49 protein-coding genes and 4 tRNA genes (1 of these 53 running past the window's edge) are annotated in these 57062 nt (G+C 61.0%); 26 read left to right on the top strand and 27 right to left on the bottom strand.

Going from position 1 to position 57062, the window contains the following annotated elements; all coding sequences use genetic code 11:
- Positions 1 to 121: 121 nt before the first annotated feature.
- From ACESSC_RS01520 to ACESSC_RS01540, 5 genes are all read right to left on the bottom strand, one after another.
- Entirely contained in the window at positions 122 to 805 is a 684-nt protein-coding gene (locus tag ACESSC_RS01520) for a DUF1015 family protein (protein WP_373160960.1), read from the bottom strand.
- 39 nt (positions 806 to 844) lie between these two features.
- On the bottom strand, positions 845 to 2065 hold the full coding sequence (locus ACESSC_RS01525) for a M20 family metallopeptidase (protein WP_373160961.1): 1221 nt from the start codon (positions 2063 to 2065) through the stop codon (positions 845 to 847).
- Between the two features lie 177 nt (positions 2066 to 2242).
- Entirely contained in the window at positions 2243 to 3406 is a 1164-nt protein-coding gene (locus tag ACESSC_RS01530) for a phosphoglycerate dehydrogenase (protein ID WP_373160962.1), read from the bottom strand.
- A gap of 69 nt (positions 3407 to 3475) precedes the next feature.
- Complete coding sequence (gene serC / locus ACESSC_RS01535) at positions 3476 to 4600, bottom strand: 3-phosphoserine/phosphohydroxythreonine transaminase (protein WP_373160963.1); 1125 nt, start codon at positions 4598 to 4600, stop codon at positions 3476 to 3478.
- A 227-nt stretch (positions 4601 to 4827) separates the two neighbouring features.
- On the bottom strand, positions 4828 to 6429 hold the full coding sequence (locus tag ACESSC_RS01540; RefSeq protein ID WP_117770200.1) for a potassium/proton antiporter: 1602 nt from the start codon (positions 6427 to 6429) through the stop codon (positions 4828 to 4830).
- Between the two features lie 253 nt (positions 6430 to 6682).
- Between ACESSC_RS01540 and ACESSC_RS01545 the strand changes: the two genes are divergently transcribed.
- The gene (locus tag ACESSC_RS01545; protein ID WP_346982389.1) at positions 6683 to 7522 is read left to right on the top strand and encodes a metallophosphoesterase family protein; all 840 of its coding nucleotides are present in this window, start codon (positions 6683 to 6685) and stop codon (positions 7520 to 7522) included.
- 317 nt (positions 7523 to 7839) lie between these two features.
- On the opposite strand, the gene ACESSC_RS01550 is transcribed toward ACESSC_RS01545, so the two are convergent.
- On the bottom strand, positions 7840 to 8931 hold the full coding sequence (locus ACESSC_RS01550; protein ID WP_373160964.1) for a lipopolysaccharide biosynthesis protein: 1092 nt from the start codon (positions 8929 to 8931) through the stop codon (positions 7840 to 7842).
- Positions 8932 to 8964: 33 nt separating this feature from the next.
- Complete coding sequence (locus tag ACESSC_RS01555) at positions 8965 to 9414, bottom strand: hypothetical protein (protein ID WP_373160965.1); 450 nt, start codon at positions 9412 to 9414, stop codon at positions 8965 to 8967.
- 378 nt (positions 9415 to 9792) lie between these two features.
- Here ACESSC_RS01555 and pckA point away from each other — a divergent pair, with 378 nt between their 5' ends.
- From pckA to ACESSC_RS01580, 5 genes are all read left to right on the top strand, one after another.
- Positions 9793 to 11451: a phosphoenolpyruvate carboxykinase (ATP) gene (gene pckA / locus ACESSC_RS01560; protein WP_373160966.1), complete on the top strand. Its 1659-nt coding sequence runs from the start codon at positions 9793 to 9795 to the stop codon at positions 11449 to 11451.
- A 227-nt stretch (positions 11452 to 11678) separates the two neighbouring features.
- The gene (locus ACESSC_RS01565; protein WP_373160967.1) at positions 11679 to 12398 is read left to right on the top strand and encodes a B3/B4 domain-containing protein; all 720 of its coding nucleotides are present in this window, start codon (positions 11679 to 11681) and stop codon (positions 12396 to 12398) included.
- Positions 12399 to 12571: 173 nt separating this feature from the next.
- Complete coding sequence (locus tag ACESSC_RS01570) at positions 12572 to 13021, top strand: MarR family winged helix-turn-helix transcriptional regulator (RefSeq protein ID WP_022093866.1); 450 nt, start codon at positions 12572 to 12574, stop codon at positions 13019 to 13021.
- A 119-nt stretch (positions 13022 to 13140) separates the two neighbouring features.
- Entirely contained in the window at positions 13141 to 13995 is an 855-nt protein-coding gene (locus ACESSC_RS01575) for a DegV family protein (RefSeq protein ID WP_373160968.1), read from the top strand.
- 79 nt (positions 13996 to 14074) lie between these two features.
- Positions 14075 to 14395: an MGMT family protein gene (locus ACESSC_RS01580; RefSeq protein ID WP_089572047.1), complete on the top strand. Its 321-nt coding sequence runs from the start codon at positions 14075 to 14077 to the stop codon at positions 14393 to 14395.
- Between the two features lie 331 nt (positions 14396 to 14726).
- On the opposite strand, the gene trpS is transcribed toward ACESSC_RS01580, so the two are convergent.
- Both trpS and ACESSC_RS01590 read right to left on the bottom strand, forming a co-directional pair.
- Positions 14727 to 15776: a tryptophan--tRNA ligase gene (trpS, locus tag ACESSC_RS01585; protein WP_089572045.1), complete on the bottom strand. Its 1050-nt coding sequence runs from the start codon at positions 15774 to 15776 to the stop codon at positions 14727 to 14729.
- A 161-nt stretch (positions 15777 to 15937) separates the two neighbouring features.
- Positions 15938 to 17137: an MraY family glycosyltransferase gene (locus tag ACESSC_RS01590; RefSeq protein WP_373160969.1), complete on the bottom strand. Its 1200-nt coding sequence runs from the start codon at positions 17135 to 17137 to the stop codon at positions 15938 to 15940.
- A 524-nt stretch (positions 17138 to 17661) separates the two neighbouring features.
- On the opposite strand from ACESSC_RS01590, the gene ACESSC_RS01595 reads away from it, so the two are divergent.
- From ACESSC_RS01595 to proB, 5 genes are all read left to right on the top strand, one after another.
- Entirely contained in the window at positions 17662 to 18600 is a 939-nt protein-coding gene (locus ACESSC_RS01595; RefSeq protein WP_217751038.1) for a radical SAM protein, read from the top strand.
- Between the two features lie 151 nt (positions 18601 to 18751).
- Positions 18752 to 18824 (top strand) — tRNA-Ala (locus tag ACESSC_RS01600).
- 65 nt (positions 18825 to 18889) lie between these two features.
- Positions 18890 to 19360 carry a hypothetical protein gene (locus ACESSC_RS01605; RefSeq protein WP_373160970.1) on the top strand — a complete coding sequence of 157 codons (471 nt, stop codon included), beginning with the start codon at positions 18890 to 18892 and terminating at the stop codon, positions 19358 to 19360.
- Positions 19361 to 19442: 82 nt separating this feature from the next.
- Positions 19443 to 20948, top strand: a complete 1506-nt coding sequence (locus tag ACESSC_RS01610) for a nicotinate phosphoribosyltransferase (RefSeq protein ID WP_373160971.1) — start codon at positions 19443 to 19445, stop codon at positions 20946 to 20948.
- 103 nt (positions 20949 to 21051) lie between these two features.
- Positions 21052 to 22179, top strand: coding sequence for a glutamate 5-kinase (proB, locus tag ACESSC_RS01615; protein ID WP_373160972.1), 1128 nt, complete (start codon positions 21052 to 21054; stop codon positions 22177 to 22179).
- 198 nt (positions 22180 to 22377) lie between these two features.
- Here the strand turns inward: proB and ACESSC_RS01620 are convergent, their stop codons facing one another.
- Positions 22378 to 23796 carry an alpha/beta fold hydrolase gene (locus tag ACESSC_RS01620; protein WP_373160973.1) on the bottom strand — a complete coding sequence of 473 codons (1419 nt, stop codon included), beginning with the start codon at positions 23794 to 23796 and terminating at the stop codon, positions 22378 to 22380.
- 112 nt (positions 23797 to 23908) lie between these two features.
- Here ACESSC_RS01620 and ACESSC_RS01625 point away from each other — a divergent pair, with 112 nt between their 5' ends.
- Together ACESSC_RS01625 and ACESSC_RS01630 are read left to right on the top strand one after the other, a co-directional pair.
- Complete coding sequence (locus ACESSC_RS01625) at positions 23909 to 25195, top strand: glutamate-5-semialdehyde dehydrogenase (RefSeq protein WP_373160974.1); 1287 nt, start codon at positions 23909 to 23911, stop codon at positions 25193 to 25195.
- Between the two features lie 171 nt (positions 25196 to 25366).
- Positions 25367 to 25966 (top strand): HD domain-containing protein, encoded by a 600-nt coding sequence (locus tag ACESSC_RS01630; RefSeq protein WP_373160975.1) that lies wholly within the window; start codon positions 25367 to 25369, stop codon positions 25964 to 25966.
- 132 nt (positions 25967 to 26098) lie between these two features.
- Here the strand turns inward: ACESSC_RS01630 and ACESSC_RS01635 are convergent, their stop codons facing one another.
- Complete coding sequence (locus ACESSC_RS01635) at positions 26099 to 26857, bottom strand: transposase (protein ID WP_373160976.1); 759 nt, start codon at positions 26855 to 26857, stop codon at positions 26099 to 26101.
- Between the two features lie 356 nt (positions 26858 to 27213).
- Positions 27214 to 27699 (bottom strand): CarD family transcriptional regulator, encoded by a 486-nt coding sequence (locus ACESSC_RS01640; protein ID WP_022094807.1) that lies wholly within the window; start codon positions 27697 to 27699, stop codon positions 27214 to 27216.
- A gap of 342 nt (positions 27700 to 28041) precedes the next feature.
- On the opposite strand from ACESSC_RS01640, the gene argS reads away from it, so the two are divergent.
- From argS to ACESSC_RS01660, 4 genes are all read left to right on the top strand, one after another.
- Positions 28042 to 29895 (top strand): arginine--tRNA ligase, encoded by a 1854-nt coding sequence (argS, locus tag ACESSC_RS01645; protein WP_373160977.1) that lies wholly within the window; start codon positions 28042 to 28044, stop codon positions 29893 to 29895.
- A gap of 529 nt (positions 29896 to 30424) precedes the next feature.
- On the top strand, positions 30425 to 32998 hold the full coding sequence (gene rho / locus ACESSC_RS01650; protein WP_373160978.1) for a transcription termination factor Rho: 2574 nt from the start codon (positions 30425 to 30427) through the stop codon (positions 32996 to 32998).
- 313 nt (positions 32999 to 33311) lie between these two features.
- A complete protein-coding gene (locus ACESSC_RS01655) occupies positions 33312 to 34712 on the top strand; it encodes a hypothetical protein (RefSeq protein WP_118256618.1) in 1401 nt (466 codons plus the stop codon).
- A 7-nt stretch (positions 34713 to 34719) separates the two neighbouring features.
- Positions 34720 to 35169, top strand: a complete 450-nt coding sequence (locus tag ACESSC_RS01660; protein WP_373160979.1) for a VanZ family protein — start codon at positions 34720 to 34722, stop codon at positions 35167 to 35169.
- A gap of 114 nt (positions 35170 to 35283) precedes the next feature.
- Here ACESSC_RS01660 and ACESSC_RS01665 read toward each other — a convergent pair whose 3' ends face one another.
- Together ACESSC_RS01665 and ACESSC_RS01670 are read right to left on the bottom strand one after the other, a co-directional pair.
- Entirely contained in the window at positions 35284 to 36171 is an 888-nt protein-coding gene (locus tag ACESSC_RS01665; RefSeq protein ID WP_373160980.1) for an ROK family protein, read from the bottom strand.
- A gap of 137 nt (positions 36172 to 36308) precedes the next feature.
- Positions 36309 to 37490, bottom strand: a complete 1182-nt coding sequence (locus tag ACESSC_RS01670) for a pyridoxal phosphate-dependent aminotransferase (RefSeq protein ID WP_373160981.1) — start codon at positions 37488 to 37490, stop codon at positions 36309 to 36311.
- A gap of 164 nt (positions 37491 to 37654) precedes the next feature.
- On the opposite strand from ACESSC_RS01670, the gene ACESSC_RS01675 reads away from it, so the two are divergent.
- The 3 genes from ACESSC_RS01675 to ACESSC_RS01685 all read left to right on the top strand — a co-directional run bounded on the left by ACESSC_RS01675 (position 37655) and on the right by ACESSC_RS01685 (position 37945).
- Positions 37655 to 37731: transfer RNA gene (locus tag ACESSC_RS01675), tRNA-His, on the top strand.
- Positions 37732 to 37753: 22 nt separating this feature from the next.
- Positions 37754 to 37829, top strand: a tRNA-Lys gene (locus tag ACESSC_RS01680).
- A gap of 43 nt (positions 37830 to 37872) precedes the next feature.
- Positions 37873 to 37945, top strand: a tRNA-Lys gene (locus tag ACESSC_RS01685).
- Positions 37946 to 38235: 290 nt separating this feature from the next.
- On the opposite strand, the gene ACESSC_RS01690 is transcribed toward ACESSC_RS01685, so the two are convergent.
- From ACESSC_RS01690 to ACESSC_RS01705, 4 genes are all read right to left on the bottom strand, one after another.
- Complete coding sequence (locus ACESSC_RS01690) at positions 38236 to 38505, bottom strand: BRO family protein (protein WP_373160982.1); 270 nt, start codon at positions 38503 to 38505, stop codon at positions 38236 to 38238.
- A 254-nt stretch (positions 38506 to 38759) separates the two neighbouring features.
- Positions 38760 to 40286 carry an FAD-dependent oxidoreductase gene (locus ACESSC_RS01695; protein ID WP_373160983.1) on the bottom strand — a complete coding sequence of 509 codons (1527 nt, stop codon included), beginning with the start codon at positions 40284 to 40286 and terminating at the stop codon, positions 38760 to 38762.
- A 256-nt stretch (positions 40287 to 40542) separates the two neighbouring features.
- Positions 40543 to 41547 carry a GGGtGRT protein gene (locus ACESSC_RS01700; RefSeq protein WP_117790827.1) on the bottom strand — a complete coding sequence of 335 codons (1005 nt, stop codon included), beginning with the start codon at positions 41545 to 41547 and terminating at the stop codon, positions 40543 to 40545.
- 18 nt (positions 41548 to 41565) lie between these two features.
- Positions 41566 to 42300, bottom strand: coding sequence for an iron-sulfur cluster assembly scaffold protein (locus ACESSC_RS01705; protein ID WP_006235554.1), 735 nt, complete (start codon positions 42298 to 42300; stop codon positions 41566 to 41568).
- A 403-nt stretch (positions 42301 to 42703) separates the two neighbouring features.
- Here ACESSC_RS01705 and ACESSC_RS01710 point away from each other — a divergent pair, with 403 nt between their 5' ends.
- Positions 42704 to 43504: a transposase gene (locus ACESSC_RS01710; protein WP_373160984.1), complete on the top strand. Its 801-nt coding sequence runs from the start codon at positions 42704 to 42706 to the stop codon at positions 43502 to 43504.
- A 65-nt stretch (positions 43505 to 43569) separates the two neighbouring features.
- Here ACESSC_RS01710 and sufU read toward each other — a convergent pair whose 3' ends face one another.
- From sufU to sufC, 5 genes are read right to left on the bottom strand one after another with little or no spacing between them, the layout of a single operon-like run.
- Positions 43570 to 44004 (bottom strand): Fe-S cluster assembly sulfur transfer protein SufU, encoded by a 435-nt coding sequence (sufU, locus tag ACESSC_RS01715; protein ID WP_117583738.1) that lies wholly within the window; start codon positions 44002 to 44004, stop codon positions 43570 to 43572.
- On the bottom strand, positions 43997 to 45322 hold the full coding sequence (locus tag ACESSC_RS01720) for an aminotransferase class V-fold PLP-dependent enzyme (RefSeq protein WP_373160985.1): 1326 nt from the start codon (positions 45320 to 45322) through the stop codon (positions 43997 to 43999). The genes sufU and ACESSC_RS01720 overlap by 8 nt, the downstream gene beginning before the upstream one ends.
- Positions 45319 to 46590, bottom strand: coding sequence for a SufB/SufD family protein (locus tag ACESSC_RS01725; protein WP_373160986.1), 1272 nt, complete (start codon positions 46588 to 46590; stop codon positions 45319 to 45321). Before ACESSC_RS01725 ends, ACESSC_RS01720 begins: the two co-directional genes overlap by 4 nt.
- Positions 46590 to 48002, bottom strand: coding sequence for a Fe-S cluster assembly protein SufB (gene sufB / locus ACESSC_RS01730; RefSeq protein ID WP_022094821.1), 1413 nt, complete (start codon positions 48000 to 48002; stop codon positions 46590 to 46592). The genes ACESSC_RS01725 and sufB overlap by 1 nt, the downstream gene beginning before the upstream one ends.
- A gap of 12 nt (positions 48003 to 48014) precedes the next feature.
- Entirely contained in the window at positions 48015 to 48815 is an 801-nt protein-coding gene (gene sufC / locus ACESSC_RS01735) for a Fe-S cluster assembly ATPase SufC (protein WP_373160987.1), read from the bottom strand.
- Positions 48816 to 49039: 224 nt separating this feature from the next.
- Between sufC and ACESSC_RS01740 the strand changes: the two genes are divergently transcribed.
- From ACESSC_RS01740 to ACESSC_RS01760, 5 genes are all read left to right on the top strand, one after another.
- Positions 49040 to 49471 carry an RrF2 family transcriptional regulator gene (locus tag ACESSC_RS01740; protein ID WP_373160988.1) on the top strand — a complete coding sequence of 144 codons (432 nt, stop codon included), beginning with the start codon at positions 49040 to 49042 and terminating at the stop codon, positions 49469 to 49471.
- Positions 49472 to 49479: 8 nt separating this feature from the next.
- The gene (locus tag ACESSC_RS01745) at positions 49480 to 49767 is read left to right on the top strand and encodes a nucleotidyltransferase family protein (protein WP_089572006.1); all 288 of its coding nucleotides are present in this window, start codon (positions 49480 to 49482) and stop codon (positions 49765 to 49767) included.
- Complete coding sequence (locus ACESSC_RS01750) at positions 49754 to 50173, top strand: HI0074 family nucleotidyltransferase substrate-binding subunit (protein WP_089572004.1); 420 nt, start codon at positions 49754 to 49756, stop codon at positions 50171 to 50173. The genes ACESSC_RS01745 and ACESSC_RS01750 overlap by 14 nt, the downstream gene beginning before the upstream one ends.
- A gap of 126 nt (positions 50174 to 50299) precedes the next feature.
- Positions 50300 to 51925, top strand: coding sequence for a VgrG-related protein (locus tag ACESSC_RS01755; protein ID WP_373160989.1), 1626 nt, complete (start codon positions 50300 to 50302; stop codon positions 51923 to 51925).
- A 201-nt stretch (positions 51926 to 52126) separates the two neighbouring features.
- Positions 52127 to 53935: an AAA family ATPase gene (locus ACESSC_RS01760; protein WP_373160990.1), complete on the top strand. Its 1809-nt coding sequence runs from the start codon at positions 52127 to 52129 to the stop codon at positions 53933 to 53935.
- 748 nt (positions 53936 to 54683) lie between these two features.
- On the opposite strand, the gene ACESSC_RS01765 is transcribed toward ACESSC_RS01760, so the two are convergent.
- The 4 genes from ACESSC_RS01765 to ACESSC_RS01780 all read right to left on the bottom strand — a co-directional run.
- Complete coding sequence (locus tag ACESSC_RS01765) at positions 54684 to 54914, bottom strand: hypothetical protein (RefSeq protein ID WP_373160992.1); 231 nt, start codon at positions 54912 to 54914, stop codon at positions 54684 to 54686.
- A 2-nt stretch (positions 54915 to 54916) separates the two neighbouring features.
- The gene (locus tag ACESSC_RS01770; RefSeq protein WP_373160993.1) at positions 54917 to 56095 is read right to left on the bottom strand and encodes a zinc ribbon domain-containing protein; all 1179 of its coding nucleotides are present in this window, start codon (positions 56093 to 56095) and stop codon (positions 54917 to 54919) included.
- A 138-nt stretch (positions 56096 to 56233) separates the two neighbouring features.
- The gene (locus ACESSC_RS01775; RefSeq protein ID WP_117736717.1) at positions 56234 to 56926 is read right to left on the bottom strand and encodes a hypothetical protein; all 693 of its coding nucleotides are present in this window, start codon (positions 56924 to 56926) and stop codon (positions 56234 to 56236) included.
- Positions 56916 to 57062, bottom strand: partial view of an AAA family ATPase gene (locus ACESSC_RS01780; RefSeq protein WP_158555300.1) — the end only. The gene runs 1287 nt beyond the window's last position; 147 of the gene's 1434 nt are visible here — the last part of the coding sequence; its start codon lies off the right edge, out of view; its stop codon occupies positions 56916 to 56918. Before ACESSC_RS01780 ends, ACESSC_RS01775 begins: the two co-directional genes overlap by 11 nt.

The following is a 57062-nucleotide window of genomic DNA, read 5'->3' on the forward strand; positions in this document are numbered from 1 at the left end:
AAGGCCTGGCGTTAGCATGTCGCGATTCAATCTCGAAAACAGCATTGCCCAGTTGACAAAACTATAGGAACACCCCCTGTTTGTTGAGCTGCCGATTTTTGTGCTGGGCGGTCTGGTCTTGCTAGAACCGCGCGACCTGGTGCGTGAGCAGACCTGTCGGAACTTGCGGCGCGGCGCCGCTGACCTGCGCGGCGGGGAAGAGCACGGCAACGGTAAAGTTGAACGGCTCCTTGCCGGTGTACGTTCCGGCGGCACGGGCCTCATCGGCCAGCAGCTGCGACGCCCCGGTCAGAGCGGCGGCGTAGGCGGGGTCGTCGGTCAGTGCCGGCTCCGGTGCTTGGTCGAGCATAGCGCGGATGGCCCCGACGGCGTCCTCGCGCTTGACCTCCCACACGTGGTGCGTAATGCCCGCAGGATCGGTGACGGCGTAGAGCGAGGCGCCCTCTTTGGCAGCGCCCAGGATGATATCCATGACGGGCGAGGCCTCGTAGGCGAGCGACACGGGGCGCGGCTGCACCTTGAGCTCGGCGATCGCGCGCGCGGCGGCGGCCACGTCGGCGCTGGCATCGCCCTTGTCGCCCGCAAGTACACTCGTCGGGCAGATCGCCACGACACCCGTCACACGTCCCGGCTCGCCCGAGCATTCGTACACGTAATACGCCGCACCCGGGTCCTTGAGCATCAGACCATCGGCAATGGATCCACGCAGAGCATCGTTGCCGCTCAGGATGCTGCCCATTGCGGGCAGCGCCTCGAGCACGCGGTCCTGAGCCGGGCGGATGCAGGGAAACGGAAGTGCTTTCATGGGCGGTCCTAACGCACGAGTCGGTTTGTTCGCGGCTTATTATGCCCCAACTTGGCTGCTCGCGTCCCAGAGCACGTTATCGGCGAGCGCGATTAGCACCTGCTGACAACGAACGATATCGGCGTGGGGCGCATATTCGTTGGGCTTGTGCGCGAGCGCGAGCGACCCGGGACCGTAGCTCATGCAATTGCGGTTACCTGTCTTGCCGGCAATGACGGCGGTGTCGGTGTAGCCGGTAAAGAAGCCGACGGTCGTGTCCGCGTCCGTCACGCCATCGGCGGCGCGCTTGAGTGCAGCTAGAAGGGGAGAGTTCGGGTCGCGCTCGATGGCGGGGCGGTCGCCCGTCACGGTGTAGCTGCCATGGCAACCGGGAACGGCGGCTTCGGCGACGGCGATGGCATGCTCGACCATATTGATTGCGGCGGCCGTATCGGTCGGCGGGGTCAGGCGCATGTCGACCCAGACTTTGGCGCGGTCGGGTACGACGTAGGGGCGATATCCGCCCTCGATTTGGCCAAACGTGATGGTCGAAGGCCCCAGCTCATCGTGCGCGGGCAGCGCCGCAAACGCGCGACGAAGCGAACACACGACCTCGGCTATGGCGGCGACGGCGTCGGCGCCCTTCCAAGGCTGGCTTGCATGAGCCGTGACGCCGGCCATCTCGATCTCGAACCACGTACGCCCCTTGTGCGCCACCTGGATCTGTCCGTCGGTGGGTTCGGTGTCCAGCACCCATTCGCGCGAGCCGACCCAGCCAGCATCGATCGCGGCCTCTGAGCCGCGCATGAAGTCTTCCTCGTCGACCGAGCAGATGAGCGAAAAGCCGCGGCGTGGCAGCGCGCCATCCGCCGCCACGCGCTCGAGCGTATGGACCAGTGCGGCAATGGCGCAGGCCAGGCCACCCTTCATATCGCAGGCACCGCGGCCATAGAGTTTATCGTCGCGCACAACCGCCCCAAGCGGTGCGATGTCTGCGTCCCAGCCATCGCCCAAGGTGACGGTATCCATGTGGCAGATATAGATCAGCCGCGGCTCGTCGCTTTGGCCCAGCACGGTGACTTTAAGGTTGCGGCGCCCGGGCAGCACCTCGAGTTCCTCAACCTGCACGGCATCGAGTACCGGATGGCTCAGCTGCGCCAACCGTTCCTCAACCAACGCTTTGATATAGCGTTCAATCTCGCCCTCATACGCACCTGGGTCGGAACTGTCGATCCGCACGAGCCCTTGCGTAAGCCGCCAGGCAAAATCTGTATCAACCATAGGCACCTCACAGATAGTTAGGTCAACATACAGATTGTATGCCAAGAAGCGGCTCGGCGCATTTAATGGAGCGCTCACAAAAACGGGGGCGCCTCTCGTGCGAAAGGCACCCCCGCGGGCATTCAATGTCAGTGACGGGCAGGCCACATGGGGAGCTGCCCGTCAGGTCAGTCGGCGCTACTTGATCACGCGCACGCGATACATCGACGGAATCTGCTTGAGCGCCTCGATGGTGCTGCTGTCCAGGTGCTCATCGGTGTCGAACATGGTGTAGGCGTTCTCGCCGGCGGACTCGTTGGTCATACGCTGCACGTTGGCGTTGTCTTTGGCCAGGATTGCCGTGATCTGGCCGATCATGTTGGGCACGTTGGCGTGCAGGCAGGCGATGCGGCTTGCGGCGCGCGCCTTGCCCATGCTGCAGGCAGGATAGTTGACGCTGTGCGCGATATTGCCGTTCTCCAGGTAATCCTTGAGCTCGCTGATGGCCATGTCGGCGCAGTTGGCCTCGGCTTCGCCGGTGCCGGCGCCCGAGTGCGTGGTGATAAACGTATTGGGCATCTTGACCGTCTTGGGCGTGGCGAAGTCGCAGCTAAACCAGCTGAGCTTGCCCTCGCGCAGGGCAGCGTCGACGGCATCCTCGTCAATGATGGTTTCGCGCGCGTAGTTGATGAGCACGGCGTCGGGTGCCAGCAGGTTAATCTGCTCGGTGCTGATCATGCCGATGGTGTCTGCCTTGCTGGGCACGTGCACGGTGAGGTAGTCGCAGCCGCGGCATAGATCCTCGAGCGTGCCCACGCGCTGCACCTCGCGGCTCAGCACCCACGCGTGCTCGACGGAAATGAACGGGTCGTAGCCGTAGACATCCATGCCCAGGTCGACGCAGGCGTTGGCGACCTTGGAGCCTACGTTGCCCAGACCGATGACGCCGATGCGCTTGCCTTTAAGCTCGCGGCCCACAAAGGCCTTCTTGGCCTTTTCGGCATCGACCTGAATCTCGGGGTCGTCGGCGTTGTCGCGCACCCAGTTCATCGACTGTACTACGCCGCGGCTCGAGAGCACCAGCATGCCCAGGACGAGCTCCTTGACGGCATTGCTATTGGCGCCAGGGGAGTTAAAGACGACGACGCCCTTCTTGGCGTACTCCTCGACGGGGATGTTGTTGACGCCGGCGCCGCAGCGGGCGATGGCGCGGATGCCCTCGGGCAGCTCGTAGCCGTGCAGGTCGGTCGAGCGCATCAGGATCGCGTCGGCCTCCTCGGCGGTGCTTACAAATTCGTAGCCTTCGCCAAACTCGACTTTGCCGTCTTTGGTGATGTTGTCGATGGTCTTAATCTTGCGCATGAAAAACTCCTTAGCTGGTTTGTTTAAAACAAGTGGTTTGAAGTGGCTGATCGGCCCGCGTGCTGCGGGCTAGTTAGATCGCTGGCTCAAACCGTGCTGCGCTTCGAAGTCCTTCATGTACGTGGCCAGTGCCTGCACGTCTTCCATGGTTACGGCGTTGTAGACGCTGGCGCGCATGCCGCCCACCAGGCGATGACCCTTGACGTTTTGAATCTGGTGCTCGGCCGCACCTGCGACAAAGGCCGCGTCGAGCTCGGCGTCGTCGGTGCGGAAGGTGACGTTGGCGATGGAGCGGCTGTCGGCCTGTGTGGTGCCATGGAACAGCATGCTGTGCTCGAGCAGGTTGTAGAGCAGGTTGGCCTTGGCCCAGTTGCGCTCGGCCATGGCGGCAAGTCCGCCGGTCTCCTCGACCCACCGGAACACCTTGCCGCACACGTAGATGCCAAAGGTGTTGGGCGTGTTGAGCATGGAGCCCTTGGCGGCCTGGGCCTTAAGGTCCATGTACTGCGGCGTCTGCGCAAAGGCGGGGCCGTCGGCGATGAGGTCGTCGCGCACGATAACCACGGTCACGCCCGCGGCGCCGGCGTTTTTCTGCGCGCCGGCGTAGATGAGCCCGTAGCGCTCAACATCGAGCGGCTGCGACAAAAAGCAGCTCGAGACATCTGCGACCAGCGGTACGTCGCCGCAAGCGGGCAGCTCGTGGTACATGGTGCCAAAGATGGTGTTGTTCTGGCAGATGTAAACGTAGTCGAGCCCGTCGCTCGCGGCCTCGGCGGCAATGCGAGCGTTGATGTCGGCCATGTCGGGGATGCGGTCGAAGTTGGTGTCCTCGGAGCTCGCGAGCAGCACGGCCTCGCCGTACTTGTCGGCTTCTTTGTATGCCTTGTTGGCAAAGTTGCCGGTCACGATGTAGCCGGCGCGGCCGCGGCGCATGAGGTTCATGGGGATGCCCGCAAACTGCAGCGTGGCGCCGCCCTGCAAAAACAGGACGCGGTAGTTGTTGGGGATGCTCAGCAGGCGACGCAGGGTTACCTCGGCGTCGTCGATGATCTGTTGGTACATGCTAGATCGATGGCTCATCTCGAGCACGGACATGCCGCAACCGCGGTAGTCCATCATCTCGTCGGCGATCTCGGCGAGCACGCTTGTAGGCAGTGCGGCCGGGCCAGCTGAGAAGTTGTGCACACGTGCCATCTTCTAGTTCCCCCTCGTAGTCGTTTGAACGTTCGGGATACTTTAGCACAGTGCAGCGTCAGGCGCGACCGCATCACAGCAAAACCCGAGCGCGCCGCTATGATTTACAGGATGGTTACATGGGGGAGGGGTGCTTTACTCCTCAGGCAAATCCAAATCTGCGAGCGAAGGCATGAGGCTTTCTAGGCGCTTGATCTCTTCGTCGCAAATTAGCTACCTCCTGCCCGCTACGACGCGAGCGTGGCGATGACGGCTTCGTCGCCGGCGTATATTAGGGTGTTGCCGTCGGGGATGATCGTTTGGCCGTCGCGCTTGAGCATCACCACGATAAAGGGGTGCTTGCCCTGCGGCACATCGCGAAGACGCTGGCCGGCCAGGCGACCGTGGGGGGTTACGGTGACCTCGCGCAGCGTAACCTCGGCACGCTCTTCGAACGTTGGGGCGGCCATCACCAGCAGATCGCCTTCCTGGATCACGGTATCGCCGTTGGGCAGCACCGGGTGCGCCCCGTCGCGCAGCACCAGGACCACGAGCATGTCCGTCGCGCTGCCAATATCGGCGAGCGAGCGCTCGGCAAACGGATGGCCAGCACCCACCTTGAGCTTTACAAATGACATGCCGTCTTCGTCGCGATAGTCGTTAAAGGTGCGGCGCACGTCGCCGGTCGCATCGATCATATCGAGCTTCTTCGCCACCGCTGGCAGCAGCGAGCCCTGCACCACAATGCTCGACACGGCAATCACAAACACCAGGTCAAATAGGTCGTGTCCGCCGGGAACGCCGGCCACCACGGCAAAGAGGCTAAACACGACCGAAGCTGCTCCGCGCAGGCCCGCCCAGCTTACGAGCGCGACCTGGCGGGGGTTCGTCTTAAAGGGCGCCAGGAGCACGCCGACGGCGATGGGACGGCTCACGTAGAGCATAAACGCCATGAGCGCCAGGCCCGGCAGCAGCATCTGCGGCAGGCGTGCGGGCGTGACGAGCAGGCCGAGCAAGAAGAAGATCGTCATCTCGGCCATCTCGGTGAGGGTGTCAAAGAAGTGCGCCATCTCGACCTTGCCGGTGATGTCGCTCGCACCCAGCACAATGCCGGCCAGGTATACGGCCAAAAAGCCGTTGCCGCCCAGATAGCTTGGTAGCGCGTAGGCGACGATCGCCACGGCGAACAAGAAGATGGTCTGCGCGCCCTCGGCCGTTGCGTGTGCGCGTTCAATCAGACGGCCCGCCGCCCAGCCGATGGCAAGGCCCAGGCCCGCGCCCAGGATAATCTGCTTGGCCAGCAGTGCGGGAATGTTGATGTCGCCGCCGGCCGCGAGTGTGGCGAGCACGGCGGTGAGCATGTAGGCGACGGGGTCGTTGGAGCCCGATTCGACCTCGAGCAGCGAGTCGGTGCCGCCCTTCAGCGACAGGCTGTGCTCGCGCAGAACGCTAAAGACGCTGGCCGCGTCGGTGGATGCCACGACTGATCCCAGCAGCAGGCCGCCGATCCAGTCGAAGCCCAGCACGAAGTGGGCGAACACGCCGGTGATGCCTGCGGTGATGACGACGCCGAGCGTGCTCAGCAGCACCGCGGGCACGGCGACGGGCTTGGCGCGGTCGATGTTGGTGTTAAAGCCGCCGTAGAACATGATGAACAGCAGCGCCGTGCTGCAGACGGTTTCGGTGAGCGCGTAGTCGCTAAAGTCGATATGCGCCGGGCCGTTGACGCCCAACAGCATGCCGAGCGCGATAAAGATGAGCAGGGTGGGGAAGGGGAGTTTTTTGCCGACGGGTTTGATGGTCAGGCACAAAATGATGACGAGGCCGATAAAGAGAAGGATCTGGTTCATAGATGGTGTCCGCTCCTGGGTGGTTGGCGTGGCACGGTCAGTTGCCTGCGGTTATTTGTACCCAAAGATGGTGGGTTTATGGGGTTGGATTGCGGGCGTGCGCGATATCGTCATAGACGGCTGCCGTCTTTGCCTCTGCTCGGAAACCCTTTCCAGCTATATTGCAACGGAGTACAATGGGTAACGTTTAAGTTCAACTTGAAGTTTTAGTCGCGGCACCGGGCTTCGGCCGCAATGCAAGGAGAGGCGTACCATGGCGATCTATGTGACATCTGACGCTCACGGGCACGTGCGTGCGCTTGACGAGGCCCTGTCTAAGATCTCGTTGACGTCCGACGACACACTGTACGTGCTGGGCGACATGATCGATCGCGGGCCCGATCCGGTCGGTGTTATTAAGCTCGTGCGCTCGCTGCCCAACGCCCGCGTGCTCAAGGGCAATCACGAGCAGATCATGCTCGATGCCATCATTGGCCAGGATCCGCTCGATGCCGAGACCTGGGATATCAACGGTGGCTGGACGACGCGCGAGCAGCTCAACGACATGGAATTTGAGGCATACGAGGAGCTCGTGCGATGGATGGCCGCGCTGCCGCTCTACGCGGTGGTCGAGACTGCCGAGCGGCCGTACCTGCTGGTGCACGCCGGCATTCAGACCGAGGCGGCGCGTGCGTTTTTGCTTGAGCATGGTGTCGATTGCGGCGACGGCAGGGGAGCGGTCGATGCCGATCGCGAGCTGCTGCAGCAAATGCTCGCCGTACAGTCGTCCGATGACTTGCTCTGGATTCGCCATGGCTATTGGGATGCCCCGACGGGGCTGCTTTCTGCCGAGGGCAAGGGTTCGGTCGTGGTGAGTGGCCACACGCCAACGGTGTCGCTCGGGCGTTATTGCGAGGTCGGTGGTCTTGCGGGGCTCGATGAGGAATCGGGACGCGGGCAGATCGTGCGCTTGGGCGGCGAGGACACTGCCGGTGTGCCCGATCGCATCGACATCGACTGCGCCGCCGCCACCGGCTCCGAGTTCGGCCGCGTGGGCATCCTGCGCCTGGACGACGGGGCGGAGTTCTACGCGAACATCAACCCGGGCGAATAATCGGTGCAAGTGGTAGCTAATTTGGGACGGGACTTTTTTGACTACTTTTGCCCTTCTGCCCGCTAATTGACTTCTCTCGGACGGGGATTAAATAATCATTTGGCTACCCGCTGGCTAAGTGAGTAGACTTTTTTGGAAATGCCGAGCACCCAACATATTTGCCTCAATAAAACCGCAGGTCACAGACTAGTGCTCTGTCGGTGTGGTCGGGGATTCGGTAAAAATCTACTCACTTAGTTTTACGTGATGCATATTGTCTTCAACGAGACCCCAGCCGGGGCGATTCCATCGCAAATTCCGGTGACCGGGGCAGCTAATTAGGCGCCGTACGGATTCCGGTCCCTCTCTATGCGTTGGCGGATGCGGCGGTACTCGATAATCAGCAGCACCAGGAGTAGGGCCATGATGGCTAGGTAGCTCACCACAGCGCCCATCAGACCCAGCAGCTTAATCAGGATCACCGGCAGCACCACGCTTACGGCGAAGCAGATCAGGTAGATCTTGGTGACGTCGCCAGCGTGGCGCAATACCGTGATGATGGCGTAGATAAAATCGATGGCCGCGGTGACGCCGCCGGCGACGACCATCAGCAGCGCCAGCGTACGGTAGCGCTCAAAGCTGAGACTGTACATAAAGCTCATGAGGGGAATACCGGGACCTGCCATAAATGCGGCGCACACGCCGGTGATGACCACGATCAGCGCCATAACGGCAACAATAATCAGGTCAAAGCGACGACGCTTGCGAGGATTAGCCCAAATGCTCGACAAGCGCAGGAGCTGCGGTTTATAGACAAATCCAATGCTCAACAGAATAGCCTGAGCTGGAAAGAACAGGGCATTAAAGTACAGCTGATACTTGTAGGCCAGCGTGCCTTCCATCACGAACTTGGGCATGCTCTCGATAAGGTTGAACAGGAACAGCGCGCCAAAAAGCGGGGCGCACTGGATAAACAGGTGACCGACCTCGCGCAGGCTCACGCGGCGCGATTTTTCGGTTTCGAGCAGGGCGAGCGGCGCGGTGACCAGCACGAGCGAGGCGATCGCGGCGATGCCCATGGCCATGGCGGCGATGGGCATGCTGCGCGTGAGGAACAGTGCCACGCTAAAGACCGCGATGACGCCGACGGATCGTAGCGTTTGGCTCATGCCGGCCAGGTAGAGTTTGTCGGCCTGCTGCAGGCGGCCCTCGTACACGTCGGCAATGCCGTCGATCACCTTATACAGGTAGACGCCCAGGCCGATCGTGGCCATCTGCGCATCGTAGCCGCGGGCGCTGCTGTATACCAGGCCGCATGCCAGCGCGAGCGCTCCGCAGAGCCAGCGGTTGAGCTGGTAGGAGGCAAAGGAGGTTTTTTCGTCGATGTCCGAGACCTGAAAGTTGCGCACGCCGTAGTTGCACGCGATCATGATGAGCGTGCCGGTGACAAAGGCGATGGAGAACTAACCAGCTTCCTCGGCGCCCACGAGCTGTGTGGACACGATGGTGAGCAACGGAAACGCCATGCCCCACACGGCGGTGCCCAGGGTATTCCAAAGGTAGTCGCGACGGGTGGCGTGATCTTCGTACTCGGCTTCTTGCGTGGAGAAGCCGCCGCCGTAGACGGCTCCGAGCAGGCGGTTCCACCAGGCATTGACCATGCGGTGGATTGGGCCGGGTTGGCGATCGCGCTCACGGCGACGGCGTGTGGCCTGGCTGCTGTCGGGACCGCCGGCGTTACGCTGGCTTAGCTCTTGGATTCGTGCGAGCTCCTCGGCGGTGTGCGATGCGGGGAACAGGCCGTTCTCGATGCGTCCGCCCTGTCCGTGCGCCCCGCCCGATACGGTGGGGTCGGTGACGCCGCTGCGGCGGGCGATGGTGCGGCGGATGCTATCGAGGGGCGTGATGCTCAAGACGATTCCTTTCTATTGCTGTGCTCTAGTATAGCCGCGGTGGTATCGACTCGTGTTTTTGACCAGGTTGTTCATTGATTTCGGCGGCGCCATTCAGTAGTCGGCACTTGAGGACGTTCCTTATGTGCCGGCACTTTGGGAACGTCCCTAAGTGCCGGGATCTGGGGACATTCCTTGGTTGTTGCCTGTTCAAGAGTGTCCCCAACGATTAGTCGTTTAAAAACGTCCCCAATGACTAGGCCGCTTGCCTGCGATTTTTGACCGTTGGGCGGGCGCTTCGCCGTTGCCGCAAAAACGTTTTTGCATATCGGGTACAACGGGCTTTACGTGAGTAAAGTGCGCGCCTCGTCCACGTGTCGCGCTTTTAAAGGAGGCCCCATGCCAGGTATTACCCCTGCAGAAGTTCTGTCCAACTTTGGCATTACGCTGGTCGAAGATCCTGCCGAGAACCAGCCCCGCCTGCTGGTCGACCTGCCGGCAGCCGAGCTCGTCGAGCACGCCATCCGTCGCAACGAAGGTCGTATGGCCTCCAACGGCGCGCTGGTGATCGAGACGGGGGAGCGCACTGGCCGCTCGCCTAATGACCGCTTTATCGTTGACACCCCCGACGTGCACGACAAGATTGCCTGGGGTGCCGTCAACCGCCCGCTGTCTGTCGAGAGCTACGAGGCCATCAAGGCCGGCATCGTCGACTATCTCAACGAGCGCGACGTGTTCGTCACTCGCGGTATGGCCGGTGCCGACCGCAACCACACGCGCCGCCTGCTCGTCGCCTGTGAGCGTGCCAGCCAGGCACTCTTTATTAAGCAGATGCTCGCCCGCGAAATCGCACGCACCGGTGAGCCCGACTTCTGTGTGCTCGCCGCTCCCGGCTACCAGTGCGATCCCACCATTAAGGGGCTCAACTCCAGCGCCGCCGTGGTCATCAACTTCCAGGAACGCGTGATTCTGGTCGCCGGCACCGGCTACTCCGGTGAGATCAAAAAGTCGATCTTTAGCGTCATGAACTACCTGCTGCCCGTCGAGGACGACGTGCTGCCCATGCACTGCTCGGCCAGCATGGATCCCGTCACGCACGAGACCGCCGTGTTCTTTGGCCTGTCCGGCACCGGCAAGACCACGCTTTCGGCCAACCCCACGCGCCTACTGATCGGCGACGACGAGCACGGTTGGTCCGACATGGGCATCTTCAACATCGAGGGTGGCTGCTACGCCAAATGCGAGGGCCTGGACGCGTTCCACGAGCCTGAGATCTTCAACGCCGTCCGCTTTGGCGCGATCTGCGAAAACGTGGTGCTCGACGAGAACCGCAAGCCCAACTACGACGACATCTCGATCACGCACAACACGCGCGTGGCATACCCTGTGGAGCACATTCCCAACGCGTGGACCAAGGGCATGGGCACCACTCCAAGCGTCGTGCTCTTCCTGACCTGCGATGCCTTTGGCGTGTTGCCGCCCATCTCACGCCTGACGGCCGATGCCGCCATGTACCACTTCGTGACGGGCTTTACGGCCAAGATCCCCGGCACCGAGGTCGGCGTCACCGAGCCCACGCCCACGTTCTCTTCGCTGTTTGGCGAGCCGTTTATGCCGCTCGACCCCATGGTCTATGCCAAGATGCTCGGTGAGCGCATCGCCGACGGCCGCACGCGTGTGTACCTGGTCAACACCGGCTGGATTGGCGGCGGCTACGGCGTGGGCCATCGCATCGAGCTTGCCTACACGCGCGCCCTGGTGGCCCGCGCCCTCGACGGTACCATCGAGGACAGCGAGTTCGTCCACGATGATATCTTTAACGTCGACATTCCCACCACGTGCCACGGCGTGCCCGACGGCATCCTGGTGCCGCGCCAGTACTGGCAGAGCACCGCGCGCTACGACGAGGCGGCGCACAACTTGGCCGTGATGTTCGAGGAGAACTTCGAGAAGAAGTACTCGCACCTGCCCGAGTCCGTGAAGGCCGCCGGTCCGCACGCTCAGGTGCACGCCGACGCCCGTCATCGCGGCCGCGGCCTGCTGGGACTTCGCCACTAGCGTCGCCTCAGACCCAAAACCACCATAAAGGGGACAGGCACCTTTGTGGTGGTTTTACTCGCGCGGATGACTCGGGTTACAATACGCCTAACATATCGCTCCCTTCTCCGGATGGGGGCAGCGTAAGCGCTCTTGTGGCGGCACCGTAGGACTTTGAAGGTGGCCGTCGTAAGGGCGCTTTTTGTTTAGGCACCCTCGCTCGGGCGCGCACGATGAAGGGAGAGCGCATGAAGAGCTTTATTGCCGAGGATTCGTTTTGGGAGCTATTTCCGCAGGCGGCTGTCGGTGTTGTGGTCGTAAAGGGCATGAAGCCCGCGGCTCAGATTCCTCAAGAGGACGTGGACGCGATTGCGGCGTTGCTCGACCGCGCCAATATCGACGCGGAGCGTCATCTGACCAGCGATACTATCAGCGAGAACACACCGGTCAAGGCATGGCGCGAGGCTTATCGGCTGTTCAAGACCAAAAAGGGCGCGCGTTGCTCAATTGAGAACCTGCTCAAGCGCGTGCTCAAGGGCAAACCGGTGGGCCACATTACGCCCGCGGTGGACATCTACAACACGGTGTCGCTGACCTACGCGCTGCCCGTTGGCGGCGAGGACCTGCATACGATTGAGGGGGATCTTCGCTTGAAGGTGACTGACGGCGGCGATGCGTTCCTGCCACTTGGCGAGGAAATAGATGACCCGACGCTGCCCGGCGAGCTCGCCTACATCGATGATGCGGGCGCCGTATGCCGCTGCTGGAACTGGCGCGATGGCGTTCGCACGGCGCTGTCCGACGATTCGGCCGATGCATTCCTGGCGATTGAGTGCGTGGAGCCCGAGCGGATGGGGGATTGCCAGGCTGCCGTTGATCGTCTCGCCGAGTTGCTCGAGCGCTATCTGGGAGCGACGGTTGTCGTTAAGACGCTTGTGACCCGCGACAATCCCTGCGTGGAACTGTAGCGACGCCTGCGGATCATGTTCGCCGGTCAAAACCACTACAAAGGTGCCTGTCCCCTTTGTGGTGGTTTTTATGTTGATGGGTTAACAAATGGGATATTTGGGTATGGGTGTTGCCTTGTGCGGCTAAGATGTTTACCCGTTAGCATCATGTAAGCGAAAGGCGGTCGTCTCCCATGCAGCAGAACGACGAGACACGTTTCGAGGACTTTGTCGGACTGATCAGCGGGCTCTACAAGGAGATCCAGCGCATTAAGACATCCGAGGGCGCTAGGCTGGGCCTCAAGGGCTCCGACGTTATGTGCCTGTACTATCTTGAGCGCAGCAAGGACGGCCTGACTGGCGCTGACCTGGCTCGCATGGCAGGCGTGACCCGTGCCGCCGTCTCGCGCACGCTCGCGCATCTGGAGGAGGGCGGCTACGTCGAGGTCGACGACTCGGGTGATGCGGCCGTTAAGTATCGTGCCCCGGTGCGCCTGACCGCTCTGGGCGGCGAGAGCATGAGCGAGGCGGACCGCATCATTCGCGAGGTGCTCGACACCACCGGTAAGGCTATGGGTGTGGAGCAGCGCGAGCAGATGTATGCGTCGCTGCGTACGATTCTCAACACCCTGCGTGAGATCTAAGGCCGCCAAGGCATTTGCTTCCCATTAAAAACTGCATAGTCCCGTTTGAGCGCGTATGCCGTGCCGGGGCATTGCTGTCAAAATTCCCCGCGCGGGACCTGCGCAAGAAAGGATTCGTTATGTCCGTCCGCATTATTACCGATTCCGCAAGCGATATGTCGCCGGCGGAGCACCCCGCTCTGCGTGTTCTGCCGCTGTCCGTCACCTTTGGCACCGATGTGTATATGGATGGCGTCGACATCGATCACCAGCGCTTTTACGAGATGCTTGTGGAGCGCGATGAGCTGCCCAAGACCGGTCAGGTCAACCCGTACGCCTTTTCGCAGGCGATTGCCGAAGCGCGTGAGGTCGGCGATGAGGCCGTGATTATTACCGTGGGCGCCAAGCTCTCGGGCACCAACCAGAGTGCTCGTACGGCACTTGCCGAGGCGCCGGGCGGCGACATGTTCGTCGTGGACAGCAATAACGTTACCCTGGGTGAGCGCGTGCTGGTCGAGTATGCCCTGCGCCTAGTGGACGAGGGCCAGGGCGCGGCCCAGATCGCGGCGGCTGTCGAGGCCGTCCGTGACCGCGTGGTGGTTATTGGTCTGCTCGAGACGCTGGAGTACCTGGTGCGCGGCGGTCGCCTGTCTGCTGCTGCCGGTGCCGTGGGTACGCTGCTCAACGTAAAGCCTGTTGTGGCTGCCGAGGACGGCCTGATCGTGCAGCTGGGCAAGGCGCGCGGTTCCAAGAACGGACGTAACCTGCTCAACCAGAAGGTCGAAAAGGCAGGCGGCATCGACTTTTCCATGCCGCTGGCGCTCGGTTATACGGGCCTTTCGGATGCGGTGCTCAAGAAGTATATCGAGGACAGCGCGGCACTGTGGGCTGGCCACACCGAGGGCGAACTGCCCGTTCACACCATCGGTGCCACCATCGGCACCCATGTAGGCCCCGGCGCCGTAGCCGTGGCCTTCTTCCAGCCCGTTAACTAGCCCACCTGCCAAAACCACCACAAAGGGGACAGGCGCCTTTGTGGTGGTTTATGCTATTCCGGGTGGAAAGGAGCGAGCAATGGCGTCTGAGGGCTTTTTTGAGCGGGTGTACGAGGTGGTCGAGCAGATTCCCGAGGGGATGGTCGCCACGTATGGTCAGGTGGCGCTGCTTGCTGGACGTCCACGAAGTGCGCGGTATGTGGGGTATGCCCTGCATGGCAATCCACGCCCCGGCGAGATTCCCTGTCACCGCGTGGTGTTTGCCGATGGCCGCATATGCGATGGTTTTGCTTTTGGCGGTCCCGATGCTCAACGTGAGCTTTTGCTAGGGGAGGGTGTGGCGTTTAAGGACGACATGCACGTCGACTTGGCCGCCTGTCGCTGGCCTGCAGGGCTCTAGCGGCTCTGCCGTGGCTTAAACCACCACAAAGGTGCCTATCCCCTTTGTGGTGGTTTTGGCAGGTTTACCGAGGTTAACTTATGGAGAAGGTATGGCGGCGCGGTTTGTCGCAGCAAAGTAAACCACGGTGAACTATATTGTTTTCAGCAACGGAGCAGGCAATAGGCGATGAAAAAGCCTGCCCTGTTGAGTTTGATTCGCATTCCTCCCCTCTGTGCGATTCAACGGTGTACTTCGGGAACAGGCCCGCTGGCAACTATCTGCCAGCGGGCCTGTTCCTGTTTCGGTGAGGATTCAGCCTCACCGTCTATGTTGTGCGAAGGCGCTTTGCCTAGTACACCATGCCCATGGCGTCCTGAACCTCGGCAAGGGTCTGCTCGGCGATCTCATTGGCGCGACGGTTGCCCTCGTGCAGCACGTCCTTCACGTAATCCAGATCGTTCTCATAGCGCTGGCGACGCTCGCGGATCGGCGCGAAGTACTCGTTGACGGCCTCGGTCACGTACTTCTTGAGCTGGCCGGAGCCGCCCATGCCAATCTCCTCGGCAATCTCGACTTCGGAACGGCCGGTGCAGATGGCGGCCGTCGAAAGCAGACCGGACACGCCGGGGCGGTTCTCGGGATCGAACGTGATCATGCGCTCGGAGTCGGTCTGGCTCTTCTTGATGCGCTTGGCCGTCTCCTCGGCGGTCATCGAGATGTTGATGGCGTTACCGTAGCTCTTGCTCATCTTGCGACCGTCCAGGCCCGGCAGCAGCGGGGTCTCGGACAGCAGTGCGTCGACCTCGGGGAACACCTTGCCGTAGCGGTTGTTAAAGCGGCGGGCGATGGTGCGGGTGAGCTCGATGTGCGGCAGCTGGTCGCGACCGACGGGCACCACATTGCCCTTGCAGAACAGGATGTCGCAGGCCTGGTGCACCGGGTAGGTGAGCAGAAGGCCGGTGAGCTCGTGGCCCGAGGCCTCCATCTCGGCCTTGACCGTGGGGTTGCGCGCCAGCTCGGCCTCGGAGACCAGCGACAGGAACGGCAGCATGAGCTGGTTGGCGGCGGGCACGGCGGAGTGCGCGTAGATCATGGTCTTGTCGGGGTCGATGCCGCAGGCAAGGTAGTCCATGACCATGTTGTACACGTTGTCCTGGATGTGCTCGGTCGTGTCGCGGTCGGTGATGACCTGGTAGTCGGCGATGAGTACGTTGGTCTTGGCACCCATGTTCTGCAGCTCCACGCGGCCCTTGAGGGTGCCGAAGTAGTGACCCAGGTGCAGGCGGCCGGTGGGGCGGTCGCCGGTAAGCATGGTGAACTTCTCGGGCGTCTTGGCCAGGCCCTCGCGAATGGCGTTGCTCTTTTGCAGCGCGACTTCGTAGCTGTTCTCGTTTGGCATGATTGCTCCTAACGTATGTTCATGGGTCAAGATGATAACGCGTTTATTGGAGGGGCGGGGCGTAAGTAGGCGAGGGGCGGGAGAGCGGCGGCATGTGCGATGGGCGCGGCGTGGCTGCGCGTTTGGCCGGCGGCGTCTGGACGCATCCTCGGCAGCTTACCCTAGCGCCTGTGGTGGCGCTCCTCCTTGCGTTCTTCTGCCGCCTGCTCCTCCTGCTTAAAGGCGGGATCGTCGGGGGTGACGAGCTCGTCCTCGTGCGTGCGCTTGTTGTAATGGTGGCGCAGCACGGGCTCAAACAGGTGCAGGTGCTTGGCAAAGGCCGCCGAGCCAATGGCGAGTACGGTAAAGATGAGCACGCGCATGGGCACCTCGACCTGGTTAATCGCGGCGGCGCCGGCCGAAAGCATGATGCACCAGGCGTAGATGAGGAGCACTGCCTGCTTTTGGTTGTAGCCCTCTTGGATCAGGCGGTGGTGGATGTGGCCCTTGTCGGCCTGCCCGATACTAATGTGGGCGCGCTTGCGGCGCACAATGGCGCTAAACGTGTCGATGATGGGCACGCCGGCAACGATGAGCGGAATGATAAGCGAGGTGAGTGCGGCGGTGCGGCTCACGTTGAGCAGCGAGATGGAGCCCAGCGCAAAGCCCAGAAGCAGCGACCCCGAGTCGCCCAAGAAGATGCTTGCGGGGTTGAAGTTGTAGCGCAAAAAGGCCAGACAGGCGCCAAAGAGCGCAATGGAGAGCGCGGCGGCGTCGATGCGGCCCGAGAGAACGGCCATCGAAAACATGGTGAACGACGCGATGCCGCAGATGCCCGTGGCCAAGCCGTCGAGGCCGTCGATGAGGTTAATGATGTTAGTGAATGCCACCAGATAGATCACGGTGATGGGGTAGGCGAGCCATCCGAGCATGATCTCGCCGGGAGCAAACGGGTTGACGATGACGCCGATTTTTAGGCCGCCCATGCAGGCGATAAGCGCGGCGAGGACCTGTCCGGCCAGCTTTTGCTTGGGCGTGAGCTGGAAGACGTCGTCGATAGCGCCGGTCGCAAAGATGACGGTAAAGGAGAGCGCCAGCATGGGATAGCTAATGTGAAGGCGCGGGTGCGGCACCAGGACGGGTGGCCAGCCTAGGTACCAGGTGCCTAGGATTTGCACAATGCAGGCAACGACCAGGCCCAAATACACCGCCGTTCCGCCCAAACGCGGGATGGGCTTGGTGTTGATGCGGCGCTTAGAAGGATAGTCGACGGCATCGAGCTTAATTGCCAAGCGCTTGACCAGGGGCACCGCGAGGAAGGTCGTGATAAAAGCCGCCGCTGCCACGCATAGGTACGGTATGTAGCTCGGGGATGAAGCCATGAATCTAAAAACCGCCAAGCGTCGAAGGAAAAGGTCAAAGGTTGCTACGCGGAAATGGCATAGCTGTCCCATGATACTCGACCGAGGGGGGTGCGGAGGTTTGCACCGTGCGATTATCACGCGCATACCAGATATTGGAATGTTGTCGATGGCTTGTCGGGATGCCGGCGGGGATCCATATGGACTGTATGGTGATTTTCGGCAAAAGAAAACCACCCCCCACGTTACGAAAATGAACCCACCTAAAACAGGTGGGTGCCCTCATCGACTGTTCCAGCGTCCTTAACAACGAAGGATACCTGTACTAAGTACGACTGTGTGGGCTCCCTAAATAAACGCGACGGTTCACCCAGTTGCTCCGCGGGGGGCGGAATACCTACATCATAAAGCGGCACTTTGTTGATTCCAGTCTTGACATTACAAAAATCGTGTCGGACGATTACGGCGCCTTGGGCTTGGAGCCGTCTGTGCGGTCCGGGCCTTTACGTTTGAGCTGCTGAATCGTTGTTTTGGAGCATGTTTTTATGCCGACGTCGTTGACCGAACTTTTTTCGCCTGCCTGCCATTTGTGTCCGCGCCGTTGCGGTGCGGCGCGCGATGAGGGCGCGCATGGCGTGTGCGGCGCCGACGACACGCTTAAGGTCGCCCGCGCGGCGCTCCATATGTGGGAGGAGCCGCCCATCTCGGGTGAGGCCGGCTCGGGCACGATCTTCTTTAGCGGCTGTTCGCTCAAATGCGTCTACTGCCAAAACCACGAGATCTCGACGGGTAATTTCGGTCTTGAGATTTCGCCCGAGCGCCTGGTCGAGATTATGCTGGAGTTACAGGACCAGGGCGCCAACAACATCAACCTGGTGACTGCGACGCATTATGCTCACCTGCTGCCGGCCGCGATTGCCGCAGCGCGGGAGCGCGGGCTGGACATCCCGATCGTCTACAACACGAGCGGCTATGAGCGGGCGAGTGCCGTTGCTGCCCTGGGTGACCTGGTTGATGTGTGGCTCACCGACTTTAAATATGCTGATGCCGAGCTTGCTCAGTCACTTTCTCATATTAAGGATTACCCGCGCGTGGCCGTGTCGGGTCTGGCACAGATGGCGCGCGAGGTCGAGCGCCGCGGGGGAGAGCTGGTGGACGACGAGGGGCTCATGAAGCGCGGCATCATCGTGCGTCACCTAGTGCTGCCGGGACATGCGGACGATTCGTGCCGCGTGCTGGACCTGGTGTGGCAGACGGTGGGCGACGTGCCGATTTCGGTCATGAACCAGTATACGCCCAATGCGCTCATGCGCGAGCAAGGCGGCGAGTTGGCACGCGCCGTGACGCGCGAGGAGTACGAGCAGGTGCTCGATCATGCCGACGACCTGGGCTTTACGACGATGTTCTGGCAAGAAGGCGGCGCGGTAGACGAGAGCTTCACCCCGGCGTTCGACACCACCGGCGTCCTCACCAGCGCAAAGTAGTGCGTTTACCGATGATTTTTCTGGGACGGGGGATAAATAATCATCGGGTGGCTCGGGTGTTCGAAAAGTAGTCAAAACAGCCCCGTCCCAAAAAGACTGGGTATTGGGCGTTGACAGTTGGCGAGCCGTAGGTAAAATATCAACTTGTCCTGGGGACGTAGCTCAGTTGGGAGAGCGCTGCCGTCGCATGGCAGAGGCCGAGGGTTCGACTCCCTTCGTCTCCACCCTTGGATTTGATAAGCCGCTGACATTGTGTCGGCGGCTTTTTTTAAAAAGAAAGGGCTGCACCATGGCCGAGCTTGAGTCCCAACCACTGTCTGCCGAGGAGCGCGCCGAGTTGGAAGAGCTCCGCGCCGAGAAGGCTCGTCGCGAGGCCCAGGAAGAGGCACGCCGCGAGCGTGAGGAGCTGGCCGCCCTGCGTGCCGAGCGCGAGAAGGCCGAGGAGGCTGCTGCGAAGGTTGCATCCGAGCCTGCGCCCGCGCCCAAGCCTGCGCCTGCGCCCAAGCCCGCCGCCGCGAAGTCCGCGCCCACCGCACCCAAACCTCAGCCTAAAAAGGCCGCTCGTCCCAAGTCCGTCGAGCCCAAACCGAGCCGTGACGAGATGACCTTTGCCCAGCGCATGGTCACCTCCAAGGAGCCTACGGGCGAGAATGAGATCCCCGGCATGGCTCCGGCTCAAAAAATCATCATCGTGCTCGCCCTCATCGCGTTTATCGTCTTTATGGTCTACACGATCACGGGCAGCATGGGCCTGCACTAACCTGTTCGCGCCGGGCTCCATGCCCGCACGTCCGCCTCGCCCAACCCTCAACCTCTGCACAACACATCCGAAAGGTCGCCCCATGGCTTTGACCGACATCTCGCATCCCACCGACATTGCAATGCTCACCGATCTGTACGAACTCACTATGGCCCAGGGCCTGTGGGAGAGCGGCAAGGCCAATGAACAGGGTTGTTTTACGGCTTTTTACCGTGACCATCCCTTTGGCAGCGCGTATGCCGTCATGTGCGGCACTGCCGAGCTGCCCGAGCTTGTCGAGAACCTGCGCTTTACGCCCGAGGACATCGACTATCTAGCTTCGCTCCAGGCTCCGGCCGGCGGCGCGATGTTTAAGCCTGCATTCCTCGACTACCTGCGCAACTTTCGTGCACACGTGAACATTGACGCCGTGCCCGAGGGCGAGCTCGTCTTTCCGCGCGAGCCCATGGTGCGCGTCACCGGCCCGTCGCTGGAGTGCCAGCTGCTCGAGACCGCGCTGCTCAACATCGTCGGCTTCCAGACGCTTGTCGCCACCAAGACGGCGCGCGTGGTGTTGGCGGCCGACGGTCGTCCCGTGGCCGAGTTTGGCCTGCGCCGTGCCCAGGGTCCCGATGGCGGCCTGGCCGTCGCGCGCGCGAGCTACGTTGCCGGCTGTTCCTCTACGTCTAATGTGCTCGCCGGTCGCCGCTACGGTATTCCCGTCTTTGGCACGCATGCGCACAGCTGGGTGATGAGCTTCGATTCCGAGCTCGAGGCCTTCCGCGCATTTGCCAAGTCGAGCCCCAAGAACTGCACGCTGCTCATTGACACCTACGATGTACGCGAGGGCTGCGAGCATGCCATTACGGTTGCCAAGGAGATGGAGGCGGTGGGCGAGCGCCTGTCGGCCATTCGCATCGACTCGGGCGACCTGGCTAAGTTGTCCAAGTATGTCCGCGGCCGTTTTGACGCCGAGGGCCTGCCCTATGTGGGGATTTCGGTCTCCAACGACCTTGACGAGTACACAATCCAGTCGCTGCTCGACCAGGGCGCGCCCATCGATAGCTTTGGCGTGGGCACCAAGCTCGCGACCTGCTACGATCAGCCTGCGCTGGGCGGCGTGTACAAGCTTTCGGCCCGTCGTGCGAGCGACGCGGAGTCGTGGACGCCGGTGGTGAAGCTTTCCGAGCAGCCCTACAAGCGCACGATCCCCGGCGTGCAGCGCGTGCGCCGCTATTACGACGGCTTTGGCGGCCCGGTCTGCGACATGATCTATGACGAGGACCATCTGGCAGGGGAGGGCGCCGCGCGCGGCAATACCCTTGTGGCCGTGAACGATGCCGCCTTGGTGACCGATGTGTCCGAGCTCGAGTATCGCGAGCTGCTGGTGCCGATCGTGCGCGACGGCAGCGCGGTTGCTCCGCGTGAGGGCATCGAGGACGCGCGCGGCCGCTGCGCCTGGGCGCTCGATCATCTGGACGCTGCCTACAAGCGCTTTCTGTATCCGCAGACCTACGTGGTGGGCATGGAGCAGGGCCTGGCCCAGGTGCGCGACGAGCTCGTACGCAAGAACATGGCCGCGGCTTCGGCCTTCCCCTGGGCAAAATGATCCGAAGGGGACGGAGGAAAACGGATCATTTTCGTCCGTCCCGCACCAGGCGCCCCGGCTGCTCCAGTTCGCCCGCCCGCTCGACATTCGATTGGTTTGACGTATGACGACTTCTCATAAAACGATGGTGGTAAAGATCGGCTCGTCCACGGTGGTGGGTGCCGACGGTAAGGTCAACCGCGCGTTTATCGGTGGCCTGGCCGATCAGGCCGCGGCCCTGCGCAAGCTCGGCTGGCGCTTGGTCGTGGTGAGCTCCGGCGCCATTGCCTGCGGTTATCCCGTGCTGGGCTTCGACCGCAAACCGGTCGGCGATCTGCCGAGCCTGCAGGCATGCGCTTCGGCCGGCCAGTGCATCATCTCGTCGGCCTACGACGAGGAGTTCCATGCGCGTGACCTGCTTACCTCGCTCGTGCTGCTCACGCGCCACGACACGGCGCGCCGTACGTCCTACCTGCACGCGCGCGACGCTTTGCTGCGCCTGGTGGAGCTGGGCGTGGTGCCGGTCGTCAACGAAAACGACACCGTTACCGTCGACGAGATCAAGTTCGGCGACAACGACACGCTGGCGGCGCTCGTGAGCTGCCTGGTCTCCGCCGACCTATGCGTGACGCTGTCCGACATCGACGGCCTCTACACCGCCAATCCGCATGAGGATCCGACGGCCGAGTTTATCCCGGTCGTGCGCAAAATCGATGCCAAGATCATTGCCTCTGCGGGCGATTCTTCGACCTCGGTGGGTACGGGAGGCATGATCACCAAGATCCGCGCGAGCCGCATTTTGATGACGGCCGGCATTCAGAGCGTGATTTGCTCGGGCGAGGAGCCCGATGCGCTCGTGCGCCTGGCCCGTGGCGAGAGCGTGGGAACCCTGTTCGATCCGCCGGCGGAGCGCCTGGACATTGCGCCGCGCAAGCTGTGGATCGCGCTGGGTGACAAGGCTCATGGCTCGGTAACGGTTGACGACGGTGCCGCGAAGGCGCTGGTCAGTCACGGTTCGTCCTTGCTCGCGGTGGGTATTCGCCAGGTCGATGGCGAGTTTGCCGAGGGCGATGTGCTCGATGTGTGCGACCCGAGCGGTATGGTTGTCGCCCGCGGTATCGCCGAGGCCGATTCGGACGTGCTGGAGCTTGCTGCCGGCCGCCGCCAGGATCAGATTGCCAGCAACCGCCTGCTGGCAGACCTGGCCGAGAAGCCCGCGATTCACAGGGACAACTTGATTGTGTTTGCTTAACCAATTGACGCTGCAAACGCCCCTAAGCGGCAATCTGACGTTCAATCGTCGGGCATGACCAAAAGGTCAATGCCCTCCTCTTTCACGTCACCTTGCTCGCTTAGGGGCGTTTTCGCTTTCCGTCCTCTACCTGCAATGTTGCTGTTCTCGGCACTTGGGGATTTTCCTTTTGCGCCGGCAGGTGGGGACGCTTCTTTGCTAGAAGATCCGGCGCAGGTCTCCGCGGTTGAGGGCTTCGTCGAAGAGGTGCTTGAATACCACGCTTCCGTGCAGGCCGTCGTGCTCGAACTCGTTGGTCACCCAGGCGTGCGAGTTGCCCACGCGGCTGAGCGTATCGAGCTGCAGGCCCGAATCGACGTACATGTCGTCGAAATACACCGCGGCCTGGAGCGGCACCTCGTTGCGGGCCAGGCGCTGCGGGTCGTAGATCTTGTCCCAGCTGGTGTCTTCCATCAGCAGGTCCATGGCGGGTTTAAACGGCTTAAGCTCGGGCATCTGCTCAAACATCCACGGGAACATGGCCTCGCCGGTAAACATGAGCGGGCGCGCGAGCGTGTCGAACTCGGCGCGATGGGCCTTCTCCTCTGCCGCGGCCCAGCGAATGGGCATGGTGTCGCCGTCGGCGTAGATGAACTCCTGAAGCGTCCAGTACAGCGGATTCGTGCGCGTGTTGGTGCGCTCGAAGGCGCGCATCAAAAAGCTATCGGATGCCGAGGCACCGCAACTCAGCGTACCGTCGCCGTCAACAAAAGCGTGATCGATAATCCAATGCATGCGCTCAAAGCTCGGCTTCATGCCAAAGTCGCTGCCCATAAGTTGCAGGCGCTCCACCGTCATTGGTGAGCCGTCGGGCAGCACGGGCTTCTGCTCCTCAAGCGCATCGGCAAGAGCCGCCACGCGCTCGACGTCGGCGGGGTAGCGGTCGTAATACTGCTGCGTCTTGGCGGCCATGCGCGGGAAGGTGTGCGCGTAGACCTCGCTGGCGCTCGCCGGGACGTGGGGGATGCCACCGCAGGTAAAGCTTGCCGCCACGCCCTCGGGGAAGAGCGACAGGTAGCTCAGCGTCAAAAAGCCGCCGTAGCTTTGGCCGAGCGTGACCCACGGCTTGCCGCCAAAGTCCACGAGGCGCAGGTACTCAAAATCGCGCACGATGGAGCTGGCGAGGTGACGCTTGAGAAAGTCCGCCTGCGAGCGTGCGGCATCGGAGCCGGCCGCCGTCGCGCGCTCGCCCAGAGCCGCGATCGTGCGCCCGTCTACACAGCTGCTGCGCCCGGTGCCGCGCTGGTCGGGCAGGACGACGCGGAAGTGCTTGACGGCCTCCTCGATCCAGCCATCGCTTGTGGGCGACAGCGGACGCGGGCTCTCGCCACCGGGGCCGCCCTGCAAAAACAGGAGCAGCGGCAGATCGTCGTTGATGCGGTCGGGCGCGCAAGCCACGCGGTAGAAGAGCTTGATGCTCTCGGGCGCGCCGGCGATGGGTGCCGGCATAGCGCCGCGGCGCATGGTACTGCCGACGGCCAACAGCATCGGCTCTAGGCCGCGCCAGTCAAGGGGGACGTCGATGCTGTGGTCTTCGACATAGAGGCCGGGGACGTGGTACGAAGTGATGAGGGCCATGCGGTACTTCCGTTCGTTGCGGTGTTTCGGTTTGACCAATTCTACCGCCGCGGGCGAGGCCATGCGCAAATCGGCTACCATGGTTGCAAACTTCTAGGAGAAAGGGCCGCCTATGTCGGTCGATATAGCCACGTATGTCCATGATCTTGCCGTTGCCGCCAAGGCAGCGTCGGCCTCGCTTGCCACGGCGAGCGACGAGCAGCGCCAGGAGGCCGTGTGCGCCATGGCCGCGGCGCTGCGCGATGGTGTCGACTCCATCGTCGCCGCCAACGAGCTCGATATGTCCGCCGCACGCGATGCGGGCACCTCAGCGGGGCTCCTCGACCGTCTGCTGTTGACGCCCGAGCGCGTCGAGGGCATGGCCGCCGGCCTGGAGAAGCTCGCTGAGCTGCCCGATCCTGTCGGCCGCGTGCTCGACCACCGCGTGCTTGCAAGCGGCGTGGACCTCACCCGCGTGAGCGTACCGCTGGGCCTGGTCGCCATGGTCTATGAGGCGCGCCCCAACGTGACGGCCGATGCCGCGGGCATCTGCATCCGCACCGGCAACGCCTGCATTCTGCGCGGCGGTTCGCTGGCTTATCACTCGTGCGCCATGATTTCCGAGTTGCTGGCCGATGCGCTTGAGGCCCAGGGTTTCCCGCGCGAGGCTATCTCGATGATCGAGTCCACCGACCGCGAGGCCACCGGCGAGCTCATGAAGCTCCGCGGCATCGTCGACGTGCTCATTCCGCGTGGCGGTGCGGGCCTGATTCAGCGCTGCGTGCGCGAGTCGCTTGTGCCGGTGATTGAGACGGGTACGGGCAACTGCCATATCTACGTGCACGAATCCGCCGACTTTGACAAAGCACTCAACATTATCGTCAATGCCAAGACCCAGCGCGTGGGCGTGTGCAATGCCGCCGAGTCGCTGCTGGTCGACCGTGCCGTTGCTGATCGCTTCTTGCCCGCAGTCGTTGCCGTGCTGCACGATCACGGCGTGCTGATTCACGGCGACGAGGCCACGTGCGCCGCATGCGCCGACGCTGGGCTTGCCGAGGGCGACGACTACGTGGCCGCGACCGAGGAGGATTGGGGCCGCGAGTACCTGGCGCTCGAGATGAGCGTGAAGGTCGTGGCGAACGAGGACGAGGCCATCGCGCATATCAACCGCTACGGCACCATGCACTCCGAGGCCATTGTTGCCGAGGACGAGGATGCCTGCGAGCGCTTCCTGGATGCGGTCGATGCCTCGGCCGTGTACGCCAACGCCAGCACGCGCTTCACTGACGGCGGCGAGTTTGGACTGGGTGCCGAGATCGGCATCTCGACCCAAAAGCTCCACGCCCGCGGCCCCTTTGCCGCCGAGGCCCTCACTACCTACAAATACAAGCTCCGCGGCACCGGCCAGGTCCGTCCCTAAACCTACCAAAAAGGGACAGGTTTATTTTGGCAGGTTTTATCTGCGGTTTTGTCGGGCGACACGTTCGCCCGGCTTTTTTCTCCGCATGCCTTTTCTGCCTTTCGACTTGGCCCGCGGCGATATACGATAGTGACACCGTGTCCTAGCACCGACTCACCTGGAGGTTCTGCCATGTCCCAGACGCTTTCCGCCGGAATCACCCGCGACCGCGCGTTTGAACTGCTCAACGAGCACAACAAGGACCCGTTCCACATCACGCACGGCGAGACCGTCGAGGGCACCATGCGCTACTTTGCGCGCGAGTTCGACCCCGAAAACGAAGAGTTTTGGGGCATTGTCGGTCTGCTGCATGACCTGGATTGGGAGGAGCATGAGGATGACCCCATGAACCACACCATCTATGCTGCCGAGATTCTCGAGGGTGAGGGTGCGACTCCCGAGCTTATCCGCGCCATCCAAACGCACACGTCGGACTTCAACTCTTCGCTGCCCAAGCCCGAGCTGCAGATGGAAAAGATCCTGTTTGCCTGCGATGAGCTCACCGGCCTGATCGGCGCCGCCGTCATCATGCGCCCGAGCAAGAGCGTCATGGACTTTACGACCAAGTCGCTCAAAAAGAAATTCAAGGACAAGCGCTTTGCCGCCGGCTGCTCGCGCGATGTAATTTCGCAGGGCGCCGAGATGCTGGGCTGGGAGCTTCCCGAGCTCTTCGACCGCACCATCGCAGCCATGCAGTCCTTCGCGCCCGATCGCGATACCTTCCAGGCCTAACCTGCCAAAAAGGGACAGGTTTATTTTGACATGTTTTATCTGTGGAAACGCCTCCGTTGTAGTTCTTAACTGCGGAGGCGTTTCCGTTTTCTTGTGACGCCTCGGGACTATTCAGTCGTTGCCGGCAGGTGACTATGCGGCATTCTTTATAATCCACGTTCCCAACCCGGTTAATAACTGAACCTGTTTGATCGTCAGCCCTTCTTTTCGAAGGGCCAGTATCGCTTCGTTGCGAAGTGCCTTGGAGACGGATTTGAGTTCTGTGGGCGCACATCCCGCGACGTTTTGCACGACTGCCGCACCAAATTCACTTAGATCTTCCTCTCGCACCTTTGCCGTTGCGCTCGGACGATAGGGCAGCGTGGGTACACTTTTCATGAACTTGAAATATGAGCGCGGCGTCGGAAAAAGTGCGTCGACAATGTCCCCGGTGACATGCGGCCGAGACCTTGCTCCCATTAGGTACTCACGATGGCTGCTCCATGGATAGTCGTCGTATGTCGCCAGTCCTGCTTTTTGAGGATTCAAATGAATATATCGAATTGCTTCGAGCAGATACTCCTCCGATCTAATCGGCGAATCCCAAAACCGCTCCTGAAACACGTGGCCGATATGCCCCGTCCGCGCATTGTACCTGCCCGCATACGATACGGCTACCGCGTGCATCGCGTCGCTCTTGCGGTCGTCCGGATCGTCGATGAGCAGATGAATGTGGTTTCCCATAAGGCACCAAGCGATAAGCTCGATATTGTGTTTGGGGAGGATCGCATCGAGGATCTGAAGCATGGCGATTCGGTCCTCAGCATCGTCAAACAGCAATTGCCCTCCGTTTCCACGCAACGTGACGTGGAAATAACCGGTTGGTGACTTTGAACGAGGTTTTCTCGGCATGGCCCCTCCTTTAGCTTAGATGGGCTGAAGATACCTCATTCGGAGGCTTCGGTTGTTGAGATTCACTTCACCGACTATAGCTGCTACCTGCCGAAATGTTATTGCGTTTTCAAATTGATGCTCTTTAATGGTAATTGAGCAAGACGGACACGCTTGTTGTGGATGCGGGCGTTGGTTACGTCGATCTGGACGGCCCTCGCTTGATTTCATCGCAAATAGGCTTCACGCATTTCCGCGGCGATAGAAAAATGGCCGGGCGCTCACAAACAAAATGGAGCACCCGGCCATTTACTGATTGTTTGTTGACGTTTGGCCAGATAAAACCTGCCAAAATAAACCTGTCCCTTTTTGGCAGGTTAGTTGAGGGCGGCTTGGGCTAGGCGGGCTTCGGCGTCCTCCTCGGTGACGCCCAAGGCCACGGCGAACTCCTCGATGGAGCGACGCTTGGCCTCCTTGAGTACGCGCATGTAGTAGGAGCTGGGCTTTTTATCAGCTTCCTCGGCCTGGCGAATGCGGTGCATCATGGTCTTTGCCACGCGGACCGTCTCGGGTGCGCCCAGCTTGAGCTGCTGCTTAAAGTGCGTCTCCTCAAGTGAGCTGTTGCGCTCGGTAAAGGTGTCGCACTCCAGCTCGTCGTAGTGGCTCAGCAGGTGCTCGGCATCTTGCTGCGAGATAGCGGCGTGCAAACGGTCGGCCTGCGCCACGGGGTACATGAGGATCGTCTGTGCATGTCCCTGCTTGGTCTCGAGCAGCAGCATGGGCTGCGGTGTGTCGTCCCTAAAACCGACGACGGTGCAGACTCCCTGGCCCGGATGAATGACGTGTTGACCGATTGAGAACATGCTACCTCCAACTTATACGAATTTACGTATGTCTAGAATAACACGCTGACGTGCGCAAACCCTGACTTTATGCAGGAAAAGCACACAACTCTGATAGGTAAGAGTATTCGATAACAGACGCAGCTCATTCACACCTTTATGCATTTTTAACGCCTGCATAATCTGCAGGCAGACCGGCATCTTTGAGTGACTCCATGCAAGCTGTAGTCATTTTTGTGCATATGCAATATCTATTAGCTTTACCCTGCGACAGTGCCCGTCGCTTGTGATAGAGTGCTACAAACTCTGGCTTTTGCCCTACGAGTGACCAAGAGCTCGGGGGCTTTAACACAAGGAGGATCTATGCCCGAGAAGATTGAAGAGCTGGTACGCGCTGCGCTTGCTGCGGCCCAGGAGGCCGGCGACCTTTCCGCATTTGAACTTGACGATTGCGCTATCGAGCGACCGGCTGACACTTCTCATGGCGAGTGGACCTCTACCATGGCCCTGAAGTCCGCCAAGCTGGCCCGCTGCGCCCCGCGCAAGATCGCCGAGGCCATCGTTGCCCATATGCCCGAGGACCCCGCGATCGAGAAGGTCGAGATCGCAGGCCCCGGCTTCATCAACTTCTACCTCTCCGTTGCCGTCAAGAATGCCATCTTTGGCGAGGCTCGCGAGAAGGGCATGGACTTCGCTAAGTCCAACGTCGGTGGTGGCCTGAAGACCCAGGTCGAGTTCGTTTCCGCCAACCCCGTTGGCCCCATGCACATTGGTCACGGCCGCTGGGCCGCTCTGGGCGACTCCCTTTGCCGCGTCATGGACCACGCCGGTTACGACATCCAGCGTGAGTTCTACATCAATGACCACGGCTCTCAGATGAACACCTTCGGCAACTCCATCAGCACGCGCTATATGCAGCTTGCCGACATCATCGCCAAGCAGGGCGTTGATATCGACGAGGCTCACAAGCTGCTGATCGCCGACCGTGACGCCTTTGTTGCCGACGAGAACGACGAGCACCCCGAGACCCATCCGTATCAGGACAACTTTGCCGAGACCTTGGGCAAGGACTCTTACGGCGGCGACTACATCATCGACGAGGCCGCCGAGTTCTGGCGCACCGACGGCGACAAGTGGGTCGACGCCGATCCGCAGGAGCGTATGGAGAGCTTCCGTGAGCGCGGCTACGTGAAGATGGTCGACAACATGCGCGACCTCTGCCACGCCGTCAACTGCGACTTTGACCGTTGGTACTCCGAGCGCTCGCTGTATGTGAAGGACACCGAGGGCGAGACCGCCGGCACCTCCGCCGTCGACCGCGCTTTTGAGAAGCTCGACAAGATGGGCTACCTCTACACCAAGGACGGCGCCCTGTGGTTCCGCTCCACCGATCTGGGCGACGACAAGGACCGCGTCCTGATCAAGTCCGACGGCGAGTACACCTACTTCGCCTCCGACGTCGCCTATCACTGGGATAAGTTCCAGCGCGTCGATCACGTCATCGACATCTGGGGCGCCGACCACCACGGTTACATCGAGCGCGTCCGCTGCGTCTGCGACGCTCTGGGTTACCCCGGCAAGTTCGAGGTTCTACTGGGCCAGCTCGTCAACCTGCTGCGTAACGGCAAGCCCGTCCGTATGTCCAAGCGCAAGGGCACCATGGTGACCCTGCAGGAGCTCGTCGACGAGGTCGGCTCCGATGCCGCTCGCTACACGCTCATCTCCAAGAGCTCCAACCAGATGGTCGACTTCGACATTGAGGCCGTTAAGAAGCGCGACAACTCCAACCCGGTCTATTACGTGCAGTACGCTCACGCTCGCGTCTGCTCCATCCTGCGCCGTGCCGCTGACGTAACGCCTGAGCAGGCCGGCGAGATGGGCATGAAGGCCGTTGCCGCCAAGGCCATCGGTGAGAACGTCGATTACTCGCTGCTGACCGACCCGACCGAGCTCGCCCTTTCGCGCAAGCTTAACGAGCTTACCGACCTGATCGCCAGCTGCGCTCGCGACCGCGCTCCGTTCCGTCTGACGCACTTTGCCGAGGAGCTCGCCGGTGACTTCCACAGCTTCTACGCTGCCTGCCAGGTGCTGCCGAGCGAGGGCCGTCCCGTCGGCCCCGAGCTTTCGCGTGCCCGTCTGGCCGCTTGCGATGCCGTCCGCGTGACGCTCGCCCTGGTGCTCACCCTCGTTGGCGTTTCCGCGCCCGAGCAGATGTAAGCTGCGGGTCATTTGACCGTGTAGGTTTGGTTTAACTGAGCCCTATAAGCCCGATCTCCTACGGAGGTCGGGCTTTTTTCGCAAACGCCGACGTATTGATGAATTTGGAACTGCTGGAAATACGAAACTATGCCGGTTTACTACGATGAATTGAGGAATTCCAACCACGCCGGCTTTTCGCTAAAAAGTGCAAGGCATCTACCTGCGGTTTTAGTTCAACCGGTTTCGGAGTAGTCGCGGTTGAGCGATTCATCGTAGTAAACCGCCATAGTTTTGGCGGAGGCAGTCAGATTTGTGGGTGGCAAACCTAAGAGTGTCCCTTTTGACTAGTCGTTTAAGAACGTCCCCAATGACTAAGTTGCAGGTGGCGGCGGTTGTGTTACACTAACGCTGCGTAGTTGACGCAATCATCTCGATACAGATCAATGATGTTCGTCGTTTTGAACGGAACTAGACTGTTTAGCCGCCCTGAAGGTTTATGCAGGGAGCATGTGATCACAGGGCTTGAAAAGAAAGTTGAGCAAACACTGTGTCTGATCAACAGCAAGAAAACGAAATAACGACGACGCAAGCCGCTCCCGCTGCACCGGTTGCGTCGGACCAGGTCGCGGCGCCCGCGCAAGCCTCGGCTCCTGAGACGCCTAAGGCTGCTTCGACGCCTACGCCTGCAGCGGCCGAGAAGGCCGTGTCTGCAACTGGTGAGGAGGCTGCTCCGGCAAAGCCCAAGCTCGCGCGCCGCACGGCCAAGCCTGCCGCTGACGGCGAGGAGGTCACCAAGCCCAAGCGCCGTACCACGCGCACGACGCGCGCCAAGCGCACCGTTGCAGCTGACTCCTCGGCGCCGATTTCCGATGAGGTCGCGCAGGCACGTGCGTTGGCGCAGATTAGCGAGGCTCAGGTGGTGCGCGCCCGCCGTCGTGCTGCCGAGCGCGAGGCCGCGGCTCTGACCGAGCTTGCAGCTCCGTCTGTGCCCGAGACGCCTGCCGCCATTGAGACCCCTGCCGCCGACCTGCCGACCGAGAAGCCGGCACCGCGCACACGCCGCCGCACGGCTGCTAAGGCCGAGCAAGTTGCGGAACAGGTAGCCCCCGAGCTCACTGAGGCTTCGGTCCGTTCCGCGGCAGGGGAGGGCACATTGCCTGTTGAGCCCGCTGCGCCTGTCGAGGCCAACGAAGTTCCCGTTGTCGATCCGGCTTTGCGCCCGCACCGTCGCGGTCGCAAGCCCAAGGCCTTTGTCGAGGCCGAGAAGGCCGCAGCCGCAGCCGCCGCCGCTCGGGATGCTGAGGTGACCGGCAAGTCCTCAACTGCTGCCGATGCACCCGTCCAGGATGCTGCGACTTCCGAGGCCGTTTCTGCCGATGCCGAGCCCGCCGACGTCCGTCCCGGTCGCAGCCGTCGTACTGCTGCTAAGCGCACGTCCAAGGCTAAGGCTGCCAAGAAGGGTGCGTCCGAGGATTCCGCCGAGACGACCGCCGATGCATCGACTGATGCCGTCGAGCCCCAGGACGTCGAACAGCCTGCATCCGAGAAGCCCAAGCGCGGTCGCAAGAAGTCCATTAAGGCCAAGGCCGCCGAGCAGCAGGCTGATGTCGAAGCGCAGGTTAATTCTGGCGCCGAGACCAATGACACCGCTGCGGCCAATGTTGGCACCGCCGCAACCGATGGTGCCGCCCCCGCCGAGGGCGAAGACGGCGCTCGCCCCAACCGTCGCCAGCACAAGCGCAACGAGGAGCGCAACGAGCGCAAGGACGAGCGCAACAACGACCGCCGCAACCGCCAGCGCGATCGCAAACAGCGCAACAAGGAGCGTAATGCCGCTCCCACCGAGCCCACGCTTTCGCGCGAGGAGCTCGCTGCCATGAAGGTCGCTGAGCTGCGCGAGAAGGCCAAGGAGTTCGAGATCGAGACGACCGGCAAGAAGAAGGCCGAGCTCGTCGAGGAGATCTACGTCACCGCCGCGAAGGCCGAGGGCTTCCGCGACATCAAGGGCATTCTGCAGATTCGCCCGGACAGCTCCGGCATCATCCACGCCCATGGCTACATGAAGTCCAACGACGACGCCTTCGTGCCCGCCTACCTCATCCGCTCCGCGCGCCTGCGCACGGGCGACGTCATCGAGGGCTCGCTGCGTCCTTCGCGCGGCGGCGACAAGCGCGCCGGCCTCGCCAAAATCACGACCGTCAACGGTCTGGACCCCGAGCAGATTCGCAACCGCCCCAAGTTCGGCGACCTCACCCCGGTCTATCCCAATGAGCCGCTGCGCATGGAGCACGGCAAGGATTCCATCACCGGTCGCGCCATCGACATCGTGTCACCGATCGGCAAGGGCCAGCGCGGCCTGATCGTGTCCCCGCCCAAGGCCGGCAAGACTACGATCCTCAAGAAGATCTGCCAGTCCATCTCGATTAACAACCCCGAGGTGCACCTCATCTGCCTGCTCGTCGACGAGCGCCCCGAAGAGGTCACCGATATGCAGCGTTCCATCAAGGGTGAGGTTGTGGCGTCGACCTTCGATATGCCTGCCGACAACCACACTCGCGTGGCAGAGCTCGTCATCGAGCGCGCCAAGCGCATCGTAGAGCTGGGTGGCGACGTCGTGGTGGTGCTCGACTCCATCACGCGCCTCGCCCGCGCCTACAACTTGGCGGCGCCCGCCTCGGGCCGCATCCTTTCGGGCGGCGTCGATTCGGCGGCCCTATATCCGCCCAAGCGCTTCCTGGGTGCAGCCCGCAATATCGAGAACGGTGGCTCGCTTACCATCCTGGCCTCTGCCCTCATCGACACCGGTTCCAAGATGGACGAGGTCATCTTTGAGGAGTTCAAGGGCACCGGCAACATGGAGCTTAAGCTCGACCGCGACCTGGCCGACCGCCGCATCTTCCCGGCTATCGACCCCGTTGCCTCCGGTACGCGTAACGAGGACCTGTTGGTCGACGAGCAGATGCGTCCGTTTGTCTTTGGCCTGCGTCGCATTCTTGCCGGCATGAACAACACCGAGCGCGCAGCCGCATCGTTTATCAAGGGTCTTAAGGGCACCAACACCAACCAGGAGTTCCTGGTGCGTTCGGCCAAAAAACACAGCGACTACGAGCAGACGTTCTAGGTTGTCATCCGCGCGCAGCGATAGTCATCAATGCGATAAAGGGTCGGGGCTTTGAGCCTCGGCCCTTTTCCATAGCGCCGCTCCACGCTTATTTTTGACTGTAAGACTGACGAACAGCAGGTTTCCCGTTTCAATCCGACATCGTCGCTTGCAATCGGCAGGGCGGTTTCGCATAATAGCTTTTAAGCTTCGCGACGGAAAACGCAGATGAAACGAACCATATACCGTTGCTTTGGGGCATAGCCCCGCTTCATCTTCTCTCGCGCAGCCAACTGAATGATGCGATTTGGGTGCTGGAAGATGGGGAGAGCTCATGGCTTCTTCTGATGCAACACAACGAGCAGTCCTTGCCGGACTTTCGTGCGGGATCGGCCTTGCCGCTCCCGTGGTTATGTATGCCGCGACGCTGCCGTTTTCGTCGGTGAACGAGACGGTCGTGGCGGGTGCAGTTCCCTTCGCCGTGGGCGCGGTGGCGGGCGTGGGTATCTATGCCGCCTCGCTGGGTATCTCCGAGTATCGTGCGCAGCGTGAAGAGCGTCTGTTCCAGCCCGATGCCATGGGCGGTGCCGCCAATCTCAATCAGCATCAAAGCGAGTTCAAGACCGCCTCGATTCCAGCTCAGCAGCAGGATGCGATTCCGTACGCTGCGGCTTCTGCTTCTCAGGCTCAGTCGGAGCAGTCTACCTCGGCATTCCTTTCCGGCCTGACTGGTGCGTTCCAGCGCCGTCATGCCGATGATGGTGTCCCTACCATCGCTCGAGCCGCAGATGCTATGGACGAGGCCGAGGCTTGGTCCATGATCGACAGCATGCTCGACGACGATTCGCCGGTTAGCTGCGACCCTGCACGCTCGCGCGACGTCTATCAAGTCGCCATCGACGAGCTCACCAACGGCGGGCAGACCGGCTCCTTCAATCGCGATGATATCGCCGCCGCGGCACGCGCCGTGTCGGGCTCCCAGGCCGCCCCTGCGGGCAGCACGGCGGCTTTCGTGGCACTCGTTGCCAACGCGGCAGCCAATAACGCCTACAGCGCTACCTCGGCGGACGCGAACGTTTCTGCCGATAATTCGTACGTTGATGAAGCCATGACCGCGGACGAGGAGGCCGTTGCCGCCCGCCGTGCCGCCGAAAGCTCGCTTTGGGGCGCTCCTGCCCAGCAGCAGGCGGCTGAGGCTGCGCCGTACAACGCAAACCTCGCCAGCATGCCTATCATTTCCGGTGCCGCGGACATCGATCTCGATGACCTCGATGAGCCTGCAGCCATCACCGCATCGATTGATGCCCAAGATCGCATCGACACCGGCGACCTTCCGGACGCCTCGCTCGAGGTTGATGTCCCCATGGCCGATTACTCGGGCCACGAGGACATGTGGGCCGCCGCCACCGCGATTCTGGATGAGATTGACGAGCCTGCTCCTGTTGCAGCCCCCGCTCCCGTCGCTGCCCCTCAGCCTGCTGCCCCCGCCTATGTCGGCCGTCACAGCGCTGTGTTCCCCGAGGATACTGCCCGTATCTCGCGCGAGAGCATCGAGCGGGCCGAGGCTATTGCCGCCGGCATTATGGAAAACCGTCGTCACGAGCGCGTCAATCAGATCCTCGAGGAAGAGATCGAGCGCCTGCAGTCCTCTACCGCCAAGCGTACGGGCCGTGCCTATCTGAGCGTTATCGAGGGCGGTACCGCCAGCTTCGCGCCGCTCCGCGCGGAGGCATAACTTCTGCATGGTTAAGATCAATCGAAAATGGGCGGTCGTGACCTGCCTGATGGCGCTCTTGATCTGGGGCAATTCGCTGGTTCCCGGCTCGGGGTCGGGCTCGCTGAGCCTAACGGTCATGGAAGCTATCCGCGGTTTCCTGCACGGCGTAGGACTTCCATATGCATGGGTGACCAACTTTGTTGTTCGCAAGTGCGCGCATTTTACCGAGTATATGGTGCTCGGCATCTTGGCAACGCACGCCTTTGATTTTGAGGGCCGGCGCACCTTTGACGTGCTGCTGCCCACGGCGGTGTTCCTGCTGCTGATTCCCTCGATCGACGAGACGATTCAGCTCTTTGTGCCGGGACGCGCCGGCATGATCACCGATGTGATGATCGACGGCTGTGGTGCGGCAACGGGCGTTGTGCTCCGATATCTCTTTCGGTCGCTGATGTGCCCCAAAAAGGCCGCCTAGGACGTATTGTTTTGTCCTAGGCGGCCTTTTTTATTTGAGGACTTATATGAGGCGTGGTGGCGTCGTTCCGTAGGTCGGATTTGCCGGGCGCGCCACGCCCTGTGGGTGCGTCTGCTACTGAAGCGCCTGTGCGCCCAGGGCCAGGCAGCCCATAATGCCCTGCTTGCCCTCGAGGCTGTTGTTGACGATGTAGCTATCGATGTCGGCCATCTCGGGCGTGACGATGTAGCCGTTGAGCATCTCGGCGCACTTCTTGCGTGCGAGCGGCACGATGGGGGTGTGGTCGGCCACGCCGCCACCGATGACGATCTTCTGCGGTGCGTAGCACAGGATGTAGGTCATGAGCGCCTGCGCCAGATAGCCGGCGAGCAGGTCCATGGCCTCCGGGTCATCGGCCATCTCTCCGGCGCTCTTGCCACCCCAGCGCTTTTTAACGCCGGGGCCGGCGATGAGGCCCTCGAGGCAGTTGTCGTGGAAGGGGCAGCCGCTGTGCTCGCCAATGGTGTCGCGCGGGTCGCGCGTGACCAGGATGTGACCGGCCTCGGGGTGCATCATGCCGTGCACGAGCTGGCCGCCCGAAAGCACGCCGGCGCCCACGCCGGTGCCGATGGTCAGATACACCACGTCCGTGAGGCCTTGGGCGCAACCAAAGGTGACCTCGCCCAAGCAGGCGACGTTGACGTCGGTATCGTAGCCGCAGGGAATGTCGAGCTCGTTTTGAATGGTGCCCAGCAGGTCAAAGTAGCGCCATGCCGTCTTGGGGGTCTCCAAGATCTTGCCGTACTGGGGCGAGGCGGGGTTGACTGCGGTGGGGCCAAAGGCGCCGATGCCCAGCGCGGCGATGCCCTTGTTCGCAAACCATGCGTTGACGGCCTCGACGGTCTCCTGCGGGGTCGTGGTCGCGATCTGCTCGCACTCCAGGACTATACCGTCTGCATAGCCCGTGGCGCAGACCATCTTGGTGCCGCCGGCCTCGAGCGCTCCGATAAGCTGCTCTGCCATAGTATTCCTCTCTGGGACGAGTTGCTCCGTGACTAAAGTATAGCGCTCAAAAAAGTAAATGAGGTCGCTATAAAAAGAAACCTCGTGGCCCAACGGGTTCACGAGGTTTCTTTAGTGCCTTTAGTTACTGACCGTCCTTACCCGCGCGGTTCGATTTTATCACGCAGAGACTTGAGGTTCTCCAGTGCCGCGTTAAGCGTCTCGTCTCGCTTGGCAAAGTGGAAACGAATCAGATGGTTGACGGGCTCGCGGAAGAAGCTGGAGCCCGGAACGGCGCCCACGCCCACCTTGGAGGCCAAATCCTCGCAGAAGTCGAGGTCGCTGTTATAGCCAAACTCCGAGATATCCATCATCACGTAGTAGGCGCCCTGCGGCACGTTGTGCGTGAGTCCGATGCTGTCGAGTCCCTGACAGAATAGGTCGCGCTTGGCGGTGTAGAGGTCGAGGACCTTCTGGTAATAGCTGTCGTCGAAGTTGAGGGCGGTGACGACGGCCTCTTGCAGGGGAGCGGCGGCGCCCACGGTGAGGAAGTCGTGAACCTTTTTGATGCGCTCGGTGATTTCGGCAGGAGCGATGGTGTAGCCCAGGCGCCAGCCGGTGATGGAGTAGGTCTTGGATAGCGAGCTGCAGCTGATGGTGCGCTCAAACATGCCGGGCAGCGTGGCCATGTACACGTGCTCGTGGGGCGCGTAGACGATGTGCTCGTAGACCTCGTCGGTGATGCAGTAGGCGTCATACTTTTTGCACAGGTCGGCGATAAGGGTGAGCTCCTCGCGGGTAAAGACCTTGCCGCAGGGGTTGGACGGGTTGCATAGAACGATCGCCTTGGGATCGTTGTCGCGGAAGGCCGCCTCCAGGACCTCACGGTCAAAGTCAAAGGTGGGCGGGTTGAGCGGCACGTAGATAGGCTCCGCACCCGAAAGGATCGTGTCGGCGCCGTAGTTCTCGTAGAATGGCGAGAAGATGACGACCTTGTCGCCGGGGTTCGTGACCGTCATCATGGCGGCCATCATGGCCTCGGTGGAGCCGCAGGTGACCACGATGTTCTCGTTGGGGTTGATCGGCATGCCCATAAAGTGCTCCTGCTTGGCGGCAAGCGCCTCGCGCATGGCCTGGGAGCCCCAGGTGATGGAGTACTGGTGGTAAAGCGGCTTGGGGTCGGTGGCAATGGTGCTGAGGCTATCGAGCAGCTGCGCCGGGGGATCGAAATCGGGGAAGCCCTGCGACAGGTTGACGGCACCATACTTGTTGGAGATGCGCGTCATGCGGCGGATGACCGAATCGGTAAACGCCGCCGTGCGGTTGGAGAGTTCTTTCATGCCTATCCTTTCGAGCATTGGGTGGAGCAAGTTTACTCCTATGGAACCGGTGGGATTTGCTCGAAACGGGCTCGAAAAACTCTTTTCAAAATTCTTGAAAATTGGGGCTTGCATCGCGTGGCGTTCCTTGCAATAATAGTCGAGCGCGAAGCGCACAGGACACGGTGGGTGTAGCTCAGTTGGCTAGAGCGACGGGTTGTGGTCCCGTAGGTCGAGGGTTCGAGTCCCTTTACCCACCCCAGTTCTTGCTTCGTGTTGATATCGGGTCGTTAGCTCAGTTGGTAGAGCAGGGGACTCTTAATCCCAAGGTCCAGGGTTCGACCCCCTGACGGCCCACCACACGATATCTCCTCTAAAGTCCGCCACCACGGACTTTAGCTTTGGGTCGTTAGCTCAGTTGGTAGAGCAGGGGACTCTTAATCCCAAGGTCCAGGGTTCGACCCCCTGACGGCCCACCCAAAGATTGTTAAAGCGACTAGCTCCGGCTAGTCGCTTTTTTGTTACCCCGACATGGGGTCGAACCCGTCGGGGCGCGGAGCTGAGGAAACGCGCGAGCGTTTACCAGCGCAGCGCGCAAGGCGCGAAGCGCCGCAGCGGTCGCCTGCGCAGCAGGCTGACCCCCTGACGGCCCACCCAAAGATGATTAAGACGGTCAGCGAAGGTTGGCCGTCTTTTTTATTAACCTCGCATGGGGCCGAACCCGAAAGGGCACAGCCGCTTTCACAGATCGAGTCTACCCTGGGGATCAGTAAAACCGGCGCGTCTGCACGGCAAAGTATGCCTGGGCGAGCGCGATCTCTGGCTTGTTTGAATCTCCGTTTTGGGCGATTAAATAGCATGTATAGCGCGTAAGCTTGTAGTCTTTAACCGCGCGAGCGGCGACACCGGCAGTTATCATTTTCGTGGTGTCACGAAAATGGGAATCAAATGGAGTTTTATTTGTTTCGCACGAGACTTTTGCCCTCTTAACAACTTCGGCGAAGTTCTCCCATCGAGTGTATCCCATGGGTTCCATTAAATCGCGTGCGAGTCAATACTCAACGCCGTCTTCCACATTGGCGTAGCTATCAAGTTCGACACGCCACTTCTCGATATCTCTACTGTCCATATCTCCTCCTCGCTGATCTATTGTCTATGCGCGCTTTGCCCGCTCTGTACTCAAAATAAGGATACGCTGCCGTGCGGACACGAATGGGCCCTGTGCCACTTCGAGGTCACGGGGCCCATAAATATCGATTAGTTGTGCTCTGCTCTAGATAGGTGTCCAGTTTAATTCGATCGATAGTGCGAACCCAGGCTTTCGGTCCGCTTGCGCATGGCTTTGACCATCTCCGTTGCCAGCTGATTCTGCGATTGCAGGCGGGCGAGGGCTGCGATCTCGCTGTCATTGGCATGCGGCTTGCTCAGCGCCGTTGCCTCGTCTTTCAGGCTTTCAAGCTGTTGCAGGGCCTTGGATAGACCTGCTTCGGTCCTGTCGATCATGCAATAGGTGCTCATCGTGTGCTTAAGGCTGTGTGTCAGGCGTTCGGCATCTGTTGTGGCAATGCCATACTGAGGGAGGGCGATATCCATCGGAGCGGCCGCCTCGGGAGCGTCCAGTGCCGCGTGAGCCGCTGAGACGCCCGCGATGCGCCCAAACACGATGCCGTTGGCGCTTGACAAGCCGCCGATGCGGTCGGCGCCGTGCATGCCGCCTGTTGCCTCACCGCAGGCGTAGAGGCCCTCAACGCCCGTGTACGCGGTCATGTCGATCTTGATACCGCCGTTAGCGGCGTGGGCATACATCGCAACGCGCATCTCGTCGGTCGGGGCGATGCCGTGCTCGTCTTGCAGCCAGGTGGCAAAGGTCTGCACAAACTCTGGGACATCCTCGCGGGGGAAATCGTAGTGGAGCGCCAGGCCTTCGGCTCCCGCTTGGTCGATGGCTAGGTCGATAGCGCGAGAATCCAGACGCGAAGTGAAGGGACCATATCCGGAGCGTTGCTCGAGCAGATCGTCGAGCTTATCGTCGGCGTTATCGACCGGCTGGTCGAACTTGACGTAGCGCCAGGTCTTCTCGTTAAAAACAAGGTTTCGCTTGGGCTCTATAAAGCCGGGCATCATCTGCATGAACTCTATATTAGTAAGGGACGCACCGTGCGCCAGCGCGATAGCCTGTGATGAGCTGAGCACGTCGGCGGAAGTGAGGCTGCGCTCGAACAGGCCACCCGTGCCGCCCGCAGCGATGATAGTGGCCTTGACTGCCATAGGCACGAGACGCTCGTTTGTCCGGTCGTAGAGCGTGGCGCCGACAATCTTTCCGTCCGTATCTTCAACAAGGTCGATAAGCTCATGGCGGGGGAGCAGGCGAATGCCGAGCGACTCGATCCGGGTCGTCAGAGCGTCCTCAAGGGGCTTGCGGGTGAGGCCGCGCCACATGCGCGTCTTGTGGTCAAAGCAGGGGATAAACTGCTTTTGCTGAGCGCTTTCGGCGCTTTGCGGACGCTGAAGCTCAACGCCCAAGTCTTGCTCGAGCCATTCAATTGCCTGGGGAATGCCGTGGACAAACGTCTGGACAAGCTCGGGGTCGGCGACGCCGCCACCAACGGTCTGGATGGTATCGATGAGGTCTTGTTCGTCGTCTTCGTTAACGGGTCCGATAAGCCCCAGGCCCCAGGTTCCGGGGAAGAAGCTCGATCCACTCATAGTCTTGCCGGCGCATGCCACAGTGACGGTTGCACCCGTGCGTGCCGCTTCGATGGCGGCGCAAAGGCCCGCAATGCCAGATCCAATTACCAGTACATCAGTCGATTCCATCGGATTCCTTTCTCGTCTGGCGCATTGTCGCACGGGTGATCGGCTATGGGGCCGCAAAGACTCGGCAAATCGGTAAAGGGCACATATGGAAGGTGGGCGTCATGGACGTTCTGACGCTCCGTCTCATCACATCTCGTATTTCGCCCCAACTGATATATTGGCATTAGCTACCCTGCGACAGCGCAAACAAAAAGAGCCGCTACCTCGAAAGGTAGCGGCTCCAAAGCTCAACTATTTGAGCATCGCGCGGGCGCGATTAGGCCTTGAGGGCCTCCTCGACGGCGACAGCGCAGGCGACGGTGGCACCGACCATGGGGTTGTTGCCCATGCCGATGAGACCCATCATGTCGACGTGCGCAGGCACGGAGGAAGAACCGGCGAACTGGGCGTCGGAGTGCATACGGCCCATGGTGTCGGTCATGCCGTAAGAGGCAGGGCCGGCGCCCATGTTGTCCGGGTGCAGAGTACGGCCGGTGCCGCCACCAGAAGCGACGGAGAAGTACTTCTTGCCAGCCTCGATGCGCTCCTTCTTGTAGGTGCCAGCGACGGGGTGCTGGAAGCGCGTGGGGTTGGTGGAGTTACCGGTGATCGAGATGTCGACGTTCTCGTGCCACATGATGGCAACGCCCTCGCGGACGTCGTCGGAGCCGTAGCAGTTAACGGCAGCGCGGGGACCATCGGAGTAGGGGATGGTCTCGACGACCTTGAGCTCGCCCGTGTAGTAGTCGAACTGGGTCTTCACATAGGTGAAGCCGTTGATGCGGGCGATGATCTGGGCGGCGTCCTTGCCCAGACCGTTGAGGATAACGCGCAGCGGCTTCTTGCGAGCCTTGTTGGCGTTCAGAGCCAGGCCGATAGCGCCCTCAGCGGCAGCGAAGGACTCGTGGCCGGCCAGGAAGGCGAAGCACTCGGTGTCGTCGGAGAGCAGCATAGCGCCCAGGTTGCCGTGGCCCAGACCGACCTTGCGGTCCTCGGCGACGGAGCCGGGAACGGTGAAGGCCTGGATGCCCTCGCCGATGATGGCGGCAGCCTCAGAAGCGGTCTTGGCGCCACGCTTGACAGCGAGAGCGCAACCGAGGGTGTAGGCCCACTCGGCGTTCTGGAAGGCGATGGACTGGGTGTTGTTGACGATCTCACGCGGGTTGAAGCCCTTGTCGGTGCAGATCTGCAGAGCTTCCTCGAGGGAGGCGATGCCGTTGTCGGCGAGGCACTTGTTGATCTTGTCAGCGCGGCGCTCGTAACCTTCGAACGTAACAGTCATAGTTATTTCCCTCCCTTTCTACTCGTGAACCGGGAACACGCTGGCGACGGAGTGAGTCTCCTCGTCGGTGCGCGGGTCGATGTACTTGGCAGCGTTCTCCCACTGACCATAGTGGCCCATAGCGCCAGCGATGGCCTCCTCGGGGGTCTTGCCGGCCTTGACGGCGTCGGTGAACTTGCCGAGGTTCAGGAACTCGAACGCGATGATCTCGTTCTTGTCGTTGAGAGCCATGCGGGTGACGTAGCCCTGAGCGAGCTCGAGGTAACGAGCGCCCTTGGCCTTGGTGCCGAACATGGTGCCGACCTGAGAGCGAAGGCCCTTGCCGAGGTCGTCGAGGGAGGCGCCCACGGGCAGGCCGCCCTCGGAGAACGCGGTCTGGCTGCGGCCGTAAACGATCTGCAGGAAGATCTCGCGCATAGCAACGTTGATGGCGTCGCAGACGAGGTCGGTGTTGAGGGCCTCGAGGATGGTCTTACCGGGAAGGATCTCGGAAGCCATGGCGGCAGAGTGGGTCATGCCCGAGCAACCGATGGTCTCAACGAGGGCCTCCTCGATGATGCCGTCCTTGACGTTCAGCGTGAGCTTGCAGGCGCCCTGCTGAGGTGCGCACCAACCCACACCGTGCGTAAGACCGGAGATGTCGGAAATCTCCTTAGCCTGGACCCACTTGCCCTCCTCGGGGATGGGTGCGGGGCCGTGGTATGCACCCTTGGCAACGGGGCACATGTTCTCCACTTCCTGTGAGTACTGCATGCCTCTCCTCTCTATCGTGTTGGCGTCCCGTCTGGGGGTCGTGGCTGGCGATTGCCGGGCGACCCTTCGAAAGGGACATGACATGCAGCCCCTATAATACCGCGAAATGCACGGAATATTCGGCGAACGGCTCAGTTTTCGTAGCGAGAAGTCCGGAAGTTTTAATTGAAACGGTTTAACTATATGTTCTGTGGTCGCGAACTTCCGTAGAGGGGGTTCGTCTTGGGCAAGCTTTTGGTCAGCTCTTGTATGCGTTGCGGGGTCTGACCTGTTGCAACGGTGCCGTTCGCCGCCCGTTTACTGCCTTTGGCCGCGCGAGTGTATTGTTTTGCGTGAATGTTTTGATGGCACGCTTCAATCGTGCTGTATTGGATGGCAATCAGATCCCGGCGAAGGGAGCGCCATGCAGCGCGTTTGGAGAACGGTTACCGGCTTTTACCATGTCTGTGCCCGCGGTGTGGGCAAGCAGCTCATCTTTGAGGGCGATGAAGACCGGTGGGAGTTTTTGGAGCTGATGCGCGAGTGCTGCCGCGAGGCGGGCGTGACGGTTATCGCCTGGTGCCTTATGGGCAATCACGTGCATCTGGTGCTTGCAGATTACGAGGACGCGATGAGCGCGGCGATGCACCGGCTGCTTTTGACGTACGCGCGGCGGTTCAATAAACGCACGGGGCGCACGGGTCATCTGTTCCAGAACCGTTTTGACCGGCGCTCGCTCGATACCGACCGTTATCTAATGGCCGCCATTCGCTATGTTCATGCTAATCCGCAGGAGGCGGGTATCGCCCTGATCGAGCGCTATCCGTGGAGCAGCTTTGCCGAGTATCTGCGAGCGTATGACAACGATATGACGAGGGGATTTTCGGACCCTTCTTGTGTGCTCGAGCTCTTTGAGTCTGTCAGGGGGTTTCTGGATTATTCTCTGTCAATGCCCGATGGTTCCGATCCGGTGATTCATGATATGGATGAGACAGAGTGGGAGCGGCGTGCGTTTGCCGACAAGATGGCGAAGCGCCTGGGTGTGCCGCTCAACAAACTCAAGACCGTAGCACCCTCGCGGCGAGACGGAATCATTTTCGCCCTGCACGATGGCGGCTACACGGTGCGCGAGATCGAACGGTATACGGGAATCAGCAAGAGTACCGTCTCTCGTATCGTGCGCGCTTATGCGCGGGTGAAGGCTCAGGCTGAGGGCTCGGAATAGAAAATGGCCGAACCACTCTTGTCAAGCGATTCGGCCAACAAAATTCTTAAGATTTGGGACAAATACTACTGATTATTTTGTCCCGTGAGCATGCCGTCGAGGGTGCGCCAGGCGAGCTCGGCGCATTTGACGCGGGCGGGCATGTGCGAGATGTCCTGGAGCTGGGCGGCTTCGTCCAGGTCTTCCAGGTCCTCCTCGGAGAGCTGCTCGCCGCGGATCATGGCGAGGAAGAGCTCTGCCAGGCGGCGAGCTTCCTCGACGGTCTCGCCGGTGATGAGGTCGGCCATGATGTCGGCACTGGCCTGGCTGATGGCGCAACCGTGGCCGGTAAAGGAGGCCTCCTCGATCACGTTGTTCTCGACGCGTAGCTGCAAGGTGAGCTCGTCTCCGCAGCTGGGGTTGATGCCGTCGTGCTCGTGCGTGGGGGCGTCCATCTCGTACTTGTAGTCGGGGTGCGAGTTGTGCTCCATAAATGTGGTGGAGGTGTACAGATTACCCATTGAACGTGCTCCAAACGTGATGCAGGCCGGCGATGAATTTGTCGATGTCGGCCTTGTCGTTGTAGAAGGCCACGCTGGCGCGGCAGCAGGCAAGGTTCTCGACGCCCAGCCAGGTGAGCAGCGGCTGCGCGCAGTGGTGGCCGGCGCGGATACAGACGCCGTCCATGTCCATGATGCTCGCGACGTCGTGTGGGTGGATGCCGCGGACGTTAAAGCTCACGACGCCGTGGTGGTTGTCCCAGTAGATCGAGCCGATGATCTGGACAAAGTCGAGCTGCATGAGCTCGCCCATCAGGTAGTGGACGAGTGCCTGCTCGCGTGCCTGGATGTTCTCGTAACCCACCGTGTTGATCAGGTAATCGAGTGCGGCGCCCGTGGCGAAGATGCCGGCGGCGTCCTGCGTGCCGGCCTCGAATTTCTCGGGGACGGGCGCCCAGACAGCGTCCTGCTCGGTGACCGAATCGATCATCTCGCCGCCGGTAAGCATGGGCGGCATAGCGTTGAGCAGGTCCATCTTGCCCCACAGCACGCCGATGCCCATGGGGCCCATGGCCTTGTGCGCGCTAAAGGCAAAGAAGTCGGCGCCCAGGTCGGCCACATCGACCGGCATGTGCGGCAGCGACTGCGCGCCGTCGACGACCAGATAGCCGCCGTACTTGTGCACGAGCTTGCCGAGATTCTTGACCGGGTTCTCGACGCCCAGCACGTTGGAGACCTGTCCCACGGCCAGGATCTTGGTCTTGGGACCCACCTTGGCAAGAACCTCCTCGGTGGTGAGCTGGCCGGTTTTGGTGGGGTAGAGGTAGACGAGCTTGGCGCCGGTCTCGCGGCAGACCTGCTGCCACGGAATCAGGTTGGAGTGGTGCTCCATGATGGTGATGACGACCTCGTCGCCCGGTTCGAGCACCGTGGGCGCAAAGCTCTTGGCGACCAGGTTGAGCGACTCGCTCGTGTTGCGGGTGAAGACGACCTCGTTGGCGTTGGGGGCGCCGATGAGGTCGGCGATTTGCTGGCGCACCTTCGCGATGGCCTCGGTGGCCTCGACAGACAGCGAGTACAGGCCACGCAGGGGGTTGGCGTTCATGCGCTGGTAGAAGTCGCGTTCGGCGTCGAGCACACAGGCAGGGCGCTGCGCGGTGGCGGCGCTATCGAGGAAAGCGATCTCGGGGTGCTGCTGGAACAGCGGGAACTGGCCCTTGTAGGGGTTGGTCTCGATGTCCACGGTGGGCCAGCCGCGCGAAGCCTCGTCGCTGGCGTCGAGCTCCATGGGCTCGGGGGCAGTACAGGTGTCGCATTTAACGTGCTCGGTGTCGATCATGCGAGCTCCTCTTCAAAGTTGTCGATCAGGTTGTTGCCTAGGCGGACGACGGCGGCGCGGGTGCGCTCGTCGGTGGCGGAAAGCGCGGCGTCCTCCAGCTTGGCGCGGATGAACAGGTCCTCGGCGGCGTTTTGGTCAAGGCCGCGGCAGGCGAGGTAGAACAGCTGCTCGTCGCGGACGTGACCGATGGTGGCGCCGTGGTTGCCGGCGACGTCGTCCTCGTCGCAGAGAATGACGGGAACGGTCTTGTTGTCGACGCCCTTGTTGGCCAAAAGCACCGTCTCGCGCTCGGTGCCGGTTGCACCCTTGCAGCCGTGCACGAGGTCGATGGTGCCACGGTAGACCTTCTTGGACGTGCCGGTCAGCACGCCGTTGGCGTCGATCTCGCACTCGGTCTTGCGACCGCGGTGGCGCAGCTCGTAGTTAAAGTCGCGCACCTGCTCGCGGGCGCCCAGGTAATCAGTATCGATGGTGACCTTGGCGGTATCGCCCAGCAGGTCGCCGGCAAGGCCGGTGGCGCTGGCGCCGGCACCCAGGACGGTGTGTTGCACGTTGACGCGCGCGCCCTCGTCCAGGAACAGACCGGTGTCGTCGAGCGCGATCCAGCTATCGTCGAGCGTCTGCGTGCAGGTCACGTTGACGGTGGCGTACTCGTGGGCGCAGACGCGCAGCACGGAGCCCACGACACCCTCGCCGGTAACGGGGGAGTCTAGGGCAATATGCAGATTGAGCGTCGACTGGGGACGGGCGACGACGTCGATGGCGGCGATGGCCGCGGCGGCATCGACACCGCTCACGCGCACGGTAACCGTGGCGTGCTTGTATGCGGGCACATCGATGACGATGCGCTTGGTAGCGTGCTCGGCCAAGTAGGCGTAGGCAGCCTCGCCCATGCCGGTCTCGAAGGCCTCGGCAGGGGAGAGCTCCTCCTCGAGCTTGATGGCGCCGGTCTGGTAGACAGAGGTGGCGGGCACGTCGAGCTCGGTCTCGGGCGTGATGCGGGCACGGTCGGCAGCGTCGCCGGGGGCGGAGGCGCGGCGCTCGGGGAAGCGCTCGGCCATGGCGTCCATGGCGGCGTCGAAGGCGTCGGCCGAGCCGGCAAGCTGCTCGTCCAAGCCCTCGACCTCAACGGCCTCGGCGGGTGCGGCGGCAAGTTCGGCCGAAAGCTCGAGCTTAGTCTGGTTCATCTTGAGCCAGCCCCAAGTTGCAGCAGGCATCGCATTGACCTGCTCGAGCGTGGTGGCAGCGGTGTTCGTGGTCTGTTTCATTATCCGATCGCTCCTTCCATCTCGAGCTTGATCAGGTTGTTCATCTCGACGGCGTACTCCAGCGGCAGCTCCTTGGAGACCGGGTTGGCAAAGCCGTTGACGATCATGGTGCGGGCCTCTTCCTCCGAGATACCGCGGCTCATCAGGTAGAACACCTTGTCGTCGCCGATGCGGCCGATGGTGGCCTCGTGGCCGATATCGACGTTCTTGGCGCGGATGTCCATGGCCGGAATAGTGTCGGAGCGGCTCTGGTCGTCGAGCATCAGCGACTGGCAGCTCACGGTTGCCTTGGAGCCCTCGGCCTTGGGTGTCGCCACAATAGAGCTGCGGAAGGTCTGAATGCCGCCACTCTTGGAGATGCCCTTGGTCTCGACGGTTGCCGAGGTCTCGGGCGCGTTGAGCACGACCTTGCAGCCGGTATCCAGGTTCTGGCCGGCGCCGGCAAAGGTAATGCCGGTAAAGCTCGAGCGGGCGCGACGGCCGTTGAGCACGCTCATGGGGTAGAGGTAGCCCACGTGGCTGCCGAAGGAGCCACTGATCCACTCGATGTCGCCGTCCTCGTCCACGCGCGCACGCTTGGTGTTGAGGTTGTACATGTTCTTGGACCAGTTCTCGATAGTCGAGTAGCGCAGGTGCGCACGCTTGCCCACAAAGAGCTCGACGGCGCCGGCGTGGAGGTTGGCCACGTTGTACTTGGGCGCGGAGCAACCCTCAATAAAGTGCAGGTCGGCATCGTCCTCGACGATGATGAGCGTGTGCTCAAACTGGCCGGCACCCTTGGCGTTAAGGCGGAAGTAGCTCTGCAGCGGGAAGTCGAGCTTGGTGCCCTTGGGCACGTAGACAAACGAGCCGCCCGACCATACGGCGCCGTGCAGGGCCGCAAACTTGTGGTCGGTGGGCGGGATGAGCGTCATAAACTTCTCGTGGATGAGCGGCTCCCACTGCGGGTCGTGCAGGGCCTCCTCGATGCCGGAATAGACGATACCCATCTTGGACGCGGTGTCCTGCATGTTGTGGTAGACCAGCTCGGAGTCGTACTGCGCGCCGACGCCCGCCAGGTAGCTGCGCTCGGCCTCGGGGATGCCCAGGCGCTCAAAGGTGTTCTTGATGTCGTCGGGCACCGACTCCCAGTCGTGCTTTTGGTCGGTGTTGGGCTTGACGTAGGTGACGATGTTGTCCATGTCCAGGCCCTCGATGGAGGGGCCCCACGTCGGATCGGGGAAGCGGTTGAAGATCTCGAGGGACTTGAGGCGCAGGTCGAGCATCCACTGCGGTTCGTCCTTCTTGGCGCTGATCTCGCGCACGATGTCGGGCGTGATGCCGGCGTCGAGGCGCTCGAATCCCTCCTCGCCATAGGTGAAGTCGTAGAGGCTGCGGTCGATGTCCGCGACCTCGGTGCGGTTCTTGGTCATTACGTCGCCCCTTTACGCCTGCTGCTCGGCAGCGGCGGCCTCGGCCTGGGCGCGCTGCTCGGCGGCCTCGCGCTCGAAGGTCTCAAAGCCGTTCTTGTCGATCCAGGGGATGAGCGAGGCGTCGTCCTCGCGCACGATATGACCCTTGACCATAACGTGGACGCGGTCGACATCCAAGTGCTCCAGGATGCGCGTGTTGTGCGTGATGATGAGCATGGAGCCGTCGCAGCTCTTGCGGTAGGCGTCCATGCCGTGGCTGACGGTGGAAAGCGCGTCGACGTCCAGGCCTGAGTCGGTCTCGTCCAGAATGGCGAGCTTGGGCTGCAGCAGCAGAAGCTGGAGCATCTCGACCTTCTTCTTCTCGCCGCCCGAGAAGCCCACGCCCAGCTCGCGGTTGAGATAGGCGGTATCCATGTTGAGCTCGGCCGCGAGCTCCTTGACGCGGCGGCGGAACTCCTTGCCCTTCATCTCCAGACCGGGGCGGCCGGCGATGCTGGCGCGCAAAAAGCTCGACAGCGGCACGCCCGGGATCTCGACCGGGGCCTGAAAGCTCAGGAACAGGCCGGCACGCGAGCGCTTGTCGGTGGTGAGCTCGGTGATGTCCTGGCCGTCAAAGATGATGCGGCCGTCGTTGACGGTGTAGACGGGGTCGCCCATGACCAGGTGACCAAGGGTGGACTTACCCGCGCCGTTGGGGCCCATCAGCACGTGGGTCTCGCCGGCGGCGACTTGCAGGTTGACGTTGTGGAGGATGGTCTTCTCGTCCACGGAGGCAGTCAGACCTTCGATGGAAAGCAGCGGATTTGTGCTCATGCTGTCCCTCTCTGTATATGGTGTACTCATAGGTGTACGAAACCCTAGGAATCTTCTCGGAATAAAGTTACTATGGGTTCGGCGTTAGTCAAGGGAAAACCCGACTAATCCACTCGACTTTTCAAATTCTGGGACAAAATAACCTGTTGTGTTTGTCCCACTTACTTAAGATTTGGGACAAACAAACCTGGTTATGTTGTCCCAGATGCGATGGGAGGGTAGGTATGCTCATTTCTTCCAAGGGCCGCTATGCCCTCCGACTGATGATCTATATCGCAGCGCTTGGTAACGCCGAGGGCAAGATCGCCCTGCGCGAGGTCGCCGACCGCGAGCGTATCTCGCAAAAGTATTTGGAGCAGCTGGTTCGTCCGCTTATGAAAGCGGGCCTACTTAAGAGCGTGCGCGGCAAGGGCGGCGGCTACATGATGGCCAAGGACCCGGCCGAGGTGCGTGCCGGCGACATCCTGCGCGCCGTCGAGGGCAGCACGGCTCCGGTGGCGTGCGATGGCATCGACAACAGCTGCGCCCGCAGCGATCTCTGCTCGACCGTCAAATTCTGGCGCGGTCTGGACGACGTGATCGAAAAGTACGTCGACGGCGTGTCGTTGGCTGACCTTGCTGCCGTCCCCGAGATCAACTTCGACATTAAGCTGTAGGGCTGCAAATGACATCTCTCGACAAGGTGTATAAGCAAATTGAAGTTTTTGCTCGGGAATGTGACGCCGAGAAGGTTGTGCTGTTTGGTTCCCGCGCTCGAGGTGACAACTTGCCTAAGAGCGATATCGACATCGCCGTAGCAGGTTGCCGGGATTTCGGCCGGTTGTCATATTTGATCGAGGAGCGCCTTGATACTCTTTTAGATGTAGATGTCGTCAATCTCGACGAGTCCTTATCGCGTCAATTGCTCGATGAAATTGCCAGGGATGGTGTGATTCTGTATGAAAAAATATGAGAACTTTGTCAGCGCCTTGGCGAATCTTGAGGATGCGCCCAATCAGGATCTCAACAATGATTTTGTTCAGAGTGGTTTGATTAATAAGTTCAATCTTCAATTTGAACTGAGCTGGAAGCTCCTTAAGCGTCTGCTCGAGTATGAGGGCGCCACGCTTGCCGCGTCGGGGTCTCCTCGTGCCATCTTGAAGGAGTCCTACCGATTCTACGACTTTATTGATGAGGCGGCCTGGCTAGATATGCTCAAAGACCGCAATACGAACGTCCATATCTATGACAACAAGCTCGCTCAAGATTTGATTCAGCGCATCTTGAACGTATATATTCCCGCTTTTTGTCAGTTGAGGGACGGGCTGATGGAGCGATACGGCGAGCTTCTGATGGCGCCCGACGACCAGTTTGTTTAATTCCTTAAGATTTCGCGGAGGGTTGTTGCCGTTTACCGATGGATTGTTGTGCAACAACGGGCGAGCTGCAATACTAAATCCATCTTTGCAAACCGCACTTTATCTACACTCATGCAGGGAGGACGTATGCAGCCCAAGCATTCTGCTATTGTCGCCGGTCTGACGCTGGCGCTTTCGTTTGGCGCCGTTGCCGCGCCCGCGACCGCTATGGCCGAGGAGCCCACGCCGGGCGTCGCCTCGGATGCCACCGATATCGATAAGGGCCTTTACACCCAGCAGTCCTTCTCGGGCGTGCTGAGGTCGGTCCAGGGCGTTTCGTTTGTCAACGTGACCGACGAGATGAAGTACTTCACCAAATATGAGAGCCACGGTAATTATAACCAGGGCTTTTCGTATGGCGATGGCTATAACGCGCTGGGCTATTACCAGTTTGACCGCCGGTGGTCGCTCATTCCGTTTATGAGGCAGGTCTACAACTACGATTCTGCTAAGTACAGCATGCTCAAGGACGCGATCGGTCGCGGCGGTGAGATTTCTAACGCGAACAACCCCATGTATGCGAACGGACAGCTCACCGAGCTGGGCCGCATTGCGCAAGAGGCCTTCCTGGGTGCGTATAACACCGATCCGGCTGAGTTCTCTGCTCTGCAGGATGCATACGCGTACAACTCGTACTATGCGGTGACGGAGTCGTGGCTTAAGAACGCTTTGGGCATTGACATTTCCGGGCGTGCCGATTGCGTCAAGGGCATGGTGTGGAGCATCACCAACATGTGCGGCACCGGTGGCTGCCAGGACTTTTTCCGTTGGGCGAATCTTTCCAGCAGCATGACCGACCGCGAGTTTGTGACGGCGCTGTCTGATAGCGTGGTCAATAACGTTGCGAAGAAGTACTCGAGCCAGCCCCAGTACCACGAGGGCTGGAAGAACCGCTATCGCAACGAGCTCAAGGACTGCTTGGTCTATATCGCCGAGGACGAGGCTGCCGCGGCAACGCCTGTGGAGCCTGAACCCACGCCGGCGCCCGGCCCGAGCATGGCGCCGGCCGCCCCCGCTGCACCAACGCCTGATGCCGATGGCGATGCGGGCGATAGCGGCGATACGGATACGCCCTCGACCGGTACGGGCAGCGATGATGCCGGTAACGGTGGAGCAACGTCTGGTGGCGCTGCGGCCGGCGATACTTCTGGCTCCACCGATGCGGGAACTTCCAACGGCTCCGGTGGCTCCTCTGCCGATGATGGCTCCTCTAACGGTTCTGGCTCCGATGCTTCTGAGGGTGGTTCGAGCAAGGGTTCCGATGCGGGCAGTTCTTCCACCGAGAACAAGCCCTCCGTTGGTGAGCAGCTTGGATCCGTGCTGGGCTCTCTGACAGCCGGTATTACGAGCGGCTCGCCCTCTGATGAGAATGTTTCTGGCGAGGCTTCTAAATCCGAGACGGTCGGCGAGGCTTCGACTGATGATGGCGCTAAGCAGGCAAGAGCTGAGCATAAGGACGGTGACGCTAAGCGGGCCAAAGCTGATCCTAAGGAGGACGACGAGAAGAACGTCGTTACGACCTCGACGACTACCACCACGACCACGACGTCCAAGTCTTCGGGTGGCAACATGCCCAAGACGGGCGACCTCATCGTTATGGCAAGCCTTGCCAGCGCGAGCTTGGCCACACTGGGTGCCACGTCTATCGTGAGCGGCAAGCATAAGCTCGACCAGCAGAACAAGGCTACCGGCGAGGATGGCTCCGAAGAGTAGCCTTTTGAGTCGCTTTTATAAGAGTTTTGGATGGGGCTCGGTGCGTTTGCATCGGGCCCCATTTTTGTTGTGCAACGATTTATTGCGTTCCTTTGGGGTATCTGTTGCTACCGTTGCCCGAAACGTTTGCGCGGAGATAACGTTGATGCTATGGCTGCTCGGTACAATGGGCATCGTGTTGCGTTTAAGGGAGAAGCTACGGTGTCTGAACAGGCGATTTATGGTGCGGGCACCAACGTTGGTGTACAGTTGCTCAATCGTTTGGATGATGGGCGGCTACCGGTCGACGTGCATGATTTTGCAGAGGCCATAAACCGATGTGTTCTGGTCGACAAGACCATGTTTATTGCCGATGTGCTAGATTGCGACGCGTCCGTCGTGGTGTGCTGCCGGCCCAAGGGTTTTGGCAAGAGCATGAATCTGTCGATGCTCAGGGCTTTTCTGGAGCGTCCCGCGGTCGGTCCTGCGGTCGATCGTGCTGGTCGGAGTTTGTTTGCCGATGCTCAGATTTGGGATGCGGGCGGTGGGCGCTATCGGGATGAGTGCGCGTGCTATCCGGTGATATCGCTGGATTTTTCTGGCGCTGCGAGGCGTGGCGCCACTGTTACCGGTGTGGTGCGTGATGCGTTTATGGGCGAGTGCGCTCGGCTGTTGGCATATCTGGAAGCTCCTGATTTGCCTCGAGGCAAGCTGCGCCACATCGAGCGCGTTGCGCGTGGCGTGGCAAGCGAGGACGAGATTGGCTTGGTGCTCGGTGTGCTTATTGAGTTGCTGGAGATGGCCTGCGATGAACAGGTTGTATTGCTTGTTGACGGGTACGACGTGGCGTGGTTGGGCTATGTGGGCGCGACGGACAATCGCGGCGCCGGTTTGACGGAGCGACTCGGTCGCGTGCTGTTCGATGCCATTGCCGCTGCGGGCGATTCGTTGCGACTGGCGTGCATGATGGGGGAGTGTCCCGGCCCTGCCGAGGCAGCGCTATCTGCGCGCAGTTGCTCGTATCGCCTGGCGACGCCGCTCTCGACATGGTGTGACCGGTGGTTTGGCTTTTCAGATGCCGAGGTTCGGGCTCTGTTGAGCCATGCTGGATGCGAGGAATGCTTGGATGATGCGCGTGAATGGCTCGAGGGATACCGGTTTGGCGGGGCATATTGCTCGAGTCCGGCGCGTGTGATCGGCTTTCTGGACCGTGGCTGCACGCCGCCCATGCGTGCCGACCTGTATGGGTATGCCGATTGCCTGAGTGAGGTAGTTGCCGGGTGGAATCTCGACCGCCTTTCGGCCTTGTTCGATTTGCTCGAAGCCCATGGATGCGTTGAGGTTCCGCTTCGTTTGGACGCCGCGGGGCCAGATGCCTTGCCTGACGACGACCCGTGGACGGCACTGTACCTGTCCGGTTTTCTGACGACGGATATGACCGAGGAGCCGGTAAACGGTGATCTGCGCCGCGCTCTGCGGCTGCCCAATAGCGAGCTTCGCTATGTGCTGCGCTTGGTAATAATTGAGTGGTTTGAGTGCGCTGCCGAGGACGTTCGAGACATCGACGCGTTTCGCGACGGGCTGTGCCGTGGGGACGAGGATGCGGTGAGGCGGGCGCTGGGCCGTGTACTTGGAGATGCGGGAATCGGTGCGACTGACCCAGATGCGCCGCTGCCATATCACCTGCTCTTGCAGGGGCTCTGTTTTGGCTTGCCGGGCTATGCCAATCCTGCCTCGAGACGAACGTGCGGCGCGGATCGCTGGGATATCCAGGTATTCCCTACGGGTAATGTGTTCGATGTGGCCGACACGATCGGCATGCTCGACGAGCGCCCGCTGATAACGATCAACATGATTTACGACCCCGGTGTGGACGCGCTGGGCCTGGAGCTGCTGGCGGTGCACGCACTGCTCGAGATCGAGCGCAACGGCATCGACGAGATTCGAGTGCCACGACCCGGCGTTGGCCGCATGCGCTGGGGATTCGGGTTTGACGGGCAGCGTGTGGCCGCAGTGTGCCAACGGCTGTAGGGGGCGATGAGGTTCCTGCTACTTGTTAACCGCTGCCAGACGAATGAACCGTGCCCGTGCCGTCCTTCCACGACGTCGCCGGGCTCGACGAGCAGCCGCTCGCCGAGCCGCTCGAGTTATCCGACGGGCGCCGCTGCCGCCTGGACATCCCGCAGCCCGGGCTGCTCGAGGACGACTGTGCCGCGTTGCTGCCGCTGCCCACCGGTACAACGCCGGGCCCGCGCTCGCCGGCCGCGAGGTCGCCGTGGGACTGGGTGCCTTCGGCGTCACGCCGGTCGACCCCTCGACCGACGAGGTCGTGGCGACCTGCCCCCCGCGAGCGGGGCGACGCCCCGATGGACAGCGCCGACCCGACGCTGCAGCTCAGACTGCTGTGCATGCGCCCAGGCGGGCGCGGTTGCTCAGGCAGGCAAGGGTCCCCGTGCGCAAGTCGGCCTAGGGGTTCGACTGGTCGCACGTGCGGTTCCCCGAGGGCTGGGGCCGCGACGACATGCACGTTCCTCTCGGACATCGCGATGAACATCGCGAGCATGGACTACTAGTTCTACTGCTTCGCTGGCTGCAGGAACCTCGTTACGATCTACGTGGACTCCACCTGAGCGCTGCCGAGCAGTGCGAGTGGCCTGTACACGTTCTACAACTGCACCCTGATCGTGGGCGGCTGCGGCACGGTGTACAGCAGCTCAAACACGAGCTATGCGTACATGAGGATTGACTCGGCAAGCGTGGCTGGTTATTTGACAGTGGCCTAGTGTTTAAGAATCGTACCCACGGCTTTCTTCGCCACTGGCACAGCCTTGTCTTTAACGATTGGGCCTATCGTGTTTTTCGCCATTACCAGTGCGCCGACGCCTAATGCTGCCATACCGACGCCTGCCAGCTTGGCCTTTTCGGCGGCTACGCCCTTGTGGTATTCGCAAATGGGAGGCTTAGAGCCTTCTGGCAGTTCCTTCTTGCAGACGATGCATCTAGCAGCCATATCTACCCCTGCCCTTCTTCTGCCTGATTTTCAGGGGCATCTTCTCCAACCACCAGATGCACCTCATCAGGTTCTTGCGCCACTTTCCGCAGGGATTCGAGAACGCCGCCCTCAATCAAGCCGGCGCGCTCCTCGCGGCCCCCAATCTGCAGTCCAACAACGGAACCCGATAACTGAACGAAGCCTCTCACTATGTCGCCTCTGTTGCCCTTGCTGTATGAGTTGAGCAAGCGCAGGGTGTCCTTCTGCTCGAGTTTGTTTTCCAGGATGAATTGCTTGAACTGTTCGAGCGCGGCATCTGCAGCTGCTGGCTCCTCAAGGACGCGATAAGCTGCATACTCTGTCTTGGCCATAAGAGCAATCACCGTGAGGTCGACCATGGCAGTGTTTGCTGCCTTGCCCCAGTCCCTGGTCTTGCCCTGCTTGCCCATCGCCAGAGAGAGTTCTGCCTGGAAGTTGCCCTGCAGGGTGCAGCGCGCCTGCGTGGCCGATGACGCGATGTCCAGTATCTTGATCTCGCGCAGCCGCGAATCTTCGATGAGCATGGCCTGCTGCAGTTGTTGCCAGGCGCTCTCGGCCAATGCGATACGGTCTGCCTGGTTCTCGATGCGCAGCGCCTCAACGTTGGCGGCGACGGCCTCGATGGCATCCATGACGTTCGCCATCATCACTTGCATCTGCACATCCACGATTGACTGCGTCATATCTTGCGGAAACTGTTCGGCCTTAATCCTTGCCTTCTCGTATATCTGGCCCGTCTTCACGCTCCTGAGTTGTGGCAGCAGGTCACCGGTCTTCTTCTCGACCGAAAAAACCAGCTCCCCACTCTTCATAAGCTCTTCAGCTGCCGCACTAAAATCAGCGACATACTTCGTGTCTCCTCGATTGGCGAGCTTCTTGATGATGTCATAGATGGCTGGCGCGAACTTAGCCATGGTGTCGGCGTCCGAGAGGAATTTCACGAGCGATTCGTTCGTTTGAGCGGGTATCAGATTCATGCCATTGTCGAACACCGTCGCCTCCAGCACCGTTACCCTAGGAGGAAGCTTTGCTGGAGACAAAGAGCTAATCGGTACGATTGCCGCCTCATCGCTTTGTGTCGCCGTAAAGCCACAATGCGGGCAGGTTGATGCGCTCGAGGATATCTTCGCGTGGCACTCTGGGCAGAAGATTAACGACACAAGGTCATCCTCCCTAAGGTTAAATAATCAAAACCCGTGAGCAATCATGACGCCACAGGCCCATTTACGGGAAATGGAATCCTCGGCGCCGCTGCCTCACATGTGTGCAAATCCTACCACCATCATGCGACGCCAAACTTATTCATCGTTCGCCGTCGGAAAGCATAGGCCAAGATTCGTGTGCCTATCTATGGAATTAAGACCCTGTCTGATGTATTCCCACGTTTCCTTACGATCACCCGCCACCGAGAAATCTGAGTCATTGATGAATGAGATGAATGCCTCGATATCGTTCCGGTACTTGTGGGCAAACGCTAACGAATCCTTACGCTTATCTGAGTCATGGCTATTGAGCTTGTTGTACAAGACGTGGTCTAGATTGCACGACATGTAGATTGCAAGGTACGGTATGCCGCCTATGGCAGGCTCTAACGCTAGCCTGTCCATGTTCGCGCTCTTTCGTCTATTCCGATCGATTATTTGCTGCCGGTTGGCTGCGATGATCTGCCCTGGATTGTAAACGGTCTTCGGAACCGTAGCCAGCTCTGTCACCGCATTGTCTGAAACGTAGGCGCCGTCGGTGTCCATGAGGTGCACGACCTGTAGCATGTCTGCTTTGCGAAGACGGTACGTGCTCATGTGGTCCTTGATGAAAGCGTTGACCTTGCGCACGATGTTTTGAGGTGTGGCGCCATTTTCCGCGGTTACATCGCCGTGGACCACATAGACGTAGACCTCATCTTGGTCGAAGACCTTTGATAAGATCACGGATAATGCGGACTGATCGGATGGACCCTCGACGATGAAGAGGACGACCTTCTTACTCTCCACTAGTAACACCCGCCTCAATGAACGCGAGTTCGATCTCGCCGTTGTGTGTCGGCTCGTAGAGTTGCTCCTTTTGTCCGCCGAGAACGATATCCCTGTAGTAGAAGTCCCTTAGGTTGTTGGAGGACTTTACGTTGGC

Source organism: Collinsella aerofaciens, assembly GCF_964243765.1.
Classification (GTDB): domain Bacteria; phylum Actinomycetota; class Coriobacteriia; order Coriobacteriales; family Coriobacteriaceae; genus Collinsella; species Collinsella aerofaciens_BU.

What these genes read in the sequence shown, in the direction of transcription:
- ACESSC_RS01520 (WP_373160960.1), bottom strand. Translation starts at nt 805, where the DNA reads ATGAAAGCACTTCCGTTTCCCTGCATCCGCCCGGCTCAGGACCGCGTG.
- ACESSC_RS01525 (WP_373160961.1), bottom strand. Translation starts at nt 2,065, where the DNA reads ATGGTTGATACAGATTTTGCCTGGCGGCTTACGCAAGGGCTCGTGCGG.
- ACESSC_RS01530 (WP_373160962.1), bottom strand. Translation starts at nt 3,406, where the DNA reads ATGCGCAAGATTAAGACCATCGACAACATCACCAAAGACGGCAAAGTC.
- serC (WP_373160963.1), bottom strand. Translation starts at nt 4,600, where the DNA reads ATGGCACGTGTGCACAACTTCTCAGCTGGCCCGGCCGCACTGCCTACA.
- ACESSC_RS01540 (WP_117770200.1), bottom strand. Translation starts at nt 6,429, where the DNA reads ATGAACCAGATCCTTCTCTTTATCGGCCTCGTCATCATTTTGTGCCTG.
- ACESSC_RS01545 (WP_346982389.1), top strand. Translation starts at nt 6,683, where the DNA reads ATGGCGATCTATGTGACATCTGACGCTCACGGGCACGTGCGTGCGCTT.
- ACESSC_RS01550 (WP_373160964.1), bottom strand. Translation starts at nt 8,931, where the DNA reads ATGATCGCGTGCAACTACGGCGTGCGCAACTTTCAGGTCTCGGACATC.
- pckA (WP_373160966.1), top strand. Translation starts at nt 9,793, where the DNA reads ATGCCAGGTATTACCCCTGCAGAAGTTCTGTCCAACTTTGGCATTACG.
- ACESSC_RS01565 (WP_373160967.1), top strand. Translation starts at nt 11,679, where the DNA reads ATGAAGAGCTTTATTGCCGAGGATTCGTTTTGGGAGCTATTTCCGCAG.
- ACESSC_RS01570 (WP_022093866.1), top strand. Translation starts at nt 12,572, where the DNA reads ATGCAGCAGAACGACGAGACACGTTTCGAGGACTTTGTCGGACTGATC.
- ACESSC_RS01575 (WP_373160968.1), top strand. Translation starts at nt 13,141, where the DNA reads ATGTCCGTCCGCATTATTACCGATTCCGCAAGCGATATGTCGCCGGCG.
- ACESSC_RS01580 (WP_089572047.1), top strand. Translation starts at nt 14,075, where the DNA reads ATGGCGTCTGAGGGCTTTTTTGAGCGGGTGTACGAGGTGGTCGAGCAG.
- trpS (WP_089572045.1), bottom strand. Translation starts at nt 15,776, where the DNA reads ATGCCAAACGAGAACAGCTACGAAGTCGCGCTGCAAAAGAGCAACGCC.
- ACESSC_RS01590 (WP_373160969.1), bottom strand. Translation starts at nt 17,137, where the DNA reads ATGGCTTCATCCCCGAGCTACATACCGTACCTATGCGTGGCAGCGGCG.
- ACESSC_RS01595 (WP_217751038.1), top strand. Translation starts at nt 17,662, where the DNA reads ATGCCGACGTCGTTGACCGAACTTTTTTCGCCTGCCTGCCATTTGTGT.
- ACESSC_RS01605 (WP_373160970.1), top strand. Translation starts at nt 18,890, where the DNA reads ATGGCCGAGCTTGAGTCCCAACCACTGTCTGCCGAGGAGCGCGCCGAG.
- ACESSC_RS01610 (WP_373160971.1), top strand. Translation starts at nt 19,443, where the DNA reads ATGGCTTTGACCGACATCTCGCATCCCACCGACATTGCAATGCTCACC.
- proB (WP_373160972.1), top strand. Translation starts at nt 21,052, where the DNA reads ATGACGACTTCTCATAAAACGATGGTGGTAAAGATCGGCTCGTCCACG.
- ACESSC_RS01620 (WP_373160973.1), bottom strand. Translation starts at nt 23,796, where the DNA reads ATGGCCCTCATCACTTCGTACCACGTCCCCGGCCTCTATGTCGAAGAC.
- ACESSC_RS01625 (WP_373160974.1), top strand. Translation starts at nt 23,909, where the DNA reads ATGTCGGTCGATATAGCCACGTATGTCCATGATCTTGCCGTTGCCGCC.
- ACESSC_RS01630 (WP_373160975.1), top strand. Translation starts at nt 25,367, where the DNA reads ATGTCCCAGACGCTTTCCGCCGGAATCACCCGCGACCGCGCGTTTGAA.
- ACESSC_RS01635 (WP_373160976.1), bottom strand. Translation starts at nt 26,857, where the DNA reads ATGCCGAGAAAACCTCGTTCAAAGTCACCAACCGGTTATTTCCACGTC.
- ACESSC_RS01640 (WP_022094807.1), bottom strand. Translation starts at nt 27,699, where the DNA reads ATGTTCTCAATCGGTCAACACGTCATTCATCCGGGCCAGGGAGTCTGC.
- argS (WP_373160977.1), top strand. Translation starts at nt 28,042, where the DNA reads ATGCCCGAGAAGATTGAAGAGCTGGTACGCGCTGCGCTTGCTGCGGCC.
- ACESSC_RS01655 (WP_118256618.1), top strand. Translation starts at nt 33,312, where the DNA reads ATGGCTTCTTCTGATGCAACACAACGAGCAGTCCTTGCCGGACTTTCG.
- ACESSC_RS01660 (WP_373160979.1), top strand. Translation starts at nt 34,720, where the DNA reads ATGGTTAAGATCAATCGAAAATGGGCGGTCGTGACCTGCCTGATGGCG.
- ACESSC_RS01665 (WP_373160980.1), bottom strand. Translation starts at nt 36,171, where the DNA reads ATGGCAGAGCAGCTTATCGGAGCGCTCGAGGCCGGCGGCACCAAGATG.
- ACESSC_RS01670 (WP_373160981.1), bottom strand. Translation starts at nt 37,490, where the DNA reads ATGAAAGAACTCTCCAACCGCACGGCGGCGTTTACCGATTCGGTCATC.
- ACESSC_RS01690 (WP_373160982.1), bottom strand. Translation starts at nt 38,505, where the DNA reads ATGGAACCCATGGGATACACTCGATGGGAGAACTTCGCCGAAGTTGTT.
- ACESSC_RS01695 (WP_373160983.1), bottom strand. Translation starts at nt 40,286, where the DNA reads ATGGAATCGACTGATGTACTGGTAATTGGATCTGGCATTGCGGGCCTT.
- ACESSC_RS01700 (WP_117790827.1), bottom strand. Translation starts at nt 41,547, where the DNA reads ATGACTGTTACGTTCGAAGGTTACGAGCGCCGCGCTGACAAGATCAAC.
- ACESSC_RS01705 (WP_006235554.1), bottom strand. Translation starts at nt 42,300, where the DNA reads ATGCAGTACTCACAGGAAGTGGAGAACATGTGCCCCGTTGCCAAGGGT.
- ACESSC_RS01710 (WP_373160984.1), top strand. Translation starts at nt 42,704, where the DNA reads ATGCAGCGCGTTTGGAGAACGGTTACCGGCTTTTACCATGTCTGTGCC.
- sufU (WP_117583738.1), bottom strand. Translation starts at nt 44,004, where the DNA reads ATGGGTAATCTGTACACCTCCACCACATTTATGGAGCACAACTCGCAC.
- ACESSC_RS01720 (WP_373160985.1), bottom strand. Translation starts at nt 45,322, where the DNA reads ATGATCGACACCGAGCACGTTAAATGCGACACCTGTACTGCCCCCGAG.
- ACESSC_RS01725 (WP_373160986.1), bottom strand. Translation starts at nt 46,590, where the DNA reads ATGAAACAGACCACGAACACCGCTGCCACCACGCTCGAGCAGGTCAAT.
- sufB (WP_022094821.1), bottom strand. Translation starts at nt 48,002, where the DNA reads ATGACCAAGAACCGCACCGAGGTCGCGGACATCGACCGCAGCCTCTAC.
- sufC (WP_373160987.1), bottom strand. Translation starts at nt 48,815, where the DNA reads ATGAGCACAAATCCGCTGCTTTCCATCGAAGGTCTGACTGCCTCCGTG.
- ACESSC_RS01740 (WP_373160988.1), top strand. Translation starts at nt 49,040, where the DNA reads ATGCTCATTTCTTCCAAGGGCCGCTATGCCCTCCGACTGATGATCTAT.
- ACESSC_RS01745 (WP_089572006.1), top strand. Translation starts at nt 49,480, where the DNA reads ATGACATCTCTCGACAAGGTGTATAAGCAAATTGAAGTTTTTGCTCGG.
- ACESSC_RS01750 (WP_089572004.1), top strand. Translation starts at nt 49,754, where the DNA reads ATGAAAAAATATGAGAACTTTGTCAGCGCCTTGGCGAATCTTGAGGAT.
- ACESSC_RS01755 (WP_373160989.1), top strand. Translation starts at nt 50,300, where the DNA reads ATGCAGCCCAAGCATTCTGCTATTGTCGCCGGTCTGACGCTGGCGCTT.
- ACESSC_RS01765 (WP_373160992.1), bottom strand. Translation starts at nt 54,914, where the DNA reads ATGGCTGCTAGATGCATCGTCTGCAAGAAGGAACTGCCAGAAGGCTCT.